This is a genomic window from Streptomyces sp. NPDC049541 (assembly GCF_044465725.1).
In the GTDB taxonomy this organism is placed as follows: domain Bacteria; phylum Actinomycetota; class Actinomycetes; order Streptomycetales; family Streptomycetaceae; genus Streptomyces.
Genome location: NZ_JBITLY010000008.1, coordinates 345606 through 391003, shown reverse-complemented (window position 1 = coordinate 391003; position 45398 = coordinate 345606). Strand labels below are relative to the sequence as shown.

At 72.0% G+C, this 45398-nt stretch carries 41 protein-coding genes, 1 rRNA gene and 1 pseudogene; 33 read left to right on the top strand and 10 right to left on the bottom strand.

The window, feature by feature from the left end:
• The 3 genes from rrf to ACIBW9_RS29980 form a co-directional block, all read left to right on the top strand.
• Window positions 1-92 (top strand): 5S ribosomal RNA (gene rrf / locus ACIBW9_RS29990); the annotation flags it as partial.
• Between the two features lie 208 nt (window positions 93-300).
• On the top strand, window positions 301-1407 hold the full coding sequence (locus tag ACIBW9_RS29985; protein WP_398960168.1) for a hypothetical protein: 1107 nt from the start codon (window positions 301-303) through the stop codon (window positions 1405-1407).
• Entirely contained in the window at window positions 1344-2108 is a 765-nt protein-coding gene (locus ACIBW9_RS29980; RefSeq protein WP_398960167.1) for a hypothetical protein, read from the top strand. Before ACIBW9_RS29985 ends, ACIBW9_RS29980 begins: the two co-directional genes overlap by 64 nt.
• A 61-nt stretch (window positions 2109-2169) precedes the next feature.
• Here ACIBW9_RS29980 and ACIBW9_RS29975 read toward each other — a convergent pair whose 3' ends face one another.
• The gene (locus ACIBW9_RS29975) at window positions 2170-3462 is read right to left on the bottom strand and encodes a DUF1015 domain-containing protein (protein ID WP_398960157.1); all 1293 of its coding nucleotides are present in this window, start codon (window positions 3460-3462) and stop codon (window positions 2170-2172) included.
• 73 nt (window positions 3463-3535) lie between these two features.
• On the opposite strand from ACIBW9_RS29975, the gene ACIBW9_RS29970 reads away from it, so the two are divergent.
• The 4 genes from ACIBW9_RS29970 to ACIBW9_RS29955 all read left to right on the top strand — a co-directional run bounded on the left by ACIBW9_RS29970 (window position 3536) and on the right by ACIBW9_RS29955 (window position 7610).
• Complete coding sequence (locus tag ACIBW9_RS29970; RefSeq protein ID WP_398960156.1) at window positions 3536-4564, top strand: HAD hydrolase-like protein; 1029 nt, start codon at window positions 3536-3538, stop codon at window positions 4562-4564.
• A gap of 93 nt (window positions 4565-4657) precedes the next feature.
• Window positions 4658-5701, top strand: a complete 1044-nt coding sequence (locus tag ACIBW9_RS29965) for a FecCD family ABC transporter permease (protein ID WP_398960155.1) — start codon at window positions 4658-4660, stop codon at window positions 5699-5701.
• Window positions 5698-6735: a FecCD family ABC transporter permease gene (locus ACIBW9_RS29960; RefSeq protein WP_398960154.1), complete on the top strand. Its 1038-nt coding sequence runs from the start codon at window positions 5698-5700 to the stop codon at window positions 6733-6735. The genes ACIBW9_RS29965 and ACIBW9_RS29960 overlap by 4 nt, the downstream gene beginning before the upstream one ends.
• 59 nt (window positions 6736-6794) lie before the next feature.
• The gene (locus ACIBW9_RS29955) at window positions 6795-7610 is read left to right on the top strand and encodes an ABC transporter ATP-binding protein (RefSeq protein WP_398960153.1); all 816 of its coding nucleotides are present in this window, start codon (window positions 6795-6797) and stop codon (window positions 7608-7610) included.
• Here the strand turns inward: ACIBW9_RS29955 and ACIBW9_RS29950 are convergent.
• Complete coding sequence (locus tag ACIBW9_RS29950) at window positions 7594-7941, bottom strand: SCP2 sterol-binding domain-containing protein (protein ID WP_398960152.1); 348 nt, start codon at window positions 7939-7941, stop codon at window positions 7594-7596. The two genes, ACIBW9_RS29955 and ACIBW9_RS29950, sit on opposite strands and share 17 nt — an antisense overlap.
• 42 nt (window positions 7942-7983) lie before the next feature.
• On the opposite strand from ACIBW9_RS29950, the gene ACIBW9_RS29945 reads away from it, so the two are divergent.
• The 5 genes from ACIBW9_RS29945 (at window position 7984) to ACIBW9_RS29925 (ending at window position 13504) form a co-directional block, all read left to right on the top strand.
• Window positions 7984-8307, top strand: a complete 324-nt coding sequence (locus tag ACIBW9_RS29945) for a hypothetical protein (protein WP_398960151.1) — start codon at window positions 7984-7986, stop codon at window positions 8305-8307.
• A gap of 7 nt (window positions 8308-8314) precedes the next feature.
• On the top strand, window positions 8315-9130 hold the full coding sequence (locus ACIBW9_RS29940) for a TlyA family RNA methyltransferase (protein ID WP_398960150.1): 816 nt from the start codon (window positions 8315-8317) through the stop codon (window positions 9128-9130).
• Window positions 9127-10032 carry an NAD kinase gene (locus ACIBW9_RS29935; RefSeq protein WP_099927840.1) on the top strand — a complete coding sequence of 302 codons (906 nt, stop codon included), beginning with the start codon at window positions 9127-9129 and terminating at the stop codon, window positions 10030-10032. The genes ACIBW9_RS29940 and ACIBW9_RS29935 overlap by 4 nt, the downstream gene beginning before the upstream one ends.
• A 131-nt stretch (window positions 10033-10163) precedes the next feature.
• The gene (gene recN, locus ACIBW9_RS29930) at window positions 10164-11882 is read left to right on the top strand and encodes a DNA repair protein RecN (RefSeq protein WP_398960166.1); all 1719 of its coding nucleotides are present in this window, start codon (window positions 10164-10166) and stop codon (window positions 11880-11882) included.
• Between the two features lie 485 nt (window positions 11883-12367).
• Window positions 12368-13504: a glycosyltransferase family 4 protein gene (locus tag ACIBW9_RS29925; protein ID WP_398960149.1), complete on the top strand. Its 1137-nt coding sequence runs from the start codon at window positions 12368-12370 to the stop codon at window positions 13502-13504.
• A 10-nt stretch (window positions 13505-13514) separates the two neighbouring features.
• Here ACIBW9_RS29925 and ACIBW9_RS29920 read toward each other — a convergent pair whose 3' ends face one another.
• Complete coding sequence (locus ACIBW9_RS29920) at window positions 13515-15170, bottom strand: PucR family transcriptional regulator (RefSeq protein ID WP_398960148.1); 1656 nt, start codon at window positions 15168-15170, stop codon at window positions 13515-13517.
• 83 nt (window positions 15171-15253) lie between these two features.
• Between ACIBW9_RS29920 and ACIBW9_RS29915 the strand changes: the two genes are divergently transcribed.
• Window positions 15254-16213, top strand: coding sequence for an LLM class F420-dependent oxidoreductase (locus ACIBW9_RS29915; RefSeq protein ID WP_398960147.1), 960 nt, complete (start codon window positions 15254-15256; stop codon window positions 16211-16213).
• A 69-nt stretch (window positions 16214-16282) separates the two neighbouring features.
• On the opposite strand, the pseudogene ACIBW9_RS29910 reads toward ACIBW9_RS29915, so the two are convergent.
• Both ACIBW9_RS29910 and ACIBW9_RS29905 read right to left on the bottom strand, forming a co-directional pair.
• Window positions 16283-17667, bottom strand: a pseudogene (locus tag ACIBW9_RS29910) (FAD-binding oxidoreductase).
• 66 nt (window positions 17668-17733) lie between these two features.
• Complete coding sequence (locus tag ACIBW9_RS29905) at window positions 17734-19536, bottom strand: glycoside hydrolase family 15 protein (protein ID WP_398960165.1); 1803 nt, start codon at window positions 19534-19536, stop codon at window positions 17734-17736.
• A gap of 469 nt (window positions 19537-20005) precedes the next feature.
• On the opposite strand from ACIBW9_RS29905, the gene ACIBW9_RS29900 reads away from it, so the two are divergent.
• The 12 genes from ACIBW9_RS29900 to ACIBW9_RS29845 all read left to right on the top strand — a co-directional run bounded on the left by ACIBW9_RS29900 (window position 20006) and on the right by ACIBW9_RS29845 (window position 34517).
• The gene (locus ACIBW9_RS29900) at window positions 20006-21655 is read left to right on the top strand and encodes a CTP synthase (RefSeq protein WP_365843002.1); all 1650 of its coding nucleotides are present in this window, start codon (window positions 20006-20008) and stop codon (window positions 21653-21655) included.
• A gap of 94 nt (window positions 21656-21749) precedes the next feature.
• Complete coding sequence (locus ACIBW9_RS29895; RefSeq protein ID WP_398960146.1) at window positions 21750-22376, top strand: NUDIX domain-containing protein; 627 nt, start codon at window positions 21750-21752, stop codon at window positions 22374-22376.
• Between the two features lie 163 nt (window positions 22377-22539).
• On the top strand, window positions 22540-24612 hold the full coding sequence (locus tag ACIBW9_RS29890; RefSeq protein WP_398960145.1) for a tetratricopeptide repeat protein: 2073 nt from the start codon (window positions 22540-22542) through the stop codon (window positions 24610-24612).
• A gap of 135 nt (window positions 24613-24747) precedes the next feature.
• Complete coding sequence (gene ald / locus ACIBW9_RS29885) at window positions 24748-25872, top strand: alanine dehydrogenase (RefSeq protein ID WP_344404103.1); 1125 nt, start codon at window positions 24748-24750, stop codon at window positions 25870-25872.
• Window positions 25873-26276: 404 nt separating this feature from the next.
• A complete protein-coding gene (locus tag ACIBW9_RS29880; RefSeq protein ID WP_099927832.1) occupies window positions 26277-27452 on the top strand; it encodes a ParA family protein in 1176 nt (391 codons plus the stop codon).
• On the top strand, window positions 27437-28021 hold the full coding sequence (locus tag ACIBW9_RS29875) for a hypothetical protein (RefSeq protein WP_398960144.1): 585 nt from the start codon (window positions 27437-27439) through the stop codon (window positions 28019-28021). Before ACIBW9_RS29880 ends, ACIBW9_RS29875 begins: the two co-directional genes overlap by 16 nt.
• 567 nt (window positions 28022-28588) lie before the next feature.
• Window positions 28589-29659 carry a segregation and condensation protein A gene (locus ACIBW9_RS29870; RefSeq protein WP_398960143.1) on the top strand — a complete coding sequence of 357 codons (1071 nt, stop codon included), beginning with the start codon at window positions 28589-28591 and terminating at the stop codon, window positions 29657-29659.
• Window positions 29656-30309: an SMC-Scp complex subunit ScpB gene (gene scpB / locus ACIBW9_RS29865; RefSeq protein ID WP_398960142.1), complete on the top strand. Its 654-nt coding sequence runs from the start codon at window positions 29656-29658 to the stop codon at window positions 30307-30309. The genes ACIBW9_RS29870 and scpB overlap by 4 nt, the downstream gene beginning before the upstream one ends.
• Entirely contained in the window at window positions 30309-31430 is a 1122-nt protein-coding gene (locus ACIBW9_RS29860) for a pseudouridine synthase (protein WP_398960141.1), read from the top strand. The genes scpB and ACIBW9_RS29860 overlap by 1 nt, the downstream gene beginning before the upstream one ends.
• 100 nt (window positions 31431-31530) lie before the next feature.
• On the top strand, window positions 31531-32493 hold the full coding sequence (locus tag ACIBW9_RS29855) for a sigma-70 family RNA polymerase sigma factor (RefSeq protein WP_398960140.1): 963 nt from the start codon (window positions 31531-31533) through the stop codon (window positions 32491-32493).
• Window positions 32490-33047 carry a TIGR03086 family metal-binding protein gene (locus tag ACIBW9_RS29850; protein ID WP_398960139.1) on the top strand — a complete coding sequence of 186 codons (558 nt, stop codon included), beginning with the start codon at window positions 32490-32492 and terminating at the stop codon, window positions 33045-33047. Before ACIBW9_RS29855 ends, ACIBW9_RS29850 begins: the two co-directional genes overlap by 4 nt.
• 54 nt (window positions 33048-33101) lie before the next feature.
• Complete coding sequence (locus ACIBW9_RS29845; protein WP_398960138.1) at window positions 33102-34517, top strand: DHA2 family efflux MFS transporter permease subunit; 1416 nt, start codon at window positions 33102-33104, stop codon at window positions 34515-34517.
• On the opposite strand, the gene ACIBW9_RS29840 is transcribed toward ACIBW9_RS29845, so the two are convergent.
• Window positions 34400-35371, bottom strand: a complete 972-nt coding sequence (locus tag ACIBW9_RS29840; protein WP_398960137.1) for a DUF72 domain-containing protein — start codon at window positions 35369-35371, stop codon at window positions 34400-34402. The two genes, ACIBW9_RS29845 and ACIBW9_RS29840, sit on opposite strands and share 118 nt — an antisense overlap.
• A gap of 132 nt (window positions 35372-35503) precedes the next feature.
• Here ACIBW9_RS29840 and ACIBW9_RS29835 point away from each other — a divergent pair, with 132 nt between their 5' ends.
• Genes ACIBW9_RS29835 through ACIBW9_RS29825 form a run of 3 tightly spaced genes read left to right on the top strand, consistent with a single transcriptional unit; the run spans window position 35504 to window position 38172 of the window.
• On the top strand, window positions 35504-36400 hold the full coding sequence (locus ACIBW9_RS29835; RefSeq protein WP_398960136.1) for an NUDIX hydrolase: 897 nt from the start codon (window positions 35504-35506) through the stop codon (window positions 36398-36400).
• Window positions 36397-37419, top strand: a complete 1023-nt coding sequence (locus ACIBW9_RS29830; RefSeq protein ID WP_398960135.1) for an ADP-ribosylglycohydrolase family protein — start codon at window positions 36397-36399, stop codon at window positions 37417-37419. Before ACIBW9_RS29835 ends, ACIBW9_RS29830 begins: the two co-directional genes overlap by 4 nt.
• 3 nt (window positions 37420-37422) lie before the next feature.
• Window positions 37423-38172: a DNA polymerase beta superfamily protein gene (locus tag ACIBW9_RS29825; RefSeq protein WP_398960134.1), complete on the top strand. Its 750-nt coding sequence runs from the start codon at window positions 37423-37425 to the stop codon at window positions 38170-38172.
• On the opposite strand, the gene ACIBW9_RS29820 is transcribed toward ACIBW9_RS29825, so the two are convergent.
• The 4 genes from ACIBW9_RS29820 to ACIBW9_RS29805 are packed head-to-tail and all read right to left on the bottom strand — an operon-like array spanning window position 38104 to window position 40537.
• Window positions 38104-38841 carry a DNA polymerase beta superfamily protein gene (locus ACIBW9_RS29820; protein ID WP_398960133.1) on the bottom strand — a complete coding sequence of 246 codons (738 nt, stop codon included), beginning with the start codon at window positions 38839-38841 and terminating at the stop codon, window positions 38104-38106. The genes ACIBW9_RS29825 and ACIBW9_RS29820 overlap by 69 nt on opposite strands.
• Before the next feature lie 22 nt (window positions 38842-38863).
• The gene (locus ACIBW9_RS29815; protein ID WP_398960132.1) at window positions 38864-39271 is read right to left on the bottom strand and encodes a Rieske (2Fe-2S) protein; all 408 of its coding nucleotides are present in this window, start codon (window positions 39269-39271) and stop codon (window positions 38864-38866) included.
• Window positions 39268-39852 (bottom strand): DUF6529 family protein, encoded by a 585-nt coding sequence (locus ACIBW9_RS29810; RefSeq protein WP_398960131.1) that lies wholly within the window; start codon window positions 39850-39852, stop codon window positions 39268-39270. Before ACIBW9_RS29810 ends, ACIBW9_RS29815 begins: the two co-directional genes overlap by 4 nt.
• Before the next feature lie 25 nt (window positions 39853-39877).
• Window positions 39878-40537: a hypothetical protein gene (locus ACIBW9_RS29805; RefSeq protein ID WP_398960130.1), complete on the bottom strand. Its 660-nt coding sequence runs from the start codon at window positions 40535-40537 to the stop codon at window positions 39878-39880.
• A 230-nt stretch (window positions 40538-40767) separates the two neighbouring features.
• Between ACIBW9_RS29805 and aroH the strand changes: the two genes are divergently transcribed.
• The 5 genes from aroH to der all read left to right on the top strand — a co-directional run bounded on the left by aroH (window position 40768) and on the right by der (window position 45258).
• The gene (gene aroH, locus ACIBW9_RS29800; RefSeq protein ID WP_398960129.1) at window positions 40768-41130 is read left to right on the top strand and encodes a chorismate mutase; all 363 of its coding nucleotides are present in this window, start codon (window positions 40768-40770) and stop codon (window positions 41128-41130) included.
• Window positions 41127-42221 carry a prephenate dehydrogenase gene (locus ACIBW9_RS29795; protein ID WP_398960128.1) on the top strand — a complete coding sequence of 365 codons (1095 nt, stop codon included), beginning with the start codon at window positions 41127-41129 and terminating at the stop codon, window positions 42219-42221. The genes aroH and ACIBW9_RS29795 overlap by 4 nt, the downstream gene beginning before the upstream one ends.
• Before the next feature lie 151 nt (window positions 42222-42372).
• Window positions 42373-43059, top strand: a complete 687-nt coding sequence (cmk, locus tag ACIBW9_RS29790) for a (d)CMP kinase (protein ID WP_398960127.1) — start codon at window positions 42373-42375, stop codon at window positions 43057-43059.
• On the top strand, window positions 43017-43700 hold the full coding sequence (locus ACIBW9_RS29785; protein WP_398960126.1) for a lysophospholipid acyltransferase family protein: 684 nt from the start codon (window positions 43017-43019) through the stop codon (window positions 43698-43700). Before cmk ends, ACIBW9_RS29785 begins: the two co-directional genes overlap by 43 nt.
• 79 nt (window positions 43701-43779) lie before the next feature.
• Complete coding sequence (gene der, locus ACIBW9_RS29780) at window positions 43780-45258, top strand: ribosome biogenesis GTPase Der (protein ID WP_398960125.1); 1479 nt, start codon at window positions 43780-43782, stop codon at window positions 45256-45258.
• The last annotated feature ends 140 nt before the right edge of the window (window positions 45259-45398 follow it).

Below are 45398 nucleotides of genomic sequence, written 5' to 3'. Positions count from 1 at the left end.
CGCCCGGTTACATTCCGAACCCGGAAGCTAAGCCTTACAGCGCCGATGGTACTGCAGGGGGGACCCTGTGGGAGAGTAGGACGCCGCCGAACAATCTTTGGAAGGACCCCTGGTCCCAGCGTTCAGCTGGGACCAGGGGTCCTTTCGTTTTTACAATGCTTGTGTACCGAAGACAGGAGTCACCGATGTCCACCAACTCTCCCGACGACCGACCGGAGCGCGACCAGCGGCGACGGGACAGTAGGGACCGCGGCGACCGTGGCGGTTACCGCGGTGGTTTCCGTCGGGACGACCGGCGCGATGACAACCGCGGTGGTTCCGACCGCGGTGGCTACGGCCGCCGCGACGACAACCGCGGTGGACACGGCCGGCGTGAGGACCGTCCTCGTGATGACCGCGGGGACCGCGGTGGCTTCCGCCGGGACGACAACCGGGGTGGCGGCTACGGCCGTCGGGACGACCGGCGCGAGGGTGACCGTGGGTCTCGTCCGGCGTTCCAGCGCGACGACCGTGACCGCGGGCCGCGTCGGGACGATCGGGACCGTGACCGCGGCTTCCGTCGCGACGACCGCGGAGACCGTGGGGACCGCCCCTCCTTCCGCCGTGACGACCGCGGAGGCGAGCGGCGCGACGACGACCGCGGTGGCTTCCGCCGGGACGACAACCGCGGCGGTGGGTACGGCCGTCGAGACGACCGCCGGACAGATGAGCGTGGTGACCGCGGCGACCGTGGCGGCTTCCGCAGGGATGATCGTCGGGACGACCGGCGTGACGACAACCGCGGTGGTGCCGACCGCGGTGGCTACGGCCGCCGCGACGACCGTGACCGTGGCTTCCGCGGCGATGACCGCGACCGCGGCTTCCGGCGTGACGACCGCGGGGACCGCGGAGACCGTCCGTCCTTCCGGCGTGACGAGCGGGGAGACCGCGGAGACCGTGGGGACCGTCCCTCCTTCCGCCGTGACGAGCGTGGAGACCGCGGAGACCGTGGGGACCGTCCCTCCTTCCGCCGTGACGAGCGTGGAGACCGCGGAGACCGTGGGGACCGCCCTTCGTTCCGCCGTGATGACCGTGGCGAGCGCGGCGAGCGTCCGCCCTTCCGGCGGGACGACCGGGGCGAGCGTCGGGAAGGCGACCGCGGTGGCTTCCGGCGGGACGACAGCCGGGGCGAGCGCGGTGGGTTCCGCGGCCGTGACGACCGTGGTGGACGCGGGGGCCCCCGTCGCGACGACCGTGGTGGCCGACCCGGCGGCTTCCGCGGGCGTGACGACCGACGCGGCGGTGGCGGCGGTCGGTTCCGTGACGAGCGGGACCGTGACCGCGATCGTGAGCCGATCAAGCGGCTGCCGATCCCGGAGGACGTCACCGGCGACGAGATCGACAAGGACGTACGGCAGGAGCTGCTGAGTCTTCCGAAGACCCTCGCGGATGATGTCGCCAGGAACCTGGTGATGGTCGCCCGGCTCATCGACGAGGATCCCGAGCGCGCCTACGCCTACTCCAAGATCGCGCTGCGGCTGGCGTCGCGCGTCGCCGCCGTACGCGAGGCCGGCGGGTTCGCCGCGTACGCGAACCAGAAGTACGCCGAGGCGCTTGCCGAGTTCCGGGCCGCGCGGCGGATGACCGGCAGCGCGGAGCTGTGGCCCGTCATGGCCGACTGCGAGCGCGGGCTCGGGCGGCCGGAGAAGGCCCTGGACATGGCCGGAGCGCCCGAGGTGCAGAAGCTCGACAAGGCCGGGCAGGTCGAGATGCGGCTCGTCGCGGCCGGCGCCCGGCGTGACATGGGGCAGCTCGACGCGGCCATCGTGACGCTGCAGAGCCCCGAGCTGGCCTCCAGCTCCGTGCAGCCGTGGACCGCGCGGCTGCGGTACGCCTATGCGGACGCGCTGCTCGCCGCCGGGCGCGAGGGTGAGGCGCGGGAGTGGTTCGCGAAGGCCGTCGAGGCCGACAAGGACGGCAGCACGGACGCCTCGGACCGGCTTGCCGAGCTGGACGGTGTGGAGTTCGTCGACGCCTTCGACGAGAGCGACGAAGCTGACGAGGGCGACGCCACGGAGTCCGAGACCGAGGCCGATGTCGAGGCCAAAGCCGAGGACGACAAGGACTGAGCTGTGAGGAAGGGCGGGACCGTGAGGTCCCGCCCTTTCGCATGTCGGGGGGCAGCGGGCCTCAGAGGTCGAGCGCGCGCAGCACCAGCCCCGACGCGGGCTTCGGGCCGAACGAGGTCGACTTACGGGGCATCGTCACGCCCTGGCGGGCCAGGTCGCGGACGACCTCCTCGCGGACCGGGTGCATCAGAACGGCCGTACCGCCGTCGCGTTCCGCCTTCTCGACCGTGGCGGCCGTGTCGTGGATGTAGGCGATACGGGCCGGGTCGTCCTCGGGGATGCGCCAGACATGGTCGAGGAGCGTGGCGTGCAGGACCGTGGCGTCCAGGGTGCGCCAGGCTGCGGGGCGGTCGGCGGGGATCGTCCGGGCCAGGAGTTCCGGGTCCGGGTGGTCGATCAGGTGGAAGGCGCCGTCGCCGGCGAGCAGGAAGGCGTTGCCGGCGCAGGCGGCGTCCGCGAGGGCGGTCAGAGCCTCCGGCAGGGGCACGGGCAGGTGCCGTATGCGGAACAGGCCGTCCAGGGCGGCGAGCGCGTCGGCGACCGGCAGGCCGTGCAGGAGGCGGTGGATGGCGCGCACCCGCAGCGGGTAGCGGGCCGTGTCGACCAGGAGGACGAGGCCGTAGTCCCAGGGGCTCGGCGAGGTGTGCTCGGTGCGCAGCCGGCGATAGGTCGCCCAGCGGTGGTGGCCGTCGGCGATCAGGGCCTGGTGCCGGGACAGCTCGGACTGGATGCGGGCGAGGTCGTCCGGGTCGGTGATCGACCACAGGCGGTGGCTGAAGCCGTCCTCCGTGGTGGTGGCCAGGAGGGGCGGGTGGCCGGCGACGCGTTCCACGACCTCGATCGCCGAGGACGTCGAGCCGTTGCCGCGGTAGGTCAGGAGCAGGGGTTCGAGGTTCGCGGAGGTGGCGCGCATCAGGGCCGCGCGGTCGGCGACCACGTGCGGCATGACGTCCTCGTGCGGCAGGACCACGCCCTCCGACGGGTCCGAGACGCGCAGGGCGCCGATGATGCCGCGCTGCAGCATTCCGTCGCCGTCGCGCTGCTCGTAGACGTACAGGCCGGGTTCGGCGTCGGTGGTCAGGATGCCCTCGGCGAGCCAGCGGCGCAGGGTGTCGGCGGCCTGTTCGTTGCGGGCTGTGGGGGTGGTGGCCTGCGGCAGGATCAGACGGACGATGTTGTGCGGGTCGGCGGACTGGAGGTGGTGCAGGCCGTCCGGGCGTACGACGACGTCGTACGGGGGGGACGTCACGGCGGCGAGGCTGCCGACCCGGTCGGGGTCGTAGCGAAGGCCTCGGAACGGGGTGAGTTCCAGGCCTCGGTGCGCCGTTGCTTCCGAGTGACCTGCTGTGTTCATCCCGGCATCGTACGTGTGTCAGTGGCGTGAGGGATGATCGGGGGAAAGGCCGTCGAACGAGGAGCGATGTGGAATGAGCCAGAGCGTCAGGACGAGGCCCGAGGGCAGTGGCCAGGCCCTGAGCGAGGCGTACGACACCGCGCTGCTCGACCTCGACGGTGTGGTGTACGCGGGGGGCAGTGCCATCGCGTACGCGGTCGAGTCGTTGGCCACGGCTCGGGCGGGCGGGATGCATCTCGCGTATGTCACCAACAACGCGCTGCGGACGCCGGGCACGGTGGCGGATCATCTGACCGAGCTGGGGATACCGACCGGGGCCGATGACGTCATCACCTCCGCGCAGGCGGTCGCGCGGCTGATCAGCGAGCAGGTGCCGGCCGGGGCGCGTGTGCTGGTCATCGGTGGGGAGGGGCTGCGGGTCGCGCTGCGGGAGCGGGGGCTCGCGCCGGTCGAGTCGGCGGAGGACGATCCGGCGGCGGTCGTGCAGGGGTACGGCGGGCCGGAGTTGCAGTGGGCGCGGTTCGCGGAGGCCTGCTACGCGATCGCGCGGGGGGTGCCCTGGTACGCATCCAACACCGACCTGACGATTCCCAGCGCGCGTGGGATCGCTCCGGGCAACGGCGCCGCGGTGGAGGTGGTGCGCATAGCGACCGGTGCCGAACCGCAGGTCGCGGGCAAGCCGTTGCCTCCCATGCACCGGGAGACGATCCTGCGGACGGGCGCCCGGCGGCCGTTGGTGGTCGGGGACCGGCTGGACACGGACATCGAGGGCGCGTTCAACGGGGAGGTCGACTCGCTGCTCGTGCTGACGGGTGTCACCGACGGCGCGCAACTGCTCGCCGCGCCGCCGCAGCACCGGCCGACGTATGTCGACGCGGATCTGCGCGGGCTGCTCACGGGACAGCCCGAGGTCGTCGAGGCGGACGGCGGCTTCCGGTGCGGGGGGTGGACGGCGACGGCGGGTGCGGACCGGCTCGAACTGGACGGTGACGGCGAGGCCTTGGACGGCCTGCGGTCCTTGTGCGCGGCGGCCTGGGCGGTGGCCGGCGAGGGTGTGTGCGAGCTGGATGCGGGGAAGGCGCTGGCGCGGCTGGAGTTGTGAGGCGAGGCACCGGGCGGGACGGGGGCTCTGAATCGCCTAGCCGTCGCGACGGGGGATCGGGGATCAATGCGAGGGTAGGCTAACCTAACTTGCGTGTTGGTTGACAGTCCTCCAGAGCAGCGCGCGCAGACCGCCCCCGCGCCCCCGACCCGCCGGGCGATACGGGCCTTCGGGCTCGTTGCATCCGTTGCCGTCCTGGTGCTCGTCGCGCTGGCGAGCATCGCCGTCGGGGCGAAAGAGCTGTCCCTGGAGCAGGTCTGGCACGGGCTGTTCCAGGACACGGGGACGTACGGCGACGTCGTGGTCGACGAGCGGCTGTCGCGAACCGTGCTCGGGCTGCTCGCCGGCGCGGCACTCGGTCTGTCCGGCGCGGTGCTGCAGGCGCTCACCCGCAATCCGCTGGCCGACCCCGGACTCCTCGGCATCAACGCGGGCGCGTCGGCCGCGGTCGTCACCGCCATGACGTACTTCGGCGTCACCAGCCTGAGCGGCTATGTCTGGTTCGCCTTTTTCGGGGCGGCTGCCGTGGGTGCGCTGGTCTGGTTCCTCGGTGGCAGCCGGGGTGCCACGCCGGTGCGGCTCGCGCTCGCCGGTACCGCCATCAGCGCCGCCCTGTACGGCTATCTGCAGGCCGTGATGATCACGAACGACGCGGCGCTGAACAAAATGCGCTTCTGGACGGTCGGTTCGCTTTCCTCGGCGACCAACTCGACCATTTTGCAGGTGCTGCCGTTCCTCGCGGTCGGCACGGTCCTCGCCCTCGCGCTCGCCCGGCCGCTCAACGCCGTGGCCATGGGCGACGACACGGCCAAGGCCCTCGGCGCCCATCTGAACCGCACCCGGGCGCTGTCCATGCTTGCCGCCGTCGTGCTGTGCGGCGCGGCGACCGCCGCCTGCGGGCCGATCGCGTTCGTGGGGCTGATGGTCCCGCATGTCGTACGGTCCTTCACCGGCCCCGACCTGCGCTGGATCCTGCCGTACGCCACGATCCTGTCGCCCGTGCTGCTGCTCGGTGCCGACGTCGTCGGACGGGTCGTCGCCCGTCCCTCGGAGCTTCAGGTCGGGATCATCACCGCGATCATCGGCGGGCCGGTCTTCATCTTTCTGGTACGACGACGGAGGACGGCGCAGCTGTGAAGAGCAACCGTGTGCTGAGGACGCCGGGCGGGCTGTCCGTACGCCTGGACGTCCGGGCCGCCACCGTCGTCGCCCTGCTGCTGCTCGCCGCGCTCGCCGCGAGCGTCCTGCTGATCGGCACCGGCGACTTCCCGATCTCGGCGGGCGACGTACTGAAGACGCTGGCCGGGGGTGGCAACGCCGGGCAGGAGTTCATCGTCAACGAGTTGCGGCTGCCGCGTGTCCTGGTCGGGCTGCTGGTAGGGGCCTCGCTGGGGCTCGGCGGTGCGCTGTTCCAGGCCGTCACCCGCAATCCGCTGGGCAGCCCGGACGTGCTCGGCCTCGGGCAGGGGGCGACGGCCGGGGCGCTCGTGATGATCGTGCTGTTCTCCGGGAGCGCGGCCCAGGTCACCCTGGGGGCGCTCGTGGGCGGTCTTGCGACCGGGCTCGCCATCTATCTGCTCGCCTGGAAGCGGGGCGTGCACGGCTATCGGCTGGTCCTGGTCGGTATCGGAGTGTCCGCGATCGTCACGGCGGTCAACAGCTATCTGCTCACGGTCTCCGACATCGTCGACGCCGCCCGCGCGGTCGTCTGGATGACCGGATCCCTCAGCGGCCGTGACTGGAACCAGGTCTGGCCGCTGCTCGGGCTGTGCGCGGTACTCGTACCGCTGGTCCTCGCCAATGCGCGCGGGCTGCGGATGATGGAGATGGGCGACGACGTCTCGAACGCCCTCGGGGTGCGGGTGGAGCGCGTTCGCGCCCTGCTGATGGTGGCCGCCGTGCTGCTCACCGCCACCGCCACGGCCGCCGCGGGCCCCGTCAGCTTCGTGGCGCTCACCGCGCCGCAGCTCGCCCGCCGGCTGACCCGCTCGCCCGGCCCCAACCTGCTGTCGTCCCTTTGCATGGGCGCCGCCCTGCTGGTCGGCGCCGACTGGATCTCGCAGCGGGCCTTCGGCGCCGACCAACTGCCCGTGGGCGTGGTCACCGGCGTCCTCGGCGGTGTCTATCTGCTGTGGCTGCTGGTCACCGAGCGCAGGGCCGGCCGGATATGAGCGAGCCCGCGCAGCCGGACCCGAGCGGCCAGAAGAACCCGTACACCCCAAGGAGCGCAGTGAACCGCTTGTCCGCCGAGAACGTCACCCTCGCCTACGACCAGCGGGTCATCGCCGAGCAGCTCTCGGTGGAGATCCCCGACAGCTCGTTCACCGTGATCGTCGGCCCGAACGCGTGCGGCAAGTCCACCCTGCTGCGCGCCCTGTCGCGGATGCTGAAGCCGAGCCAGGGGCGGGTGCTGCTGGACGGGCAGGTCATCCAGTCGATGCCGGCGAAGAAGGTCGCGCGGACGCTGGGCCTGCTGCCGCAGTCGTCGATCGCGCCCGACGGCATCACCGTCGCCGACCTCGTGGGCCGCGGCCGGTACCCGCACCAGGGCATCGTGCGCCAGTGGTCGGCCGAGGACGAGCGGGTCGTGCGGGAATCGATGGCGCAGACCGGGGTCGCCGGGCTCGCCGACCGCTATGTCGACGAATTGTCCGGCGGTCAGCGCCAGCGCGTCTGGATCGCCATGGCGCTCGCCCAGCAGACCCCGCTGCTGCTGCTCGACGAACCGACGACCTACCTGGACATCCAGCATCAGATCGACGTCCTCGACCTGTGTGCCGAGCTGCACGAGGAGCAGGGCCGCACGCTCGTCGCCGTCCTCCACGACCTCAACCACGCCGCCCGGTACGCCACCCATCTCATCGCCCTGCGCGACGGGCAGGTCGTCGCCGAGGGTGCGCCCGGTGACATCGTCACGGCCGAACTGGTCGAGGAGGTCTTCGGGCTGCGCTGCCAGGTCGTCGAGGACCCGGAGACGGGGACGCCGCTGGTGGTGCCCGCGGCGCGCAAGGCACGCGCGCGCGTGGTGGCTACAGAAGCTTCCTGAGCTGGAACAGGTCGCGCAGGCCCGCCTCCAGCTTGACCCGGCCCGAGCCCCAGGCCTTGGCGAAGTTCAGCTCGCCGTTGACCAGGGCCACCAGGTCGTCGCCCTTCATGGTCAGTCTGATCTCGGCCTTCTCCCGCGGCGGGCCCTGGATGGTGTCCTGCACCACGATCCGGCCGCCCGTCATCCGGCCGACGAACGTGATGTCGAGGTCGGTGATCCGGCAGCTCACCGAGCGGTCCAGGGACGCGGCCGTGCGGACGTCCCCCTCGGCGGTCTGCATGTTGTCCGAGAGCTTCTCGAGTGCGGCGCGGCACTCCTCGATCGTGGCCATCGCGATCGACGGTACCCCAGCGGTTCGGGGTAGCGTCTGGGCATGAGCGACTCTGTGCCCGACGCCACGGTGGGGGACGAAACGGTCGAAGTCGAACCCGAGCAGGAACCCGAGTACGACCCCGCCGCCCCCGCGCCGTTGAACGTGCCCCGCGCCCCGACCGGCAACGCCGATGTGGACGCGCAGCTGGAGCGCCTCGGTGACGCCGACCACCTCGCCACCGACGGCCACCTCGAGGTGTACGAGGATGTACACCGGGGGCTGCGCGACGCGCTGACCGCGCTCGACGCCCGCCCGGGACCTCCGGCGCCCTCGCCGTCGTATGACCAGAGGGCGCCCTCACCCTCGTATGGCACTAGGAGCTGAACCGAACGTGGCAGGAGTCGCACGCCGCCGTCTGGACGCGGAGCTGGTCCGCCGGAAGCTCGCGCGCTCGCGTGAGCATGCCAGCCAGCTGATCGCGGCCGGGCGGGTCACCGTCGGCAAGACCGTCGCGACCAAGCCCGCCACGCAGGTGGAGACCGCGGCGGCGATCGTCGTCACGGCCGACGACAGCGATCCCGAGTACGTCTCCCGGGGCGGCCACAAGCTCGCCGGAGCGCTCGAGGTGTTCGTGCCGCAGGGGCTGGTGGTGGAAGGGCGGCGGGCGCTGGACGCCGGCGCCTCGACCGGCGGGTTCACCGATGTGCTGCTGCGCTCGGGGGCCGCGCACGTCGTCGCCGTGGACGTCGGATACGGACAACTTGCCTGGACTCTTCAGAGCGATGAACGCGTCACCGTCAAGGACCGTACGAACGTACGCGAGTTGACGCTTGAAGAGATCGATGGTGAGCCTGTGGATCTTGTCGTGGGGGACCTGTCCTTCATCCCGCTCGGGCTGGTCCTGCCCGCCCTGGTGCGGTGCGTGAAACCGGACGCCGACCTGGTGATGATGGTGAAGCCGCAGTTCGAGGTGGGGAAGGAACGCCTGGGCAGTGGGGGAGTCGTACGGAGTGCGCAGCTGCGGGCGGAGGCCGTGCGGGGTGTGGCCCACAGGGCGTGGGAACTCGGGCTCGGGGTGAAGGGTGTCACCGCCAGTCCGTTGCCCGGACCTTCCGGGAATGTCGAGTACTTTCTGTGGCTGCGGAACGGGGCACCCGAACTGGACCCGGCCGACGTTGACCGTGCAGTGGCGGAGGGGCCGCGTTGACCCAGAACCGAGCTCGTACTGTTTTCCTGCTGGCCCACACCGGGCGGCCCGCGGCCATTCGCAGCGCCGAACTGGTGGTCAAGGGGCTGCTGCGCGAGGGCATCGGCGTCCGCGTCCTGGAGTACGAGGCCGCCGATCTGCCGCTGCCCGAGGAGGTGCAGCTGGTCAAGGAGGCGACTCCGCAGTGCCTGGACGGGTGCGAGCTCCTGATCGTGCTCGGCGGTGACGGGACGCTGCTGCGCGGCGCCGAGTTCGCCCGGGCGTCCGGGGTGCCGATGCTCGGCGTCAACCTCGGGCGGGTCGGCTTCCTCGCGGAGGCCGAGCGGGACGATCTCGACAAGGTCGTCGACCGGGTGGTGACGAAGGCGTACGAGGTCGAGGAGCGGATGACCGTCGATGTCGTCGTTCACCAGAACGGGAACATCGTCCACACGGACTGGGCGCTGAACGAGGCGGCGGTGCAGAAGGCCGGCGCCGAGAAGCTGCTCGAAGTCGTGCTGGAGATCGACGGCCGGCCGGTCACCGGGTTCGGCTGCGACGGCATTGTGCTGTCCACTCCGACGGGGTCGACCGCCTACGCGTTCTCGGCGGGCGGGCCTGTGGTGTGGCCCGAGGTCGAGGCGCTGTTGATGGTGCCGATCAGTGCGCATGCGCTGTTCGCCAAGCCGTTGGTCACGTCACCGGATTCCGTGCTGGCCGTCGAGGTGCTGCCTCATATTCCGCCGGGGGTCTTGTGGTGTGACGGGCGGCGGACGGTGGAGTTGCCGCCGGGGGCGCGGGTCGAGGTGCGGCGGGGGGCTGTGCCGGTGCGGCTGGCCCGGCTGCACCATGCGTCGTTCACGGATCGGCTGGTGGCCAAGTTCGCGTTGCCGGTTTCCGGGTGGCGCGGGGCGCCTCACTGAAAGCCGTGCACTCGCCTGGGTGACAATGTGCCGTCGATGGGCATTCGTCACCTGCGCCTTCACACAACCGGGACGGGGGCCGTCGCACTTCCCGGTGCTGACCTCGTAAGGTCGTAGCCGTGCTGGAAGAGATGCGGATACGGTCGCTCGGCGTCATCGACGATGCGGTCGTCGAGCTGTCGCCCGGGTTCACTGCCGTCACCGGTGAGACGGGTGCGGGCAAGACCATGGTGGTCACCAGCCTCGGGCTGTTGCTCGGCGGGCGGGCGGACCCGGCGCTGGTGCGGATCGGGGCCGACAAGGCGGTCGTGGAGGGGCGGATCGCGGTGCCCCCGGGCGCCTCGGCCGTCGTACGCGCCGAGGAGGCCGGGGCAGAGCTCGACGACGGGGCGCTGCTGATCAGCCGTACCGTTTCCGCCGAAGGGCGGTCGCGGGCGCATGTGGGCGGGCGCAGCGTGCCCGTAGGGCTGCTCGCTGACCTCGCCGACGATCTCGTGGCCGTGCACGGGCAGACCGACCAGCAGGGGCTGCTGAAGCTGTCCCGGCAGCGGCAGGCGCTGGACCGGTACGCCGGGGACGCCGTCGCCGGGCCGCTCGCCAAGTACGGCGAGGCGTACCGGCGGCTGCGGGCCGTCTCCGTGGAGCTGGAAGAGATCACCACGCGCGCGCGTGAGCGGGCCCAGGAAGCCGACATGCTGCGGTTCGGGCTCGACGAGATCGCGGGTGTGGAGCCGCGGGCCGGGGAGGACGTGGAGCTGGCGGAGGAGGCCGAGCGGCTCGGGCACGCGGAGGCGCTGGCGTCCGCCGCCACGGCCGCTCATGCCGCCCTCGCCGGCAATCCGGAGGATCCCGAGGGCATCGACGCCGCCACGCTCGTCGCGGGGGCCCAGCGGGCCCTGGACGCCGTACGGGCGCACGATCCGGCGCTGGCCGCGCTCGCCGACCGGATCGGGGAGATCGGGATCCTGCTGGGCGATGTCGCCGGGGAGCTGGCGGGGTACGCCGACGATCTGGACGCGGATCCCCTGCGGCTGGCGGCCGTCGAGGAACGGCGGGCCGCGCTCACCGGTCTGACCCGGAAGTACGGGGAGGACATCAACTCCGTGCTCGCCTGGGCCGAGCAGAGTGCCGCGCGGCTGACCGAGCTGGACGGCGACGACGAGCGGATCGACGAGCTGACCGCCGAGCGGGACGCGCTGCGGACCGAACTGGGAGGCCTTGCCCAGGCGTTGACGGATGCGCGGACGGAGGCGGCGGAGCGTTTCGCGGCCGCCGTGACCGCGGAGCTCGCCTCGCTCGCGATGCCGCACGCGCGCGTGTCGTTCGACATCAGGCAGACCGAGGACCCGGAGGGCGTGGAGGTCGGCGGTCGTACGGTCGCCTACGGGCCGTCCGGCGCCGACGAGGTCGAGCTGCTGCTCGCCCCGCACCCGGGGGCGCCGCCCCGGCCCATCGCCAAGGGGGCGTCCGGCGGTGAGCTGTCGCGTGTGATGCTCGCCGTCGAGGTCGTGTTCGCGGGGACGGATCCCGTGCCGACGTATCTCTTCGACGAGGTCGACGCCGGCGTCGGCGGCAAGGCGGCCGTCGAGATCGGGCGGCGGCTGGCGAAGCTCGCCAAGACCGCGCAGGTCGTGGTCGTGACCCACCTGCCGCAGGTGGCCGCCTTCGCCGACCGGCAGTTGCTGGTCGAGAAGACCAACGACGGGTCCGTGACCCGCTCCGGCGTGAAGGTCCTCGAGGGCGAGGAGCGCGTGCGGGAACTGTCCCGGATGCTCGCAGGCCAGGAGGACTCCGAGACCGCCCGGGCACATGCGGAGGAACTGCTGGCGACGGCCCGGGCGGACGTCTGAGCGCTCCGCGGGCTGTGCCGCCCGGCGGCGGAGCCGCATATGGATACAGCCCCGCGCCCCTGAACGCCTTGCAGGCGCCGGTCCCTCGAAAGCGACCGGCGCCTGTGGTGCGGTAGGGACTACGCCGTGGCGCTGGGCGCCGCTGTGGCCGTGCCCGATGAGCTCGGCGAGTGCGCGAGGCCTGGCGACACGGGGTGCAAGCGGTGGGCGCGGCTCTGGGGGCTGCCGTCGTCGCCGGGTGGGGGAGGAACCGCGCGGTCATGGGGCGGGGGCCGGGTGGCCCTTTCTCACTCGTGCGAGTGACCAATGCCACCGCCCCACAGGCCCCGTGCGGCACTCGCGTCACCTTCTCGTTGTCGGAACACCCGTACGTCCTGGCATCCTTGGCCTAGTACGTGGAGGAAGCCGCGCGGTACACCCCCTCCGCTGGATCCTTCTGTACTTTCTTCGTGACCGCCCGACGCCGAACCAGGAGCCCCGGCCACGTGAGCCCCGTGAGCAGCCACGCACCGCACGGTCAGTCGGCGCTGCGCACCGTGCAGGTGCTGGGCGGCGGCAACGCCGGCAGCAGTGCGCATGTGCGTTCGCTGGCGGCGGGGCTCGTCGCGCGGGGCGTGCGGGTCACTGTCTGCGCGCCGGTCGAGGCCGATCACGCCTACGACTTCACGGGGACCGGCGCCGACCATGTGCACGTGCCGCGCAGCAGCGACCCGGGAGCCGTGACCGCGCTGCGGGAGGCGTGCAAGGACGCCGACCTGGTGCATGCGCACGGACTGCACGCCTCCTTCCGGGCCGCGCTGGCCCTCAGCGGCCGGCGCACCCCGCTCGTGGTCACCTGGCACAACCGCGCGCACGCCGAAGGAGCCCGCGCCCATCTGCTGCGCCTCCTGGAGCGCCGGGTCGTGAAGGCCGCCACCGTGGTGCTCGGCACCTCCTCCGACCTCGTGGACCGGGCCCGCCGGACCGGGGCCAGGGACGCGCGGCTGGCCGCCGTGGCGCTGCCCGGGCCGCCGCCGGGAGCGGAGGCGGAGGATCCCGATCGCCCCAGCCCCAAGGTCCGGGCCGAACTGGGCGCCACCGGGCGCCCGTTGCTGATGGCCGTCGGCTCCCTCGACCGGCACCGCGGTTACGAGACCCTGCTGGACGCCACGCGCGCGTGGCGGCGGCTCGACCCCGTGCCGCTCGTCGTGATCGCGGGGGAGGGCCCGCTGCGGACCGTGCTGCAGCGCCGTATCGAGGACGAGGGGCTGCCCGTCCGGCTCATCGGGCGGCGCGACGACGTGCGGACGCTGCTCGCCGCCGCCGATCTCGCACTGCTGCCCAGCAGCTGGGAATCGCGTTCCGTGCTCGCCCAGGAGGCGCTCCACGCGCGCGTGCCGCTCGTCGCGACCCGTGTCGGCGGCATCCCCGAACTCGTCGGCGACGCGGCCGAGCTCGTCCCGTACGGGGACGCGGAGGCCCTCGCCGACGCCGTCACCGGGCTCCTCGGCGACCCGGAGCGCCGTGAGCTGCTCCGCGAGAAGGGCGTCCGGCAGGCCGCCACCTGGCCGACCGAGGACGAGACCGTCGCCCAAGTGCTCAGCGTCTACGACGAGTTGACCCAGCACCGGCCGCTCGCCTGAGGGGCTCGTCCTAGGGGGTGTGCCGGCGTGCTCGCAGGGCCAGGCTCAACGCCAGTACCGTCTGCGGGTCGTCGAGGTCCGTGCCGAGCAACTCGCCGATCCGGGCCAGGCGGTTGTAGAGGGTCTGCCGGTTGAGGTGGAGTTCGCGGGCCGTCTCCGCCTTGCGGCCCGCGTGCGCCAGGTACGTCTCCAGGGTGGGCAGCAGGGGCGGCTTGGAGCGGTTGTCGTGGTCGCGGAGCGGACCGATCGCACGGTCCACGAAGGCCGCCAGGTCCGGGTGGTCGCGCAGCCGCCACAGCAGCAGGTCGATGTCGAGGCGGCGGGCGTCGTACCAGGGGCGGTCCGAGAGGCCCTGCGCCGCCGTCGCCGTCTCGGCCGCGTGTCTGAGGCCCGCCGACGCCGCCGCCCAGCCGCCCGCCACCCCGACGACCACCACCGGCGGTGGCGCCCCCGGCCGCTGCATCCCGGCCCGCTCCACGCCCGCCCGCAGCGCCGCCGCGACCCGGTCCGCGACCGCCGGCCGCTCCGCCTCCGCGCGCAGGCCGACCAGCAACGGCACCCGGCCCTCGACGGGCCGTACACCCAGCAGGACCGGAACCCCCACCGAGGCCAGCTCCTCGGCGACCGCGCGTGCCAGCACCGCCCAGCCCCCGCCCGGTGACAGCGTGTCGCCCAGCCGCATCACCACCGGCAGCAGCGGGCTGTTGCCGGGCCTGAAGCCCAGCACACGCGCCTGCGCTGGCGCGTCCTCCGCGGCGATACGGCCCTCGGCGAGATCGGTGAGGAAGTCCCCGCGGCCGCGTGCCGCCAGTTCTTCCTCCTGCCGGGCCTGCATCAGCACGACGGCCAGGATGCCGGCCGCCCGCTCGGCCGCGATGCGGTGCACGGGCGCCAGCGGGGCCCGCACCGGCAGGAGGACCAGGCGGGCCCGTACCGAACCTGTTCCCGGCCCGCCGCCGGGCACGTCCACGAGGACCGACCCCGACGGCGGCGGGGCGTCCCTGTGGTGGCCGCGCAGCCCCTCCCACACCTGGAGCGGGTCCGCGCCCTCGGGGCCGGCCCCGGCGGCGTACAGCAGCTGCCCGTCCGTCGTCTCCAGGAAGACCGGGTTGCCGCTGAAGTCGGCCAGGATGCCCAGCACCTGGGGCACCCCGCCGCCGCCCAGCAGGGCCTCGGTACAGCGGCGGTGCACCTCCTCGGCCCGCTGCAGCAGGGCGTAGTGGCCGTTGACGATCTCGGTGTGGACCTCCTCCGTGACCGCCACGAAGGGCACCTCGCGGTGCAGCTGGACCAGCGGGAGCCCGGCCGCGCGCGCCGTGTCGACGAGCGCGGCGGGCAGCCGGGTGAAGCGCGGGCCGAGCTCCACGACGAGGGCCGCGATACCGCGCTCGGCCAGGGTGCGCACGAACGCCCGCTGCTCGGCCGGCCGGGTGCCGAGACCGTAGCCCGTGGTCAGCAGCAGCTCGCCGCCCTTCAGCAGCGAGGCGATGTGCGGCACCTCGCCCGCGTGCACCCAGCGCACGGTGCGCTGCAGCCGGTCGGCGCCCGCGAGCACCTCCGGCAGTCCGCTGCGCAGACCAGGCAGCTCCAGCGCCCGCTGCACGGTGATCCCGGCCCCGTGCGTGTCGAATCTGCTGCCCGTACCGCTGCCCGTACTGCTGTCCATGAGCCGGACGCTACCCGCGCGGGTGCCTCCGGGACATCTCCGGGCGGGGGTTGGGGCCGCGTCGGCCGGGTAGCGGCCCGGGCATGGACTTCAGTGTGGTCGCCGTGGGGCGGGAGGACGAAAGTCCGGTCGACGAGCCGTTGCGGGTGGCGGCGCTCGCCGACCGGCTCGGCTACCGGGAGGTGTGGGCCGGGGAGGGGCCGACCTGGGACTCCTTCGTGCTGGCCGCCGCGATCGGCAGGGTCACCGAGCGGACCGCGCTGACCGCCGGGCCCGTCCCGGTGTCCGTGCGCGACCCGTACACCCTGGCCCGCGGTGCCGCGTCGGTCGCCGCCGTCACCGGACGGGCCGTCGGCGTGGCGCTGGGCACCTCCAGCAGACGGGTCGTCGAGGGCGTCCACGGGCGGCCCCGGACGCGCCCCGCGGCCGTACTGGAGGAGACGGCGGCAGCGCTCCGGGGACTGCTGCACGCTCCACCGGGCGAGCCCGTCGTGCCCGGCAGCACCTTCCGGCGCCGTCTTGCGCCGCCCGGCGGCCCGCTCACCGTCGCCGCGTTCGGCGACCGTGCGGTCGCCACCGCCGCCGCGCACGCCGACCGCATGCTGCTCGACATCGTCACCCCGGAACAGGTGCGCGAGCTGCGCGCCAAGCTGCTCGCGGCGGCGGAGAAGGCGGGCCGTACGCCGCCCACGCTCGCCGCCTGGCTGCCCGCCGCCGTCGATCCGGAGCCGGAGTCCCTCGCCCAGGTCCTGCGGAGCGTCGCCGGGTACCTGACCGTGCCGGGCTACAGCGACGTGTTCACGGCAGCGGGCTTCGGGGAGGCGGTGCAGCTGGCCGCGACCGGCGCCGGTCCCGACGTCCTGGTCCGCGCCCTGCCGCCCGCGGCCGCGGGCACGGTCGGCCTGGTCGGTGATGCCGATGCCGTACGCGCCCGTGTCGACGCCTATGCCGAGGCCGGGCTGGACGAGATCGCGCTCGTGCCGGCGACGGCCGGTGATCCGGCGGGGGAACGAACGCTCCGGGTGCTGCGAGCCTGTGACTGATCCCGTCCAGGTTCCGTAGTCCGCCGCGACATGCGGCTCCGTCGCCGGGCGGCAGGGCCCGCGGAGCGCTCAGGCCGGCCTGATGTTGTGGTTGAAGCGGAAGACGTTGTCCGGGTCGTAGCGGCGCTTCAGCTCGCCCAGCCGCCGGGTGTTCTCCGCGCCCATGCCGGCGACCACCCGCTCGGGCCCCTCGTCGCCGATGAAGTTGAGGTAGACCGCGCCTGTGCTCCACGGCCGGACGTCGGCACGCACGTCGCGCACCCACCGCAGGCACCGCTCGTCGTCCGCCGGGTCCTGCCAGATGCCGAAGGGGTGCACCGCCCACGGCGCGTCCCGATAGGGCACGGGGTACTCGTGCGGACCGTCCGCGATCGCGCCGCCCTGCGGGAGCAGAGCACGTACTGGACGCCCGTCGGTACGGGTATCGCCTCGCCGCGGGCGCAGTAGACGTCCACCAGCTCGTCGGGCAGGCCCGTCAGGTACTCCGCCGACCAGTAGTTCCGCAGCCCGGGTGGATCGTCGAGCAGGCACTGCACCTCGGCGTACGGCATCGCGCCGACGACCTCGGCCTCGTGCGGAAGCGCCAGCAGCGGCTCGGCGAGCTTGCGCAGGTCCTCCTCGCCGCCGACGTAGGTCAGCAGCGCAGCGCACATCAGACGGCCGACCAGCTGGGGCGGTACGAAGTCGGCCGGCGGGCCGGTGACGTAGACGGCCATCCCGGACGCCTCGACCGGGGCGGCCGTGATGATCTCGCGGTAGGTGCGCACCACCTCGCGGCCGAAGGCCGGCAGGTACATCACGAACGCGACGGAGAACGCGGGCAGTTCGTGCAGCTCCAGGGTCAGTGCGGTGACGACGCCGAAGTTGCCGCCCCCGCCGTGCAGGCCCCAGAAAAGCTCCGGGTTCTCGTCGGCGTTGGCGTGCACCCGCTCGCCGTCGGCGGTGACCAGCTCCACGCCCAGCAGGTTGTCGACGGCCAGTCCGCACCAGCGGTCCAGCCAGCCGGTGCCGCCGCCGAGCACGAAGCCGCCGACGCCGGTGGTGGAGGCCCGGCCGCCGGTGGTCGCAAGGCCGTACGGCTCGGTCGCGCGGTCGAGGTCGCTCATGGTGGCGCCGCCCGCGATCCGTACCGCCTCGGCCGCGGGGGCCACGGTGACGGCGCGCATATGGCGCAGGTCCACGACCAGCCCGCCGTCGTTCACCGCCATGCCCGCCACACTGTGCCCCCCGCCGCGCACGGCGATCTTCAGGTCCAACTCCCGGCCGAAGCGCACGGCCCGTACGACGTCGTCCTCGTCCACGCACTGCGCGATCACCGCCGGCCGCCGGTCGATCACGGCGTTGAAGACCGCCCGGGCCTCGTCGTAGCCGACATCCCCCGGGGCGAACACATCGCCGACCAGATCCTCACGCAGCGCGGCGAGGGCCGCGCCCGCCTTCGACGGGGAAGCCATGAGGCGCCCCCTTCCGTACAGGGGCTGTTGGTTCCAGCGTAGGCGGGCCCGGCCCGGCGGTCCTGTTCAGCCGCCGTAGGCCCCCGAGGCCGTCAGGCGCAGTGCCGTGTCGATGAGCGGGACGTGGCTGAAGGCCTGCGGGAAGTTGCCGACCTGGCGCTGCAGGCGCGGGTCCCACTCCTCGGCGAGCAGACCGAGGTCGTTGCGGAGCGCGAGCAGCTTCTCGAACAGCTTGCGGGCCTCGTCCACGCGGCCGATCATCGCCAGGTCGTCCGCCATCCAGAACGAGCAGGCCAGGAACGCCCCTTCGTCGCCGGGCAGGCCGTCTACGCCCTCGCTGGAACCCTCCGTCGGGTAGCGCAGGATGAAGCCGTCCGGCGTGGACAGCTCACGCTGGATCGCCTCGATCGTGCCGATGACGCGCTTGTCGTCGGGCGGCAGGAAGCCCATCTGCGGGATCAGCAGCAGCGAGGCGTCCAGCTCCTTCGAGCCGTACGACTGGGTGAAGGTGTTGCGCTCCTTGTCGTAGCCCTTCTCGCACACGTCCCGGTGGATGTCGTCGCGCAGGTCGCGCCAGCGCTCCAGCGGGCCGTCCGCGTCCCCGGACTCGATGAGCTTGATGGTGCGGTCGACGGCGACCCAGGCCATGACCTTGGAGTGCACGAAGTGGCGGCGCGGGCCGCGCACCTCCCAGATGCCCTCGTCCGGCTCGTCCCAGTGCTGCTCCAGGTAGCGGATCAGCTTGAGCTGGAGCAGGGAGGCGTAGTCGCTGCGGGCCAGGCCGGTCATGTGGCCCAGGTGCAGGGCCTCGGTGACCTCGCCGTACACGTCCAGCTGGAGCTGGTGGGCGGCGCCGTTTCCGACACGCACCGGCGCCGAGTTCTCGTAACCGGGCAGCCAGTCCAGCTCCGCCTCGCCCAGCTCGCGCTCGCCCGCGATGCCGTACATGATCTGCAGGTTCTCGGGGTCGCCGGCCACTGCCCGCAGCAGCCACTCGCGCCAGGCGCGGGCCTCCTCTCGGTAGCCGGTGCGCAGCAGCGAGGACAGGGTGATCGCAGCGTCCCGCAGCCAGGTGTAGCGGTAGTCCCAGTTGCGGACGCCGCCGATGTCCTCCGGCAGCGAGGTGGTGGGGGCGGCGACGATGCCGCCGGTCGGGGCGTACGTCAGCGCCTTCAGCGTGATCAGGGAGCGGATCACGGCCTCGCGGTACGGGCCGTGGTACGTGCAGTGCTCCACCCACTCCCGCCAGAAGTCCTCCGTCGCCTCCAGCGAGGCCTCCGGCTCCGGCAGCGGCGGCGGCTCCTTGTGCGAGGGCTGCCAGGAGATGGTGAAGGCGATGCGGTCACCGGGAGCGACCGTGAAGTCCGAGTACGTGGTCAGCGACTTGCCGTAGGTCTCGCACTCGGTGTCGTACCAGACCGAGTCCGGGCCGGCCACGGCGACCGTGCGGCCGTCGTGCTTGTGCACCCAGGGCACGACCCGGCCGTACGAGAAACGCATCCTGAGGGCCGAGCGCATCGGGACGCGGCCGGAGACACCCTCGACGATGCGGATCAGCTGGGGGGCGCCGTCACGCGGGGGCATGAAATCGGTCACCCGGACCGTGCCGCGCGGGGTGTCCCACTCGGATTCCAGGATCAGGGAGTCGCCGCGGTAGCTGCGCCGGGCCGCGGTCGGGGGCTGCGCCTCGGCCGCGTGGGCGGGGCCGAGCCGCCAGAATCCGTGTTCCTCGGTGCCCAGCAGGCCGGCGAAGATGGCGTGCGAGTCGAAGCGGGGCAGGCACAGCCAGTCCACTGTGCCGTCCCGGCAGACCAAGGCGGCGGTCTGCATGTCTCCGATGAGTGCGTAGTCTTCGATGCGCCCGGCCACGTGCAACTCCAGTCGAACGGCCACGTCACCCCCGTGAAGGAAGGGGGCTGTCGCTTATTGCGGTCAAGGGGTCGTTGTAATGCGTCGTTGAGCGGTGAAGCAAAGCAGTCGTCCTGGCCGTGTGGCAAAACGACAATTGATGCTCAACGAACTGACGAGCTCTCGTTGTTCCGGTCATCACGTGCGGGGGTGGTGCCGTGTACCCGGCCGGGCTCGGCAGCGAGTGTCCGAGCAGGATACGACGCACGTAGATGATCTGCGTGCCGCTCCGGGCAACCCGACTAGGCCGAACGGGTGAGCATCGGGTGAGAAACGCGAAGGACCGTGCGGCTGTGTGGTGACTCGTGTGCGGTGCGTGGCCGGAAGCCATCTCCTCCGGGCGCTGATACCCTGGTAGCCCGTGGACCGGTGGGCGAGAAATCCCCGGCACCGCACCTCGAACCGCGACCACGGGAGCCCCCTCTTGGCCATGCCGCCGAAATCTACGACGACCAAGCACATCTTCGTCACCGGGGGTGTCGCCTCCTCCTTGGGCAAGGGCCTGACGGCCTCCAGCCTGGGCATGCTCCTCAAGGCGCGGGGCCTGCGGGTCGTGATGCAGAAGCTCGACCCGTACCTGAACGTCGACCCGGGCACGATGAACCCCTTCCAGCACGGTGAGGTGTTCGTCACCAACGACGGCGCCGAGACGGACCTGGACATCGGCCACTACGAGCGCTTCCTCGACCGCGACCTGGACGGCTCGGCGAACGTCACCACGGGTCAGGTCTACTCGACGGTGATCGCCAAGGAGCGGCGCGGTGAGTACCTCGGGGACACCGTGCAGGTCATCCCGCACATCACCAACGAGATCAAGCACCGCATCCGGCGCATGGCGACCGACGAGGTCGACGTCGTCATCACCGAGGTGGGCGGCACGGTCGGCGACATCGAGTCGCTGCCGTTCCTGGAGACCGTCCGCCAGGTCCGCCACGAGGTCGGGCGTGACAACGTCTTCGTCGTCCACATCTCCCTCCTGCCCTACATCGGTCCGTCGGGAGAGCTGAAGACGAAGCCGACCCAGCACTCGGTTGCGGCCCTGCGGAACATCGGTATTCAGCCAGATGCGATCGTGCTGCGCTGCGACCGTGAGGTCCCCACGGCGATCAAGCGCAAGATCTCCCTGATGTGTGACGTCGACGAGGCCGCGGTGGTCGCCTGCCCCGACGCCCGCTCGATCTACGACATCCCCAAGACCGTGCACGGCGAGGGCCTGGACGCCTATGTCGTCCGCAAGCTGGACCTGCCGTTCCGCGACGTGGACTGGCGGACCTGGGACGACCTGCTCGACCGCGTCCACAACCCCGACCACGAGATCACCCTCGCGCTGGTCGGCAAGTACATCGACCTGCCCGACGCCTATCTCTCGGTCACCGAGGCGCTGCGCGCCGGCGGCTTCGCCAACCGGGCCCGAGTGAAGATCAAGTGGGTCACCTCCGACGACTGCAAGACCCCGGCCGGTGCCGCGGCGCAGCTCGGCGACGTCGACGGCATCTGCATCCCGGGCGGCTTCGGCGACCGCGGTGTGCTCGGCAAGGTCGGCGCGATCAAGTACGCCCGCGAGAACAAGATCCCGCTGCTCGGCCTCTGCCTGGGCCTGCAGTGCATCGTGATCGAGGCCGCGCGCAACCTGGCCGGCATCACCGACGCCAACTCCACCGAGTTCGACTCCGCCACCGGCCACCCGGTCATCTCCACCATGGCCGAGCAGCTCGACATCGTGGCCGGTGAGGGCGACATGGGCGGCACGATGCGGCTGGGCATGTACCCGGCCAAGCTGGCCGAGGGCTCGATCGTGCGTGAGGTCTACGACGGCAAGGAGTACGTCGAGGAGCGCCACCGGCACCGCTACGAGGTGAACAACGCCTACCGCGCGGAGCTGGAGAAGAAGGCCGGCATCCTGTTCTCCGGCACTTCGCCCGACGGCAAGCTCGTCGAGTACGTGGAGTACCCGCGCGAGACGCACCCTTACCTGGTGGCGACCCAGGCGCACCCCGAGCTGCGCTCCCGCCCGACCCGGCCGCACCCGCTGTTCGCGGGTCTGGTGAAGGCCTCGGTCGAGCGGAAGAATTCCAAGTAGCACACCAGTTGTACGGTGGCCGGGGCGCTCGCATTCAAAAGGTGAGCGCCCCGTTTCACTCGGCGTGTGGCGCAAGCGTGCGGAAGGACAGGGCATGACGATCAAGGACACCCCCGAGGAGTGGGAGATCCGGGCGACGGAGACCCCCTTCGTGGGCAACAAGACCTCCGTGCGCACGGACGACGTGGTCATGCCGGACGGACATGTGGTCCGCCGCGACTACCAGGTCCACCCCGGTTCGGTCGCCGTCCTCGCCCTCGACGAGGAGGGCCGGGTCCTGCTCGTCCGCCAGTACCGCCACCCCGTGCGCCACAAGCTGTGGGAGATCCCGGCCGGCCTGCTCGACGTGCCCGGCGAGAACCCGCTGCACGCGGCCCAGCGCGAGCTGTACGAGGAGGCGCACGTCAAGGCCGAGGACTGGCGTGTGCTGACCGACGTCTACACCACCCCCGGCGGCTGCGACGAGGCCGTGCGCATCTTCCTCGCCCGGGATCTGTCCGAGGCCGAGGGCGACCGCTTCGAGGTCGAGCACGAAGAGGCCGACATGGAGATCGCGCGGGTGCCCCTGAAGGAGCTCGTACGGGGCGTTCTCGGGGGCGAGCTGCACAACAACTGCCTTGTCGTGGGCGTCCTTTCGCTGGTCGCCGCAGAGCAGGGCGACGGGCTCGACGCGCTGCGCCCCGCCGAGGCGCCGTGGCCCGCCCGTCCCTTCGAGTCCTGAACGCCACCCGCCTTCGTACCGGTGTGACGATCTGCTGATCCGATCGGGGGATGTGCCCGCCGTGCTCCGCCAGGTTCGTTGCAGAGCGTGAACTAGGCTCTGTTGATGCCCGGTACCGGAGTCCCGGCGGGCTTGCGCGTGCGGTGGGACGGGAGTGTGGCCCGTGACGGATCAGGCGGTCAACACAGACGGTGTACGGCTGTCGGGGCACGCTGCTGACGAGAGCCGGTTCCTGGGCCGTACAAGGGAGTTGAAGGAACTCCGCGCCGACATCGAGCGCGCGGGCCTGGACACCCTCTCCGGCCGCAAGGCTCCACGCGCGCGCGTACTGCTCATCGCGGGCAGGCCCGGTTCGGGACGCACCGCCCTCGCCGAGGAACTGGTACGGCAGGTTGCGCACCGTTACGACGACGGCGTGCTCCGGGCGCGGCTGAGCGAGCCCGACGGCACACCCGTCCCCCTCGCGCAGACCGCCCGCGAACTGCTCGCCGCGCTGCAGCTGCCCACCCCCGCCGGAGCCGCCGCGGACGACCTGGCCGAGGCCCTGCGCTCCGCCCTCGCCGACCGCCGGGCCCTGGTGCTGCTCGACGACGCGGCGGACCCCGAGCAGGTCGACGCCCTGCTGCCGGACTCACCGGACTGCCTGGTCGTGGCCGTGTCGAGCGGTCCCCTGACCGGTATCTCCGACGTCCGCCCCTGCACCCTGGGCGGCCTCGACACCAAGTCCGCCCTGGAGCTGCTCACCCGGTACACCGGCTCGGTCCGCATCACCGTCGACCCCCGTGCCGCCGAGGGCCTGGTCGAGGAGTGCCAGGGCCACCCCGCGGCGCTGACGCTGGCGGGCGGCTGGCTCGCCGCCCGCCCCAAGGCCGCCGTAGCCGATCTGGCCAAGCATCTGCACACGGAGGGTGAGGGCACGCCCCTCAGCCGGGTCTTCGGGCTCGTATACACCTCGCTGCCCGCCCCGTCCGCCCGGATGCTGCGGCTGCTCTCCCTCGCCCCGGCCGGCCTGGTCGACCCGCACACCGCGGCCTCGCTCGCCGGCTGCTCGGTCGGCGACGCCCACACCGCGCTGGACGAGTTCGTCGCCCTCGGTCTGCTGCGGGCAGCGCACTCGCCGCTGCCGCAGTACGAGGTGCCGGGCTGTCTGCACCCCCTGCTCAAGAAGCTCACCCAGAGCCAGGACCGCCCCGGCGAGGTGCAGCTGGCCCGCGCCCGGATGCTGGAGCGGACCGTACGGCTGCTGCAGTCCTGCCGGGTGATCACCGAGACGGACAGCCCCGAGGCGCGCGAGAAGCTCCAGGGCATGCCGCGCTCCCTGCGCTTCCCCGGCCCACGGGCCGCCGAGGACTGGCTGCGCCTGCGCAGGCCCGCGCTGCTGGCCGCGGCCCGGCTGGCCGTCGCGGACGGGGAGCTGGACACCCTCGCCCGCCGGCTGATGTCCCAGCTGGTCAAGGCCATGGTCGCGCACTTCGGCACCCGGGCCGCCGCCCCCGACCTGTACGGCATCCACCGGCTCGTCCTGGACGTGGCCGAGCGACGGGACCTGCCCCGCGAGAAGGCCGCCGCACTGCTGAACCTCGGCGACCTGGACGCCCAGACCGGCCGCACGAGGGAGGCGCTGGCCCGCTACCGGGCCGCGCTGGACGCCGGACGGGAGGCGAACGACCCGTACGCGAGCGGCCGCGCAATGGAATCCGTAGGCGGTGCGCATCTGGAGCTCGGGGACTACGACCGGGCCGCCGACTGGTTCGGCCGCGCCCTCGCCGAGCGCCTGGCCCGGGACGAGCGGGCGGCCGCCGCCCGGCTCTACGGCCGTATCGCCGCGGCCCACACCTATGCGGGCCGCTACGGCGAGGCCCAGCGCGGCTGGCGCACGGCGATCGCCCGGCACCGCAAGAACGGCGACATCGCCTCCCACGCACGGGCGTTGAGCGAACTCGCGCGCGTCCAGGAGTACGCGGGACGGCCCGAGGAGTCGCTGCGCACCTGCCACGAGGCGGTGGAGTGGGCCCGGCGCGCCGAGGACGTACGGCTGCAGGCGGCACTGCAGCTGCGGCTCGCCGACACGCTGGAACGCCTGGGCGATCCCGCCTCCGCCCAGCTGCACCGGGGCACGGCCGAGCGGCTGCTGGGACAGGAGCGCGAGGCCGGTGAGCAGGAGCCGAAGCCCCTTGATCCCTTGCAACAGGACGATGACACCTGCGAAATCCGTAGTACATCTGGCGAAGATTGATGCAATGAAAGGCTAGACACAGAGAACGCCTTCATTAGACTGGCTCTGCCGCACCTTCTCCTGCGGTGTCTCCCGGTGTGCTCGTGCATGCCTGGGTATGTGTTGTATTGCCCCACATCCACTGAGCCAAGGACCGTGATCGACGTGAAGGTCGGCATCCCCCGCGAGGTCAAGAACAACGAGTTCCGGGTGGCCATCACCCCCGCCGGTGTGCACGAGCTCGTGCGCCACGGCCACCAGGTCGTCATCGAGCACGACGCCGGTGTCGGATCGTCGATCCCGGACAGCGAGTACGTCGCCGCCGGTGCGCAGATCCTGCCGACCGCCGACGAGGTGTGGGCCGCCGCCGACCTGCTGCTGAAGGTCAAGGAGCCCATCGCCGAGGAGTACCACCGGCTGCGCAAGGACCAGACGCTCTTCACGTACCTGCACCTGGCCGCCTCCAAGGAGTGCACCGACGCGCTCATCGAGTCCGGCACCACGGCGATCGCCTACGAGACCGTCGAACTGCCCAACCGTGCGCTGCCGCTGCTCGCCCCCATGTCCGAGGTCGCGGGCCGGCTGGCCCCGCAGGTCGGCGCCTACCACCTGATGCGCTCGGCCGGCGGCCGTGGCGTGCTGCCCGGCGGCGTCCCCGGCACCCAGCCCGCGAAGGCCGTCGTCATCGGCGGTGGCGTCTCCGGCTGGAACGCGACGCAGATCGCGGTCGGCCTGGGCTTCCACGTCACGCTGCTCGACCGCGACATCAACAAGCTGCGCGAGGCGGACAAGGTCTTCGGCACCAAGGTCCGGGCGATCATGTCCAACTCCTTCGAGCTGGAGAAGGCCGTCCTGGACGCCGACCTCGTCGTCGGCGCGGTCCTCATCCCCGGCGCCAAGGCCCCGAAGCTGGTCACCAACGAGCTCGTCTCCCGTATGAAGCCCGGCAGTGTCCTTGTCGACATCGCGATCGACCAGGGCGGCTGCTTCGAGGACTCCCGTCCGACCACGCACGCCGAGCCGACCTTCCAGGTCCACGACTCGGTCTTCTACTGCGTCGCCAACATGCCGGGCGCGGTGCCCAACACCTCCACCTACGCGCTCACCAACGCGACGCTGCCCTACATCGTCGAACTCGCCGACCACGGCTGGGTGGAGGCGCTGCGCCGCGATCCCGCGCTCGCCAAGGGGCTCAACACCCATGACGGCAAGGTCGTTTACCGCGAGGTCGCAGAGGCGCACGGACTGGAGCACGTGGAGCTCGAGAGCCTGATCGGCTGACCTGCCCGGCGGGCGGAGAGTCGTCGAGCCGGTAAGTCACCATTCGGCGGACTGCTAAGTCATCATTGGGTAAAAGGCGATACGTCAACACAGGTCGTCAACAGCGCACATCCGGCCGGACCTTGCCCGACGAGGTCCGGCCGGATGTGTGTATGGTCACTTTGCGGCTCTAGGTCAACTCGCCTCGAACGTAACCCTTCGACCGATTCGCACACCCGCGAAACCTGCCGTGCGACGGCCGTACGCCCTTGACAGAGGGATGTTTCATTGCCGACACATCCTGCCGGGTCCGGCGGATTGTGTTGCTGCGGACGCCCGACACGCCATAGAGTCGCCAACCGTCGGCATGGTGCCACGCTGACCTGTCTAGAAGTTTCCTGGTCACCAAGGAGGTAAGACGACTTGTGAATGAGTCGACATTTTCTCCCGGGGGTGGTCAACCAGGAGCGCCTGTACGGGACCAGGGTCCCGCGGGGTTCGAGGCTGTCGGCTCCGTAGCTGTGCGCACCTTCGCAGCCCACCAGAGCCCGGGTCCGCAGGTGATCCGGACTGCACACCAGAGCATGGATGGCCATCACGTGAACGCCATGGCCGGCGACGGAAGTGGCGCGCCCCACAACCACTTCGCCGACTACGACGAACTGCCCGAAGGGCACTTCTACGACCCCGACGCGGAGTACGAGCCGGATCCCGAGTACGCGGCCACCCTCGCGCCCGACGCTGCCCGCCAGCGCCGTGAGCGCATCGGCCCGACCGGACGTCCGCTCCCGTACTTCCCCATCCCGGGCCCGCTGACCGACCACGGGCCCGCGAAGATCATCGCGATGTGCAACCAGAAGGGCGGCGTCGGCAAGACGACGTCGACCATCAACCTGGGTGCCGCGCTCGCGGAGTACGGACGCCGCGTGCTGCTCGTGGACTTCGACCCGCAGGGCGCGCTGTCGGTGGGCCTCGGCGTCAATCCGATGGAGCTCGACCTCACCGTCTACAACCTGCTCATGGAGCGGGGCATGGCGGCCGACGAGGTGCTCCTGAAGACGGCGGTCCCGAACATGGACCTGCTGCCCAGCAACATCGACCTGTCCGCCGCCGAGGTGCAGCTGGTCTCGGAGGTCGCGCGCGAGTCCACGCTCCAGCGGGCCCTGAAGCCGCTGATGGCCGACTACGACTACATCGTGATCGACTGTCAGCCCTCACTGGGTCTGCTGACGGTGAACGCGCTGACGGCCGCGCACAAGGTGATCGTGCCGCTCGAGTGCGAGTTCTTCGCCCTGCGCGGTGTGGCACTGCTGACGGAGACGATCGAGAAGGTCCAGGAGCGGCTCAACCCCGAGCTGGAGCTCGACGGGATCCTGGCCACGATGTACGACTCGCGCACGGTCCACAGCCGCGAGGTGCTGGCCCGTGTGGTCGAGGCCTTCGACGACCACGTCTACCACACGGTCATCGGACGCACGGTCCGCTTCCCGGAGACCACGGTCGCCGGTGAGCCGATCACCACGTACGCCTCCAACTCCGTCGGCGCCGCCGCCTACCGTCAGCTCGCCAGGGAGGTGCTCGCCCGGTGTCACGCCGAGTGAGTCTGCCGGGGGCCGACGAACTCTTCCGTACGACAGGGGGAATGGCGCTCCAGCCGTCCACTCCACGGCGGGGGGCCAACGGCGAAGCCCGGGTGCCCGCGCCCGCGGGGGAGAGCGATCCGGCCGCGGCCGCCTCGCCCGAGGACGCGCCGCAGTCGGTGCCCGCGCAGGGCGGCGACGGCGAGGGCCCGGAGCACGTGGCCGCGGAGCCGGAGCCGGCGGACGCCGGTGAGTCCCGCAGCCGAGCGGCGGGCCAGGAGCGCTCCGGGCGACGTCAGGGGGCGGCGCAGGAAGGTTCTGCCGCCACCGGTGCCCAGTCCCGCAAGCGCGGCCGCTCGTCGGCCTCGCGCCGGCCCAGCGGCCGCGAGCGGCACGACGAGAAGATCACCGTGTATGTCTCCGCCGAGGAGCTCATGGACCTGGAGCACGCACGCCTGGTGCTCCGCGGTGAGCACGGCCTCGCGGTCGACCGCGGGCGGATCGTCCGCGAGGCGGTCGCCGTGGTCCTGGCCGACCTGGAGTCCCGCGGGGACGCGAGCATCCTCGTACGCCGGCTGCGCGGGCGGTAGCGGTAGCCTGCGGGGGCCATGACCTCGAACGACGTACCCGCCCCCGGCGCCGGCACCTCCGGCGGCCGTCGGCGTGTACTGGGCCGGGGGCCCGGCGCCCCACGGGTCGAGCCGGTGGCTCCTCCCCAGGACCCGGCCCCTGCGGAGACGCCCCCTGAGACTGCCGCCCCCGAGCCGGATCCGAGCCTGGAGACCGTCTCCGAACACCCGAATCCCGCGGCTCCGGTGCCGGTCGCCGGGCGGCGGTCCGTGGGCGTTGGGCCGGGTGCGCAGCCGGGCGCCGTGGCGCCGAAGGCGGGGCGTTCGGCGGAGGCCGTGGACCCGGAGGTGGTCCGAGAGCCGGAGGCTGTGATTCCGGGGGCGGGTTCCGAGTTTCAGGGGGAGGATGCCGCCGTGCGGCGGTCCGTGGGCGTTGGGCCGGGTGCAGAGGCGGGTGTCCTGGGACCGGAGGCGGTCTCTGCGCGTTCGGCGGAGGCCGTGGACCCGGAGGTGGTGCGAGAGCCGGAGGCTGTGATTCCGGGGGCGGGTTCCGAGTTTCAGGCGGAGGATGCCGCCGGGCGGCGGTCCGTGGGCGTTGGGCCGGGTGCAGAGGCGGGTGTCCTGGGACCGGAGGCGGTCTCTGCGCGTTCGACGGAGGCCGCGGCTCCCGAGGTGGTGCGAGAGTCGGAGGCTGTGGCTCCGGAGACGGTGCGCGAGCCGGAGGGTCGGATTCCGGGGGCGGGATCCGAGCCTCGGACGGAAGCCGTGGTGCCCGGGTACCCGGACGAGTCCGGTGGTGCGCCCCCGGGAGGGGGTGCGGGGGCTGAAGCCGTCCCCGGTGAGGGCGACGGTGGCGGTGTCTTCAAGGTTCGGCTCGCCAACTTCGAGGGGCCCTTCGATCTGCTGCTTCAGTTGATCTCCAAGCACAAGCTGGACGTCACCGAGGTCGCGCTGTCCAAGGTGACCGACGAGTTCATGGCGCACATCCGGGCGATGGGACCGGACTGGGATCTGGACCAGACGACCGAGTTTCTCGTGGTCGCGGCCACCTTGCTCGACCTCAAGGCCGCCCGGCTGCTGCCCTCCGCCGAGGTCGAGGACGAGGCCGACCTCGCGCTCCTGGAGGCGCGTGACCTGTTGTTCGCGCGGCTGCTGCAGTACCGCGCCTACAAACAGATCGCCGACATCTTCAACCAGCGGCTGGACGAGGAGGCCCGGCGTTATCCCCGTACCGTCGGACTCGAACCCCATCACGCCGAGCTGCTGCCCGAGGTCGTCATCAGCATCGGGGCGGAGGGCTTCGCGAAGCTCGCCGTCAAAGCGATGCAGCCGAAGCCGAAGCCTCAGGTGTACGTCGACCACATCCACGCACCGCTGGTCAGCGTGCAGGAGCAGGCCGGAATCGTGGTCGCCCGGCTCAGGGAGCTCGGCGAGGCCAGTTTCCGGGCGTTGGTCGAGGACACCGACGACACCCTCACCGTCGTCGCACGGTTCCTCGCCCTGCTGGAGCTGTACCGGGAGAAGGCCGTCGCCCTCGACCAGGAGACGGCGCTCGGCGAGCTGATCGTGCGCTGGACCGGCGGCGAGGGCGAGGCCCAGCCGATGGTGACCGACGAATTCGACCGACCGCCCGAGCCGCCCAAGGAGGACAAGGCGTGAGCGAGGACACCACCGCCCTCCCGGCAGGGCTCCGCACCGTCGCCGACCTCGACCTCAAGCCGGCCCTCGAGGCCGTCCTCATGGTCGTGGACGAGCCCGCCACCGAGGAACACCTCGCGAAGATCCTCCAGCGGCCCAAGCGGCAGGTCGGGGACGCACTGCGGGAGCTGGCCGACGAATACGCCGTGCAGGGCCGCGGCTTCGAGCTGCGGCTGATCGCCGGCGGCTGGCGTTTCTACAGCCGGCCCGAGTACGCGGCGGCCGTCGAGGGCTTCGTCCTGGACGGTCAGCAGGCCCGGCTCACCCAGGCCGCCCTGGAGACCCTCGCCGTCGTCGCCTACCGCCAGCCGGTCAGCCGCAGCCGGGTCTCGGCCGTACGAGGAGTCAACTGCGACGGGGTCATGCGCACCCTGCTGCAGCGGGGTCTGGTCCAGGAGGCGGGCACGGAACCCGAAACAGGTGCGATCCTGTACACGACGACGAACTACTTCCTGGAGCGGATGGGCCTGCGCGGTCTGGACGAGCTCCCGGAGCTCGCGCCCTTCCTCCCGGAGGCGGAGGCGATCGAGGCCGACACACTGGAAGGGGTTCCGTCGTTCGATCCGGACGCTCCGGATTCCGAGGACGCAGACGACAAGACGGAACTTTGATGCGAAGCAGCAGCGGCAGGAACAGCAGCGGAAACAACGGCGGGAGCCGTGGTGGCAACAGCGGCGGCCGCGGCGGGAGCAGCGGTGGCCGCGGCAATTACCGCGGCGCCGGTAACAACCGCGACGACAAGCAGGGCGGCCGGCCCAAGAAGCCCCGCCCGGAGGAGCGGCGCTACGACGTGGGCCCCGGCGCCACCCAGGACGGCCCGAAGTCGGGGCGCGGCTCCTCGGCGCGCGGCGGTGCCAAGGGCGGCCCCCGGCAGGGCCAGGGCACGGGCCGGGGCCGTACGGCCCCGGCGACCTCGCGTGAGTACGACGCCCGGGCCGAGGAGCGCAACCGCGAGCGCTACGCGGGCAAGAAGGACGTCAAGCTGCCCAAGACCTTCCCGGGTGCCGAGCAGGAGGGCGAGCGGCTGCAGAAGGTGCTCGCGCGCGCGGGCTACGGCTCCCGGCGCGCATGCGAGGAGCTGATCGAGCAGGCCCGCGTCGAGGTCAACGGCGAGATCGTCCTCGAGCAGGGCAAGCGCGTCGACCCGGAGAAGGACGAGGTCAAGGTCGACGGGCTGACGGTCGCCACGCAGTCGTACCAGTTCTTCTCGCTCAACAAGCCCGCCGGTGTCGTCTCCACGATGGAGGACCCCGAGGGCCGGCAGTGCCTCGGCGACTACGTCACCAACCGGGAGACCCGGCTCTTCCACGTGGGGCGGCTCGACACCGAGACCGAGGGCGTCATCCTGCTCACCAACCACGGCGAGCTGGCGCACCGCCTGACCCACCCCAAGTACGGTGTGAAGAAGACCTACCTCGCCGCGATCGTCGGCCCGATCCCGCGCGACCTGGGCAAGAAGCTCAAGGACGGCATCCAGCTGGAGGACGGGTACGCGCGCGCGGACCACTTCCGGGTGGTCGAGCAGACCGGCAAGAACTATCTGGTCGAGGTGACCCTCCACGAGGGCCGCAAGCACATCGTGCGCCGCATGCTCGCGGAGGCCGGCTTCCCGGTGGAGAAGCTGGTGCGCACCTCCTTCGGCCCGATCACCCTGGGCGACCAGAAGTCGGGCTGGCTGCGAAGGCTGTCGAACACCGAGGTCGGCATGCTGATGCAGGAAGTCGACCTCTAGCAGCCCTGTGCGACGGCCGGTTCCGGATCTCCTCCGGGACCGGCCGATTCGTTTTCGGTTCCCCGCCGGTCTGTACTCGTGACCGGCGAGAGGAATGGCCATGCCTGCTACGACGACGGACCGCGAAGAGTTCGTCCGGCTGACGGACCCGTACCGGCGGGAGCTGCTCGCGCACTGCTACCGGATGCTGGGCTCGGTCGACGAGGCCGAGGACCTGGTGCAGGAGACGTATCTGCGGGCCTGGCGGTCCTACGAGGGCTACGAGGGCCGTGCGTCCCTGCGGACCTGGCTGCACCGCATCGCCACCAACACGTGCCTGACGGCCCTGGAGAGCCGCGCGAGGCGTCCCCTGCCCGCGGGGCTCGGTGGGCCGTCACAGGCGCCTGAGGAGCCGCTGAGGACCCCCGCGACGGATGTTCCGTGGCTGCAGCCGCTGCCCGACGCGCTGGCCGATCCGGCGACCGTGGTGGCCGCGCGCGGCAGCCTGCGGCTCGCGCTGGTCGCCGCGCTGCAGAATCTTCCCGCCCGGCAGCGGGCCGTGCTCATCCTGCGGGACGTGCTGGCCTGGCGGGCGTCCGAGGTCGCCTCGCTGCTCGGGACCTCGACGGCCGCCGTCAAGAGCAGCCTCCAACGCGCGCGTGCCCGGCTCGACGAGGTCGCCCCCGACGAGGACCTCGTCGTCGAGCCCGGGGGCCCGGCGGACCGTGAGGTGCTCGACCGGTACATGGCCGCCTTCGAGCGCGCCGACATGGATGCGCTGCTCGACCTCCTCCAGGACGGCGTCGAACTGGAGATGCCGCCCCGCCTGGAGTGGTTCCGCGGCAAGAGGGACGTGCTGCTGTTCCTGCGGGCCAGGGGGCATGGAGAGGGCCGCTACCGGATGCTGCCCACGCGTGCGAACGGGCAGCCGGCCGTCGTCATGTACGTGCGCGGGGTGGACGGCGTGCTGCGGGCGCACTCGGTGCAGGTGCTCACCGTGGCGGGCGGCACACTGGCCCGCATCACGGCCTTCATCGACCTCGCGCAGGTCGACCGCTTCGGGTTCCCCAGGGTGCTGTCATGAACTGCGGTGAGCTCCTGGAGCGTTCGCTCGCCCACGCGCTGGGGAGTGTCGCCGCGGTCGGGTCCGGGAGTCTGGAGCGCGGCACCCCGTGCACCGAGTGGGACCTGGGGGAGCTGCTAGGGCATCTCGACGACTCGCTGGACGCCCTGCACGAGGGGCTGACGGGCGGGCGGATCGGGCTGACGCCGATGCGCCCCGGGGGAGACGACCTCGCCTGTGCCTTCCGCACGCGCGCGTGTGCCGTGCTCGGCGCCTGGGCGGCCGGGCCCGGGGAGCAGGTGGTGGTGGGCGAACTGCCGCTGGACGTACGGGTGATGGCCGCCGTGGGAGCGGTGGAGATCGCCGTGCACGGATGGGACGTGGCGCAGGCCTGCGGGCGGCCCCGGCCCATACCGGAATCCTTGGCGGCCGAGCTGCTGCCGGTGGCGCGGTGCGTGGTCGCGGCCGGGGACCGGGGCGTGCGCTTCGGCGCGCCCGTGGCCGTACCGCTGAATGCGGGGCCCGAGGCGCGCCTGCTGGCCTTTCTCGGGCGGCGCGATTCCTTTCCGGGGTGAGAGTGGTCTGCCTTCCGTGAGCGACCTCAAGAGCTCATGGAAGGAACCCCCGTCATGACCGACACACTGAGTGTCTCCGTACGCAAACCACCCGCACGACAGGCCCCGCACCGACCCGTGTGGACCGTCCTCCTCGCCGGGCTCGGCGCGCTCCTGTGCTCCCTGGACGTCGTGGTCGTCGCGACCGCGCTGCCCGCCCTGCGGGCCGACTTCGGGGCGAGCCTGTCCGACCTGGAGTGGACGATCAACGCCTACAACCTGGTCTTCGCCTGTCTGACCCTGACGGGCGCCGCGCTCGGCGACCGGTTCGGGCGGCGGCGGATGTACCTCGTCGGGCTCGCCGTCTTCACCCTGGGCTCGGCCGCCTCCGCGCTGGCGGGCGGCCCGGGCCAGCTCATCGGCGCGCGCGTGGTGCAGGGCGCCGGTGCCGCCGTACTGCTTCCCCTCACCCTGACCCTGATCAGCGAGGCGTTCCCGGCCGAGAAGCGAGGTGTCGCCATCGGCGTCTGGGGCGGGGTGACCGGGCTCGGGGTGGCGGCCGGACCGGTGCTCGGCGGGGCCGTCACCGAGGGCCTGTCCTGGCAGTGGATCTTCTGGCTGAACGTGCCCATCGGCCTTGCGATGCTGCCCTTCGCCGCGACCAGGCTCCGCGAGAGCTACGGTACGCGGCCCCAACTCGACCTCGTGGGACTCGTGTTGGCGGCGGTCGGGGTGACGGGGCTGGCCTGGGCGCCGGTGCGGGCGCCGCAGGCGGGCTGGGGGAGCGCCGAGGTGCTGACCGCGCTGGCCGCCGGGATCGTGTTCCTGGCCGCGTTCCTGCTCTGGGAGCGCAGGGGAGCCCGCTACCCGATGCTGCCGCTCGCGCACTTCCGCAACCGCGGCTTCTCCGTCGCCAACGCGGCCGCCTTCCTGGTCTTCGGGTCCCTGCTGGGCGCCCTCTTCATGATCACGCAGCTCTTCCAGACCGGGCTCGGCTACTCCCCGCTCCAGGCGGGCGTGCGCATCCTCGTCTGGAACGCGATGCCGCTGCTGGTCGCCCCGGTCGCGGGCGCCCTCGCGGACCGCTTCGGCACCCGGCCCTTCATGTTCGGCGGCCTCGCCCTGCAGGCCCTGGGCCTTGCGCTGCTGGCCCGGCAGGTCGAACCCGGCGTCCACTACGGGCAGTTGGTCGTGCCGCTGATCATCGCGGGCATCGGCATCTCCATGGTCTTCCCGAGCGTCGCCAACGCCGTGACCTCCGCCGTCCCCCTCGGCGACGCGGGCGTCGCGGCCGGCGTCAACAACGCCCTGCGTGAACTGGGCGGTGTCTTCGGCATCGCCGTCGCCGCCCTGGTCTTCACGCAGTACGGCGGTTACGGCTCATCCGCGTCCTTCCTGGACGGCTGCGCACCGGCGCTGTGGGTGTCGGCAGGCGCGGCCGGAGCGGGGGCGGTGGTGGCGGCGTTCGCGCCGTCACACACGCGCGTATGAGCCCATTCCGCGCCGCCGAGCAGTTCCTTCATGGTCTCGGCGGCGCGGACCGCGGCGGCACCGCAGCAGTTGTTGAACAGCACGTGGAGCTGCTCCGTCCGCCCGGCCAGTGACCGCAACCGGGGGAGCCATTCGATGAGTTCGTGCTCCCCGTAGTCGTACCGGAACCGGTCCTCCTTGCTGCCCGCCCCCCAGGCCGAGCTGCGCCCGTGGAACCGGACGACGGACAGCCGTGGCGCGGCGACCGGCGTGACGGGCGGGACGGACAAGGGAAGCGACTGCGTCATGTCCACCGCCACGGCGGTCATGTCGTACCGGGTCAGTAACGCGCGCGTGGCCTCCGCCCACTCCGGCCGCCACCATCCGGGATGCCGGAACTCCACGGAGACCGGCCACCCTTCGGTCCGCTCGGCGCACTCCCGCAGGAACTCCCCGCACCGCTTTCCGGGGCCGAACCACGGCGGCAGCTGGAACAGCACGCTGCCGAGCCGCCCGGCTGCCCGCAGCGGCTCGATCCCCTCGGTGAACCGCGCCCACACGTGGTCGAGCACCTTCGGATCCCGGTGGTCGGCCCGAAGCCCGTCCGGCATCACCGAGTTCCGCGTCGGGTGGCCGGTGAGCAGCGAGAACGCCTTCACGTCGAAGACGAAGCCGTCCGGCGTCCGTTCGGCCCACAGGAGGCTGTTGCGGGCGCTCGGCAGTGCGTAGTACGCCGAGTCGACCTCGACGACCGGGAACCGTTCGGCGTAGTGCCTCAGCCGCCCCTCCGCGTCCTTGCGCCCCGCCGGATACCAGCCGCTGCCGACCAGTGCCCGGTCCGTCCACGAACACGTGCCCACAAGGATCTCGCCCATGCGGTGCCGGTTACCCCTCTCGGGGGCGCGGAAGCACGCGGGTTGGGGAAGCGCTCGGGGTTGTGGAAGCACACACCCGTGTTTAGAGTCGACGTGACCATTAAGAGGTCCGGGGGGTGGGAGGCCGGTGTCATGGAGTACGACAAGTACGCCTACGAACCCTTCGCCGTCACCGTCGACCTCGCCGTCCTGACGATCCGTGACGGCGTTCTGCACGTCCTCCTCGTGGAGCGCGGCCAGGACCCCTACGCCGGTCACTGGGCGCTGCCCGGCGGCTTCGTGGAGCCGCGGGAGTCGGCGGAGACGGCCGCCCGGCGCGAACTCGCCGAGGAGACCGGCCTCGCGGACGTCACCGGGCTGCATCTGGAGCAGCTGCGGACCTACAGCGAACCCGACCGCGACCCCCGGATGCGGGTCGTGTCCGTCGCCTTCACCGCGCTGCTGCCCGACGCACCCGAGCCGCGGGCCGGCAGCGACGCGGCGCGCGCGAGCTGGCTGCCGTACGACTCGGCCGGGCCACTGAGCGGCGCCGGGGAACGCCCCCACGCCGCCCGGCACGCGCCCCCACTCTCGGCTTCGCTCGAGCGGGGGGACCCCCATCGAGGACCTTCGTCCGGCACGCCGAGAGCACGCACCGGCTGCGACATCAGCCGCTCCCGCGGCGGGCGCGGGAACGCACCCGCACTTCCCCGGCGCCGCTTGGCCTTCGACCACGACACGATCCTGGCCGACGCCCACGAACGGGTCGGCGCCAAGCTCGAGTACACCTGCCTCGCCACCGCCTTCTGCCCGCCCGAGTTCACGCTCGGAGAGCTTCAGCACGTCTACGAGACGGTCTGGGGCACGGCTCTCGACCGGCCCAACTTCCGCCGCAAGGTGCTCGCCACGCCCGGCTTCGTCGAGGCCGTGCCGGGCGCTGCCCGCCTCACCGGCGGCCGGGGCAAACCTGCCGCGCTCTACCGTGCGGGCCCGGCCACCGCACTGCACCCACCCCTCCTCCGACCGTCCCCGGAAGGACGCCCCGCATGACCGCCACCATCGTCGACAAACAAGCAGCCACCGGGGCGTTGACCGGACTCGCGCTCGGGGACGCGCTCGGCTTCCCGACCGAGTTCAACGACGTGCCGTCGATCCTCGCCAAGTGCGGGCCGTGGCGGCAGATGCGGCTGCCGAAGCCCGCGATCGTCACCGACGACACACAGATGACGCTGGCGGTGGGGCGCGCGCTGAGGACGGCCACGGACCTCGGGGTGCTCGCGCCGGAAAGCCTGGCGGGGCCGCTGCGCAAGGAGTTCGTGGACTGGCACGACTCGCCGGAGAACAACCGGGCGCCCGGGAACACCTGCCTGCTGGCCTGCTATCTGCTGAAGGACGAGGACCGCCGCTGGCAGGACGCCAGCCAGATCGGCTCCAAGGGCTGCGGCGCCAACATGCGGGTCGCTCCCGTCGGGCTCGTCCCCGGCCTGAGCGACGAACAGCGCGCCGGCGCCGCCCAGTTGCAGTCCGCCCTGACCCACGGGCACCCGACCGCGCTCGCCGCCTCCGACCTCACCGCCCGTGCGGTGCGGCTGCTCGCCCAGGGCGCCGAGCCGACCGCCCTCGTCGGCCTGCTACGGTCGTACGCCCTGGAGAACCGCAGCCGCTACCACCACACCTGGCTCGGCGACCTGTGGACGCGCAGTCAGGACCCGAGCCCCGAGCACTTCATCGCCCGCGGCTGGGACGAGTGCCTGGAGGTCCTCGGCCGCCTTCAGGAGGCCGTACGCACGGCCTCGGTGGAGACCGACCCGTGCCTGGCCACCGGCGCGGGCTGGATCGCCGAAGAGGCCCTGGCGACCGGCCTGTTGTGCTTCCTGCAGTTCGCCGACGAACCGGTGACGGCCATCCGGCGAGCCGCCTGCACCTCCGGCGACTCGGACTCCATCGCCTGTCTGACGGGCGCCTTCGCGGGCGCGCACCTCGGCGCCGACGCCTGGCCCACCGACTGGGCCGACCGCATCGAATACCGCACCGACCTGCTGACGCTCGGGGCCCTCTGGGACGCTTGAGTCATGATCGACGCCCTCGACCTCGACCTGACCCCGGTGGTCGCCGAACAGCCCGACCCGGTGCTGTTCGCGACCGTCTCCGGCGCCCACCTCTACGGCTTCCCCTCCCGCGACTCGGACGTCGACCTGCGGGGCGTGCACCTGCTGCCGACCGCGGACCTGCTGGGGTTGCGGGAGCCCGACGAGACCCGGTCCCGGATGTGGGACCGGGACGGCGTCGAGCTGGACCTGGTCACGCACGACCTGCGCAAGTTCGTACGGCTGATGCTGCGCCGCAACGGCTATGTGCTGGAGCAGCTGCTCTCGCCCCTGGTCGTGCACACGACTGACCGGCACCGCGAACTGGCCGCACTCGCGCCCGGTGTCCTGACCAGCCATCACGCCCATCACTACCGCGGGTTCGCGAACACCCAGTGGCGGCTGTTCGAGAAGACCGGCGAGCTCAAGCCGCTGCTCTACACCTTCCGGGTTCTGCTCACCGGGATCCACCTGATGCGCAGCGGCGAGGTGCAGGCCCATCTGCCCACGCTGCTGGGCGAGGTGGACGCCCCCGCCTACCTGCCGGAGCTGATCGCGGCGAAGGCGGAGCGGGAGCACGGGGGTGCCGAGGTCGACCACGCGCGGGTGCAGGCCGACGTGGAGCAGCTGCACGGCATGCTGGACGCGGCGCAGGAGGCGTCGGCGCTACCCGACGCCCCGGCCGCCTACGACGCCCTGCATGACCTCGTCGTACGCGTCCGGCTGGAGGGCTGAGGCGCGGCGGACGCGGACGAGGAGGGCCTCCACGCGGGGCCGGTCCGGCTCCTCGGGGAGGGGGCTGTGGCGGGCTGCCTCGTCGGCCTCCGCGGCCAGGCGGTTCATCCAGGACTCGACCTCCCGCCACGGGACCTCGCCCCGCTTCACGGCCAGCAGGGGCTCGCGCTGGTCGCCCACGTCGAGGGTGAGGGCGCCCGTGCGCAGCAGATCGCGGGCGCTCATCAGGAGGCGGAGCAGATGCATGGCGTGCTTCCAGCGCGGGGCGCCGTGCGTGCGGACGTCCGCCTCCAGCTTCCTGCGCTGGCCCAGGGCGTAGCGAGTGAACGTCTCGTGCGCCCGGCGGGAGAGGAACGCGCCGCGCAGCGCGAGGAGTTCGCGCCCGGTGTCGTCGACGTACTCCACGAGCGGGGAGTGCAGGCACTCCAGGATGTTCGGGTTGGCGCGCAGGGCCAGCTCGCAGAAGCGCTCCAGCTCCCAGCCGAACTGTTCCTCGGCCGGGCCCTCGACATGTGTCGGCGGCTTCTCGAAGCGCCAGAACAGCGGAGTGGGCGCCACGAACACGCCCCGGCGGTCGGTGTCGCTGCCGTCCGTCGCCAGACCGAACGCGCGCGAACCCATGACGCAGGCGTAGATCGTGTGGTCGCGCACCAGGGTCTCGGGAAGCATGGACCGGAGCGTACGCGGCCCCTCACGCCAGGTGGATCGAATTTCCCTCCACCTTGATCTGCTCCGCGGGCAGCGGCCTGGGTGCGGGACCGCCGGCCACCGAGCCGTCGGCGATGCGGAACTTGCTGCCGTGACAGGGACAGTCGATGGTGCCGTTCGAGATGGTGCTCACCGTGCAGCCCTGGTGGGTGCAGATCGCCGAGAAGGCCTTGAACTCGTCCTTCTTCGGCTGGGTGACCACGACCTTCTGGTCCTTGAAGATCTTGCCGCCGCCGACGGGGATCTCGGAGGTCTTCGCCAGCTCCTGACCGCCGGAGGCGTTCGTGGTGGACCCGGAGTCGCTGTTGTCGCCGTACTTGCTGCAGCCCGCGGCGAGCGTCGCCGCGCCCGTCGCGAGGAGAACCGTGCGCCGCGTCGAGCGGTGGGTCATGTCGTCACTCCGAACGTGCGGAAGAACCAGAGGGCGGACGTCAGCCAGATGAGCGTGAGAACGGTGAAGACCAGCCCGCCGACGAGCGGCAGCAGCCAGCCGGGGAGCCGCTGGGAGCGGAGCAGCAGCATCTTGGCACTGAAGGCACCGAAGAAGAAGCAACCCAGGGCGGAGTGCCACATCACGCGCGTCTCGTAGGTCTGGTAGCCCAGCGCGTACAGGCAGTGCACGGCGACCGGGACCGCCACCAGGAACGCGATCCGTCCCGACCAGCGGTGCAGCGTCGACGCCCAGCGCGGCCCCGGCAGCCTGCCGTACACCATGAACGCGCTGACCAGCTGGACGAGCGCGAAGAAGAACGCGGTCGACGCCAGCCACGACTTCACCGCGCCCGTGCTGCTGAACCCGGCCAGGTTGAAGGCCGTCCCGGCGGGGTCGTGGACCTTGCCGTACACCCCGAGGCCGACGGCGACCGCGGCGGCGACGAGGGCCGGGACGAGATAGCGGGCCGGGCTCGGGGCGCGATGGGAGGGTTCGGAGGGCGGGAAACTCTGCGTCGCGGCGTTCGGGTCGACGGTCATGGTGTCGTCTCCCAGGTCAGGAGGATCAAGGAGTTACGGGATGTGCCGTCAGCCGCTGTCCGTCGACCGTCACCGCGCCCGTCGCCGGGTCGATGGCCGGCGCGGCCGAGGGCGCTCCGTCGCGGGTGACGATGCCGACCTGCTTGCCGCCCGGCAGGACGATCCAGCCGCCGACGATCCTGGCGCCGGCGACCTGGCTGTTCGCCCGGTAGATCCCGGACGGCTTCTTCGCCTTGTCGAGGGTGAAGGCGTAGTGCCCGCCGCCGACCTCGGCCGTGCCGCGGATCTGCTTGCTGCCCTTCAGCGTGCCGGTCAGCTTCGCGCCGTGGTCACCGGTCAGGCTCAGGCTCCCGTCGTCCTTCACCGAGCCCTTCAGCCACGACTCGATGTTGTGGCCGTCGCAGAAGTACGCGATCGCCTTGCCGCCACGCAGTGAGACGGCGACGGCGGACGAGTCGTCGTCGGTACGGCCGGTGTAGACACCCGGGGGCGTGGCCGCCCGCGACGGCGAGGGGCTGGGCGACGCGGTGGTCTTCGAGGGAGTCGGTGACGCCGTGACGGCGGGCGACTTCTCCTTGTACGGGGACGAGACGCTCTTCGTCCCCGTCGTCGCGTTGAGCGACAGCATGAACAGGCCGAGCAGCAGTCCCGCGAGCAGGGTGAGCAGCGGTCCAGGACGCTTCATACGGGCCTCCCCCGAGGCGAGTGTCCTGCCATCAGAGCGGACCGGCGGCCCCAACGTAAAGAGGCGCACAGGGGCGAGCCGCCCCAAGTAGCGAAATTGGGGCGATTCAGTGACATTGGCAGGGCATCGGAGCCGCCGTCTCAGCGGGCGGGCGTCGCGCACCCGTCCGCCGCGGCCTGACTAGGCTGGAGGGTCGAAAGCCGATCCGTACATCAGCGAGGAGTGCAGCCGTGGCGGTACGAGCGGTCCGGGGAGCCGTCCAACTGGAACGGGACGAGGCCGGGCACATGGACGAGCAGGTCGGGGCCCTGCTCACCGCCATCCTCGAGCGGAACGCCCTGAGCGTCGACGACCTGATCAGCATCTGGTTCACGGCCACGCCCGACCTGCACAGCGACTTCCCGGCGGCCGCCGCACGCAAGCTCGGCATCGTCGACGTACCGCTGATCTGCGCCCAGGAACTCGACATCGAGGGCGCCATGCCGCGCGTCGTGCGTGTCCTGGCGCACATCGAGTCGGACCGCTCCCGCGCCGACATCGCCCATGTCTACCTCGGCGCCGCGGCCGCCCTGCGCAAGGACATCGCCCAGTGAGAACCGCGCTCGTCATCGGCACCGGGCTCATCGGCACGTCCGCCGCCATCGCCCTGTCCCAGCGGGGCGTGGTCGTCCACCTCTCCGACCACGACCCGGAGCAGGCCCGTACGGCCGCCGCGCTCGGCGCCGGCACCGACGAGGCCCCCGACGGACCGGTCGACCTCGCGATCATCGCCGCGCCCCCCGCCCATGTGGCCGGAGTCCTGGCCGACGCCATGCGCCGGGGCGCGGCCCGCGGCTACCTCGACGTGGCCAGCGTCAAGGGCGGCCCGCGCCGCGAGCTGGAGGCGCTGGGCCTGGACCCGTCCGTGATGTCCAGGTACATCGGCACGCACCCCATGTCGGGCCGCGAGAAGTCCGGGCCGCTCGCGGCCACCGGTGACCTCTTCGAGGGCCGCCCCTGGGTGCTCACCCCGACCCGGGACACCGACACCGAGGTGCTCAACCTCGCCCTGGAGCTGGTCTCGCACTGCCGGGCCGTCCCGGTCGTCATGGACGCCGACGCCCACGACCGCGCCGTCGCCCTGGTCTCCCACATGCCCCACCTGGTGTCCAGCATGGTCGCCGCGCGGCTGGAGAACGCCGAGGAGGCGGCCGTACGACTGTGCGGTCAGGGCATCCGGGACGTGACCCGGATCGCCGCCTCCGACCCCCGGATGTGGATCGACATCCTGTCCGCGAACCCCGGGCCGGTCGCCGACCTGCTCTCCGACGTCGCCGCCGACCTGGAGGAGACGGTGCAGGCACTGCGGTCCCTGCAGTCCTCCGACGAGGCCAAGCGCGGGGAGGGGGTCCTGGGCATCGAGGACGTCCTGCGGCGCGGGAACGCCGGACAGGTCCGGGTGCCGGGCAAGCACGGGTCCGCTCCGCGGGAGTACGAGGTCGTGGCGGTGCTCATCGACGACCAGCCGGGGCAGCTGGCGCGGATCTTCGCCGACGCGGGGCGGGCCGGGGTCAACATCGAGGACGTGCGGATCGAGCACGCGACGGGGCAGCAGGCGGGTCTGGTGCAGCTGATGGTGGAGCCGCAGGCGGCGCCGGTGCTCTCCGCAGCGCTGCGGGAGCGGGGCTGGGCGATCCGGCAGTAGTTCTCGCCCCCGCCGGACGGGCTGAGATTCTCCGGCGGCCGTAAGGCCGAGCCGTGCGCGTCCGGACGAGTGACGCGCACCCAGTAACCTTGTGCAGGGCACCCTCGCGGCCCCACACACCCACCGCACCGCACCAGGAAGGTGTCCCCCCGTGGAAAACGGCGTCGCCAAGCCCGTGATTGTCGCCATCGACGGTCCGGCCGGCACCGGCAAGTCGAGCACGTCGAAGGCCGTCGCCGCGCAGCTCGGCCTGAGCTACCTGGACACCGGCGCCCAGTACCGGGCGATCACCTGGTGGATGGTGACCAACGGGATCGACATCGACGACCCGTCCGCGATCGCCGCCGTGGCGGGCAAGGCCGAGATCGTCTCCGGCACCGACCCGGCCAATCCGACGATCACGGTCGACGGCACCGACGTGGCCGCCCCGATCCGCACGCAGGAGGTCAGCTCCAAGGTCAGCGCGGTCAGCGCGGTGCCCGAGGTGCGCGCCCGGATCACCGAGCTGCAGCGCTCGCTGGCCACCTCCGCGGAGCACGGCATCGTCGTCGAGGGCCGTGACATCGGTACGACCGTGCTGCCCGACGCCGACCTGAAGATCTTCCTCACCGCCTCGCCGGAGGCGCGTGCCGCCCGCCGCAGCGGCGAGCTGAAGGGCGCCGACGTGCACGCCACCCGCGAGGCGCTGATCAAGCGCGACGCGGCCGACTCCTCCCGTAAGACCTCGCCGCTCGCCAAGGCGGACGACGCGGTCGAGGTGGACACCACCGAACTCACCCTCGCGCAGGTCATCGAGTGCGTCGTCACCCTCGTCGAGGAGAAGCGGGCCGGGAAGTGACTCAGCCTTCGGAGCGGGGCGCCGAGGTCGGGCGGCGGATCGGCGTCGGCCTGATGTACGGGCTGTGGAAGCCGCGGGTGCTGGGTTCCTGGCGGGTGCCCGCCAGCGGTCCGGTGATCTTCGCCGTCAACCACTCCCACAACATCGACGGTCCGATGGTCATGGGCGTGGCGCCCCGGCCGACGCACTTCCTGATCAAGAAGGAGGCGTTCGTCGGCCCGCTGGACCCGTTCCTGCTGGGCATCGGGCAGGTCAAGGTCGACCGGTCGGGTGCCGACCGCACGGCGATCACCCAGGCGCTGGACGTGCTGTCCGCCGGCGGGGTCCTCGGCATCTTCCCGGAGGGCACCCGCGGTGAGGGCGACTTCGCCGCGCTGCGCGCCGGGCTCGCGTACTTCGCCGTACGCAGTGGAGCACCGGTCGTCCCGGTCGCCGTACTGGGAAGTTCCGAGCGGCGGGGACGGTTGATAAAGGGGCTGCCTCCGCTGCGCAGCCGTATCGACGTCGTCTTCGGCGACCCCTTCGAGGCGGGCGACGGCAGCGGACGGCGCACGCGCAAGGCGCTCGACGAGGCGACCGAGCGCATCCAGAAGCAGCTCACCGCGCACCTGGAAAACGCCAGGCGCCTGACCGGGCGCTGAGCGACACTTCAGTAGTGGATCAGCCGGAGAAACCGGATGTTCCACCGATCACCACGATGAACGACGAGGTACGGACTTCATGAGCGACCACATCCACTCCGACGGCTCGGGCGAGCAGCACGACCACGGAGCACTTGGCGACGCCGAGTACGCGGACTTCATGGAGCTCGCCGCGGAAGAGGGCTTCGACCTCGAGGACGTCGAGGGTGCCATCGAGGAGGCCGGTCACGGCCCGCTGCCCGTCCTCGCCGTCGTCGGCCGGCCGAATGTCGGCAAGTCGACCCTGGTGAACCGCATCATCGGGCGCCGTGAGGCAGTCGTCGAGGACAAGCCCGGCGTCACCCGCGACCGCGTCACCTACGAGGCCGAGTGGTCGGGCCGCCGCTTCAAGGTCGTCGACACCGGCGGCTGGGAGCAGGACGTCCTCGGCATCGACGCCTCCGTGGCCGCGCAGGCCGAGTACGCGATCGAGGCCGCCGACGCCGTGGTGTTCGTCGTCGACGCCAAGGTCGGCGCCACCGACACCGACGAGGCGGTCGTACGGCTGCTGCGCAAGGCCGGCAAGCCGGTGGTGCTGGCGGCCAACAAGGTCGACGGGCAGAGCGGCGAGGCGGACGCGGCCTATCTGTGGTCGCTGGGTCTCGGCGAGCCGCACCCCGTCTCCGCGCTGCACGGCCGCGGCACCGGTGACATGCTGGACGCCGTCCTCGAGGTCCTGCCGGACGCACCCGAGCAGACCTTCGGCACCACGGTCGGCGGCCCGCGCCGCATCGCCCTGATCGGCCGCCCGAACGTCGGCAAGTCCTCCCTGCTGAACAAGGTGGCGGGCGAGGAGCGCGTCGTCGTCAACGAGCTGGCGGGCACCACCCGCGACCCGGTCGACGAACTCATCGAGCTCGGCGGGGTCACCTGGAAGTTCGTCGACACCGCCGGCATCCGCAAGCGCGTCCACCTCCAGCAGGGCGCGGACTACTACGCCTCCCTGCGCACCGCTGCCGCGGTCGAGAAGGCGGAGGTGGCGGTCATCCTGATCGACGCCTCCGAGTCCATCTCGGTGCAGGACCAGCGGATCGTGACGATGGCCGTCGAGGCGGGCCGCGCGATGGTCATCGCGTACAACAAGTGGGACACCCTCGACGAGGAGCGCCGCTACTACCTGGAGCGGGAGATCGAGACCGAGTTCGGCCAGGTCTCGTGGGCGCCGCGGGTGAACGTCTCGGCGCGTACCGGCCGGCACATGGAGAAGCTGGTCCCGGCGATCGAGACCGCGCTGGCCGGCTGGGAGACCCGCGTCCCGACGGGTCGTCTGAACGCCTTCCTCGGCGAGCTGGTCGCCGCCCACCCGCATCCGATCCGCGGCGGCAAGCAGCCCCGCATCCTCTTCGGCACCCAGGCCGGCACCAAGCCCCCGCGGTTCGTGCTGTTCGCCTCCGGGTTCATCGAGGCGGGCTACCGGCGCTTCATCGAGCGCCGGCTGCGCGAGGAGTTCGGCTTCGAGGGGACGCCGATCCATATCTCGGTGCGGGTGCGCGAGAAGCGCGGCAGCAAGAAGAAGTAGGCGCGACATAGGGGGTGGGGGGGGGGGGGGGGGGGGGGGGGGGGCGGCCCCCGGGGGGGGGGGCGCCGCCCCCCCGGGCCCGGCGCCGCGCGGGGGGGGGGGGCGCGCGCGGGCACGCTGCGGGCGACCGGGGCCGCCCG

What these genes read in the sequence shown, in the direction of transcription:
- ACIBW9_RS29985 (WP_398960168.1), top strand. Translation starts at nt 301, where the DNA reads ATGACAACCGCGGTGGTTCCGACCGCGGTGGCTACGGCCGCCGCGACG.
- ACIBW9_RS29975 (WP_398960157.1), bottom strand. Translation starts at nt 3,462, where the DNA reads ATGAACACAGCAGGTCACTCGGAAGCAACGGCGCACCGAGGCCTGGAA.
- ACIBW9_RS29970 (WP_398960156.1), top strand. Translation starts at nt 3,536, where the DNA reads ATGAGCCAGAGCGTCAGGACGAGGCCCGAGGGCAGTGGCCAGGCCCTG.
- ACIBW9_RS29950 (WP_398960152.1), bottom strand. Translation starts at nt 7,941, where the DNA reads ATGGCCACGATCGAGGAGTGCCGCGCCGCACTCGAGAAGCTCTCGGAC.
- ACIBW9_RS29945 (WP_398960151.1), top strand. Translation starts at nt 7,984, where the DNA reads ATGAGCGACTCTGTGCCCGACGCCACGGTGGGGGACGAAACGGTCGAA.
- recN (WP_398960166.1), top strand. Translation starts at nt 10,164, where the DNA reads ATGCGGATACGGTCGCTCGGCGTCATCGACGATGCGGTCGTCGAGCTG.
- ACIBW9_RS29920 (WP_398960148.1), bottom strand. Translation starts at nt 15,170, where the DNA reads ATGGACAGCAGTACGGGCAGCGGTACGGGCAGCAGATTCGACACGCAC.
- ACIBW9_RS29915 (WP_398960147.1), top strand. Translation starts at nt 15,254, where the DNA reads ATGGACTTCAGTGTGGTCGCCGTGGGGCGGGAGGACGAAAGTCCGGTC.
- ACIBW9_RS29900 (WP_365843002.1), top strand. Translation starts at nt 20,006, where the DNA reads ATGCCGCCGAAATCTACGACGACCAAGCACATCTTCGTCACCGGGGGT.
- ACIBW9_RS29895 (WP_398960146.1), top strand. Translation starts at nt 21,750, where the DNA reads ATGACGATCAAGGACACCCCCGAGGAGTGGGAGATCCGGGCGACGGAG.
- ACIBW9_RS29860 (WP_398960141.1), top strand. Translation starts at nt 30,309, where the DNA reads ATGCGAAGCAGCAGCGGCAGGAACAGCAGCGGAAACAACGGCGGGAGC.
- ACIBW9_RS29855 (WP_398960140.1), top strand. Translation starts at nt 31,531, where the DNA reads ATGCCTGCTACGACGACGGACCGCGAAGAGTTCGTCCGGCTGACGGAC.
- ACIBW9_RS29850 (WP_398960139.1), top strand. Translation starts at nt 32,490, where the DNA reads ATGAACTGCGGTGAGCTCCTGGAGCGTTCGCTCGCCCACGCGCTGGGG.
- ACIBW9_RS29845 (WP_398960138.1), top strand. Translation starts at nt 33,102, where the DNA reads ATGACCGACACACTGAGTGTCTCCGTACGCAAACCACCCGCACGACAG.
- ACIBW9_RS29840 (WP_398960137.1), bottom strand. Translation starts at nt 35,371, where the DNA reads ATGGGCGAGATCCTTGTGGGCACGTGTTCGTGGACGGACCGGGCACTG.
- ACIBW9_RS29835 (WP_398960136.1), top strand. Translation starts at nt 35,504, where the DNA reads ATGGAGTACGACAAGTACGCCTACGAACCCTTCGCCGTCACCGTCGAC.
- ACIBW9_RS29830 (WP_398960135.1), top strand. Translation starts at nt 36,397, where the DNA reads ATGACCGCCACCATCGTCGACAAACAAGCAGCCACCGGGGCGTTGACC.
- ACIBW9_RS29825 (WP_398960134.1), top strand. Translation starts at nt 37,423, where the DNA reads ATGATCGACGCCCTCGACCTCGACCTGACCCCGGTGGTCGCCGAACAG.
- ACIBW9_RS29820 (WP_398960133.1), bottom strand. Translation starts at nt 38,841, where the DNA reads ATGCTTCCCGAGACCCTGGTGCGCGACCACACGATCTACGCCTGCGTC.
- ACIBW9_RS29815 (WP_398960132.1), bottom strand. Translation starts at nt 39,271, where the DNA reads ATGACCCACCGCTCGACGCGGCGCACGGTTCTCCTCGCGACGGGCGCG.
- ACIBW9_RS29810 (WP_398960131.1), bottom strand. Translation starts at nt 39,852, where the DNA reads ATGACCGTCGACCCGAACGCCGCGACGCAGAGTTTCCCGCCCTCCGAA.
- ACIBW9_RS29805 (WP_398960130.1), bottom strand. Translation starts at nt 40,537, where the DNA reads ATGAAGCGTCCTGGACCGCTGCTCACCCTGCTCGCGGGACTGCTGCTC.
- der (WP_398960125.1), top strand. Translation starts at nt 43,780, where the DNA reads ATGAGCGACCACATCCACTCCGACGGCTCGGGCGAGCAGCACGACCAC.